Source organism: Bacillus sp. F9_6S_D1_P_5, from assembly GCF_054823925.1.
In genome coordinates this window covers 1-57,671 of the sequence record NZ_JBTREW010000005.1, presented here as the reverse complement: position 1 = coordinate 57,671, position 57,671 = coordinate 1, and the positions used below count along the sequence as shown (strand labels likewise).

General features: G+C 35.8%; 55 protein-coding genes and 3 other annotated features (1 of these 58 running past the window's edge). Of the genes, 35 read left to right on the top strand and 20 right to left on the bottom strand.

The window, feature by feature from the left end:
* The 5 genes from ACUXEY_RS08090 to tyrS form a co-directional block, all read left to right on the top strand.
* Positions 1 to 308, top strand: the 3' portion of a protein-coding gene (locus ACUXEY_RS08090; protein WP_461300439.1) for an endonuclease/exonuclease/phosphatase family protein. The gene continues 751 nt to the left of window position 1, outside the view; only the last 308 of its 1,059 coding nucleotides appear in the window; its start codon lies off the left edge, out of view; its stop codon occupies positions 306 to 308.
* A 27-nt stretch (positions 309 to 335) separates the two neighbouring features.
* Positions 336 to 1,838, top strand: coding sequence for a DUF4077 domain-containing protein (locus tag ACUXEY_RS08085; protein ID WP_166702679.1), 1,503 nt, complete (start codon positions 336 to 338; stop codon positions 1,836 to 1,838).
* Between the two features lie 169 nt (positions 1,839 to 2,007).
* Positions 2,008 to 2,403 carry an SET domain-containing protein gene (locus ACUXEY_RS08080; RefSeq protein WP_000573651.1) on the top strand — a complete coding sequence of 132 codons (396 nt, stop codon included), beginning with the start codon at positions 2,008 to 2,010 and terminating at the stop codon, positions 2,401 to 2,403.
* Positions 2,404 to 2,793: 390 nt separating this feature from the next.
* Complete coding sequence (murB, locus tag ACUXEY_RS08075; protein WP_166702678.1) at positions 2,794 to 3,711, top strand: UDP-N-acetylmuramate dehydrogenase; 918 nt, start codon at positions 2,794 to 2,796, stop codon at positions 3,709 to 3,711.
* A 97-nt stretch (positions 3,712 to 3,808) separates the two neighbouring features.
* Positions 3,809 to 4,024, top strand: a binding site (T-box leader).
* A gap of 51 nt (positions 4,025 to 4,075) precedes the next feature.
* On the top strand, positions 4,076 to 5,338 hold the full coding sequence (gene tyrS, locus ACUXEY_RS08070; protein ID WP_166702677.1) for a tyrosine--tRNA ligase: 1,263 nt from the start codon (positions 4,076 to 4,078) through the stop codon (positions 5,336 to 5,338).
* Positions 5,339 to 5,528: 190 nt separating this feature from the next.
* On the opposite strand, the gene ACUXEY_RS08065 is transcribed toward tyrS, so the two are convergent.
* From ACUXEY_RS08065 to ACUXEY_RS08055, 3 genes are all read right to left on the bottom strand, one after another.
* Positions 5,529 to 6,707 (bottom strand): NAD(P)/FAD-dependent oxidoreductase, encoded by a 1,179-nt coding sequence (locus ACUXEY_RS08065; RefSeq protein WP_000043198.1) that lies wholly within the window; start codon positions 6,705 to 6,707, stop codon positions 5,529 to 5,531.
* A gap of 44 nt (positions 6,708 to 6,751) precedes the next feature.
* Complete coding sequence (locus ACUXEY_RS08060; RefSeq protein WP_001115309.1) at positions 6,752 to 7,192, bottom strand: DUF1641 domain-containing protein; 441 nt, start codon at positions 7,190 to 7,192, stop codon at positions 6,752 to 6,754.
* 430 nt (positions 7,193 to 7,622) lie between these two features.
* Complete coding sequence (locus tag ACUXEY_RS08055) at positions 7,623 to 7,970, bottom strand: winged helix-turn-helix transcriptional regulator (protein ID WP_166702676.1); 348 nt, start codon at positions 7,968 to 7,970, stop codon at positions 7,623 to 7,625.
* 392 nt (positions 7,971 to 8,362) lie between these two features.
* Here ACUXEY_RS08055 and ACUXEY_RS08050 point away from each other — a divergent pair, with 392 nt between their 5' ends.
* From ACUXEY_RS08050 to ACUXEY_RS08035, 4 genes are all read left to right on the top strand, one after another.
* Positions 8,363 to 9,526 (top strand): MFS transporter, encoded by a 1,164-nt coding sequence (locus ACUXEY_RS08050; RefSeq protein ID WP_461300528.1) that lies wholly within the window; start codon positions 8,363 to 8,365, stop codon positions 9,524 to 9,526.
* A gap of 15 nt (positions 9,527 to 9,541) precedes the next feature.
* The gene (locus ACUXEY_RS08045) at positions 9,542 to 10,381 is read left to right on the top strand and encodes an aldo/keto reductase (RefSeq protein WP_429602309.1); all 840 of its coding nucleotides are present in this window, start codon (positions 9,542 to 9,544) and stop codon (positions 10,379 to 10,381) included.
* Positions 10,382 to 10,505: 124 nt separating this feature from the next.
* Positions 10,506 to 11,423 carry a thioester domain-containing protein gene (locus ACUXEY_RS08040; protein ID WP_166702675.1) on the top strand — a complete coding sequence of 306 codons (918 nt, stop codon included), beginning with the start codon at positions 10,506 to 10,508 and terminating at the stop codon, positions 11,421 to 11,423.
* Positions 11,424 to 11,993: 570 nt separating this feature from the next.
* Positions 11,994 to 15,188: a putative mucin/carbohydrate-binding domain-containing protein gene (locus ACUXEY_RS08035; RefSeq protein WP_461300438.1), complete on the top strand. Its 3,195-nt coding sequence runs from the start codon at positions 11,994 to 11,996 to the stop codon at positions 15,186 to 15,188.
* A gap of 46 nt (positions 15,189 to 15,234) precedes the next feature.
* On the opposite strand, the gene ACUXEY_RS08030 is transcribed toward ACUXEY_RS08035, so the two are convergent.
* Positions 15,235 to 15,873 (bottom strand): NAD(P)-dependent oxidoreductase, encoded by a 639-nt coding sequence (locus ACUXEY_RS08030; protein WP_461300437.1) that lies wholly within the window; start codon positions 15,871 to 15,873, stop codon positions 15,235 to 15,237.
* 300 nt (positions 15,874 to 16,173) lie between these two features.
* On the opposite strand from ACUXEY_RS08030, the gene ACUXEY_RS08025 reads away from it, so the two are divergent.
* The 5 genes from ACUXEY_RS08025 (at position 16,174) to ACUXEY_RS08005 (ending at position 22,738) form a co-directional block, all read left to right on the top strand.
* Positions 16,174 to 17,604 carry an alanine/glycine:cation symporter family protein gene (locus tag ACUXEY_RS08025; protein ID WP_461300436.1) on the top strand — a complete coding sequence of 477 codons (1,431 nt, stop codon included), beginning with the start codon at positions 16,174 to 16,176 and terminating at the stop codon, positions 17,602 to 17,604.
* Positions 17,605 to 17,936: 332 nt separating this feature from the next.
* Complete coding sequence (locus tag ACUXEY_RS08020) at positions 17,937 to 19,379, top strand: alanine/glycine:cation symporter family protein (RefSeq protein ID WP_166702672.1); 1,443 nt, start codon at positions 17,937 to 17,939, stop codon at positions 19,377 to 19,379.
* Between the two features lie 319 nt (positions 19,380 to 19,698).
* Entirely contained in the window at positions 19,699 to 20,880 is a 1,182-nt protein-coding gene (locus tag ACUXEY_RS08015) for a NupC/NupG family nucleoside CNT transporter (RefSeq protein WP_461300435.1), read from the top strand.
* A gap of 351 nt (positions 20,881 to 21,231) precedes the next feature.
* Positions 21,232 to 22,413 carry a NupC/NupG family nucleoside CNT transporter gene (locus tag ACUXEY_RS08010; protein ID WP_461300434.1) on the top strand — a complete coding sequence of 394 codons (1,182 nt, stop codon included), beginning with the start codon at positions 21,232 to 21,234 and terminating at the stop codon, positions 22,411 to 22,413.
* Positions 22,414 to 22,504: 91 nt separating this feature from the next.
* Complete coding sequence (locus ACUXEY_RS08005; RefSeq protein WP_461300527.1) at positions 22,505 to 22,738, top strand: hypothetical protein; 234 nt, start codon at positions 22,505 to 22,507, stop codon at positions 22,736 to 22,738.
* A 25-nt stretch (positions 22,739 to 22,763) separates the two neighbouring features.
* Here the strand turns inward: ACUXEY_RS08005 and ACUXEY_RS08000 are convergent, their stop codons facing one another.
* Both ACUXEY_RS08000 and ACUXEY_RS07995 read right to left on the bottom strand, forming a co-directional pair.
* The gene (locus ACUXEY_RS08000) at positions 22,764 to 23,270 is read right to left on the bottom strand and encodes a ferritin (protein WP_000949392.1); all 507 of its coding nucleotides are present in this window, start codon (positions 23,268 to 23,270) and stop codon (positions 22,764 to 22,766) included.
* Between the two features lie 53 nt (positions 23,271 to 23,323).
* Complete coding sequence (locus tag ACUXEY_RS07995) at positions 23,324 to 23,647, bottom strand: MazG nucleotide pyrophosphohydrolase domain-containing protein (RefSeq protein ID WP_071758430.1); 324 nt, start codon at positions 23,645 to 23,647, stop codon at positions 23,324 to 23,326.
* 73 nt (positions 23,648 to 23,720) lie between these two features.
* Here ACUXEY_RS07995 and ACUXEY_RS07990 point away from each other — a divergent pair, with 73 nt between their 5' ends.
* A complete protein-coding gene (locus ACUXEY_RS07990) occupies positions 23,721 to 24,299 on the top strand; it encodes an LOG family protein (protein WP_461300433.1) in 579 nt (192 codons plus the stop codon).
* 118 nt (positions 24,300 to 24,417) lie between these two features.
* On the top strand, positions 24,418 to 24,699 hold the full coding sequence (locus tag ACUXEY_RS07985; protein WP_144615196.1) for a hypothetical protein: 282 nt from the start codon (positions 24,418 to 24,420) through the stop codon (positions 24,697 to 24,699).
* A gap of 16 nt (positions 24,700 to 24,715) precedes the next feature.
* Here the strand turns inward: ACUXEY_RS07985 and ACUXEY_RS07980 are convergent, their stop codons facing one another.
* The 3 genes from ACUXEY_RS07980 to ACUXEY_RS07970 all read right to left on the bottom strand — a co-directional run bounded on the left by ACUXEY_RS07980 (position 24,716) and on the right by ACUXEY_RS07970 (position 27,839).
* On the bottom strand, positions 24,716 to 24,913 hold the full coding sequence (locus ACUXEY_RS07980) for a hypothetical protein (RefSeq protein ID WP_000656322.1): 198 nt from the start codon (positions 24,911 to 24,913) through the stop codon (positions 24,716 to 24,718).
* Positions 24,914 to 25,628: 715 nt separating this feature from the next.
* Positions 25,629 to 26,069, bottom strand: a complete 441-nt coding sequence (locus ACUXEY_RS07975) for a Dps family protein (RefSeq protein ID WP_048528223.1) — start codon at positions 26,067 to 26,069, stop codon at positions 25,629 to 25,631.
* Positions 26,070 to 26,405: 336 nt separating this feature from the next.
* Positions 26,406 to 27,839 carry an alanine/glycine:cation symporter family protein gene (locus tag ACUXEY_RS07970; protein WP_166702666.1) on the bottom strand — a complete coding sequence of 478 codons (1,434 nt, stop codon included), beginning with the start codon at positions 27,837 to 27,839 and terminating at the stop codon, positions 26,406 to 26,408.
* 409 nt (positions 27,840 to 28,248) lie between these two features.
* On the opposite strand from ACUXEY_RS07970, the gene ACUXEY_RS07965 reads away from it, so the two are divergent.
* The 6 genes from ACUXEY_RS07965 (at position 28,249) to nprB (ending at position 33,647) form a co-directional block, all read left to right on the top strand.
* Entirely contained in the window at positions 28,249 to 28,746 is a 498-nt protein-coding gene (locus ACUXEY_RS07965; RefSeq protein WP_001026071.1) for a cation:proton antiporter regulatory subunit, read from the top strand.
* Positions 28,747 to 29,946, top strand: coding sequence for a cation:proton antiporter (locus tag ACUXEY_RS07960; protein WP_000380218.1), 1,200 nt, complete (start codon positions 28,747 to 28,749; stop codon positions 29,944 to 29,946).
* Positions 29,947 to 30,137: 191 nt separating this feature from the next.
* A complete protein-coding gene (locus tag ACUXEY_RS07955; protein ID WP_166702663.1) occupies positions 30,138 to 30,572 on the top strand; it encodes a DUF3920 family protein in 435 nt (144 codons plus the stop codon).
* 111 nt (positions 30,573 to 30,683) lie between these two features.
* The gene (locus tag ACUXEY_RS07950) at positions 30,684 to 31,094 is read left to right on the top strand and encodes a MarR family winged helix-turn-helix transcriptional regulator (protein WP_166702662.1); all 411 of its coding nucleotides are present in this window, start codon (positions 30,684 to 30,686) and stop codon (positions 31,092 to 31,094) included.
* 47 nt (positions 31,095 to 31,141) lie between these two features.
* The gene (locus tag ACUXEY_RS07945) at positions 31,142 to 31,840 is read left to right on the top strand and encodes a pirin family protein (RefSeq protein ID WP_166702661.1); all 699 of its coding nucleotides are present in this window, start codon (positions 31,142 to 31,144) and stop codon (positions 31,838 to 31,840) included.
* 157 nt (positions 31,841 to 31,997) lie between these two features.
* A complete protein-coding gene (gene nprB, locus ACUXEY_RS07940; RefSeq protein ID WP_166702660.1) occupies positions 31,998 to 33,647 on the top strand; it encodes a neutral protease NprB in 1,650 nt (549 codons plus the stop codon).
* Positions 33,648 to 33,689: 42 nt separating this feature from the next.
* On the opposite strand, the gene ACUXEY_RS07935 is transcribed toward nprB, so the two are convergent.
* The 4 genes from ACUXEY_RS07935 to ACUXEY_RS07920 all read right to left on the bottom strand — a co-directional run bounded on the left by ACUXEY_RS07935 (position 33,690) and on the right by ACUXEY_RS07920 (position 38,968).
* Positions 33,690 to 34,007, bottom strand: coding sequence for a metal-sulfur cluster assembly factor (locus ACUXEY_RS07935; protein WP_000082521.1), 318 nt, complete (start codon positions 34,005 to 34,007; stop codon positions 33,690 to 33,692).
* A gap of 118 nt (positions 34,008 to 34,125) precedes the next feature.
* On the bottom strand, positions 34,126 to 35,817 hold the full coding sequence (locus ACUXEY_RS07930; protein ID WP_461300432.1) for a methyl-accepting chemotaxis protein: 1,692 nt from the start codon (positions 35,815 to 35,817) through the stop codon (positions 34,126 to 34,128).
* 225 nt (positions 35,818 to 36,042) lie between these two features.
* Positions 36,043 to 37,737 carry a methyl-accepting chemotaxis protein gene (locus tag ACUXEY_RS07925; RefSeq protein WP_461300431.1) on the bottom strand — a complete coding sequence of 565 codons (1,695 nt, stop codon included), beginning with the start codon at positions 37,735 to 37,737 and terminating at the stop codon, positions 36,043 to 36,045.
* Positions 37,738 to 38,149: 412 nt separating this feature from the next.
* Complete coding sequence (locus ACUXEY_RS07920; RefSeq protein ID WP_461300430.1) at positions 38,150 to 38,968, bottom strand: class I SAM-dependent methyltransferase; 819 nt, start codon at positions 38,966 to 38,968, stop codon at positions 38,150 to 38,152.
* A 112-nt stretch (positions 38,969 to 39,080) separates the two neighbouring features.
* Positions 39,081 to 39,351, top strand: a binding site (T-box leader).
* Between the two features lie 51 nt (positions 39,352 to 39,402).
* Here ACUXEY_RS07920 and metG point away from each other — a divergent pair.
* Positions 39,403 to 41,037 (top strand): methionine--tRNA ligase, encoded by a 1,635-nt coding sequence (metG, locus tag ACUXEY_RS07915; RefSeq protein WP_461300429.1) that lies wholly within the window; start codon positions 39,403 to 39,405, stop codon positions 41,035 to 41,037.
* A gap of 41 nt (positions 41,038 to 41,078) precedes the next feature.
* Here metG and ACUXEY_RS07910 read toward each other — a convergent pair whose 3' ends face one another.
* From ACUXEY_RS07910 to ACUXEY_RS07890, 5 genes are all read right to left on the bottom strand, one after another.
* Positions 41,079 to 41,981, bottom strand: a complete 903-nt coding sequence (locus ACUXEY_RS07910) for an EamA family transporter (protein ID WP_461300428.1) — start codon at positions 41,979 to 41,981, stop codon at positions 41,079 to 41,081.
* Positions 41,982 to 42,120: 139 nt separating this feature from the next.
* Positions 42,121 to 43,563 (bottom strand): sensor histidine kinase, encoded by a 1,443-nt coding sequence (locus tag ACUXEY_RS07905; protein WP_461300427.1) that lies wholly within the window; start codon positions 43,561 to 43,563, stop codon positions 42,121 to 42,123.
* Positions 43,541 to 44,206, bottom strand: a complete 666-nt coding sequence (locus ACUXEY_RS07900; RefSeq protein WP_002145008.1) for a response regulator transcription factor — start codon at positions 44,204 to 44,206, stop codon at positions 43,541 to 43,543. Before ACUXEY_RS07900 ends, ACUXEY_RS07905 begins: the two co-directional genes overlap by 23 nt.
* A gap of 363 nt (positions 44,207 to 44,569) precedes the next feature.
* The gene (locus tag ACUXEY_RS07895) at positions 44,570 to 45,031 is read right to left on the bottom strand and encodes a L,D-transpeptidase (protein WP_166705484.1); all 462 of its coding nucleotides are present in this window, start codon (positions 45,029 to 45,031) and stop codon (positions 44,570 to 44,572) included.
* Between the two features lie 30 nt (positions 45,032 to 45,061).
* The gene (locus tag ACUXEY_RS07890; protein ID WP_063222170.1) at positions 45,062 to 45,505 is read right to left on the bottom strand and encodes a DUF3978 domain-containing protein; all 444 of its coding nucleotides are present in this window, start codon (positions 45,503 to 45,505) and stop codon (positions 45,062 to 45,064) included.
* A 414-nt stretch (positions 45,506 to 45,919) separates the two neighbouring features.
* Between ACUXEY_RS07890 and ACUXEY_RS07885 the strand changes: the two genes are divergently transcribed.
* The 5 genes from ACUXEY_RS07885 to ACUXEY_RS07865 all read left to right on the top strand — a co-directional run bounded on the left by ACUXEY_RS07885 (position 45,920) and on the right by ACUXEY_RS07865 (position 48,988).
* Positions 45,920 to 46,534: a DedA family protein gene (locus ACUXEY_RS07885; RefSeq protein ID WP_166705485.1), complete on the top strand. Its 615-nt coding sequence runs from the start codon at positions 45,920 to 45,922 to the stop codon at positions 46,532 to 46,534.
* A 203-nt stretch (positions 46,535 to 46,737) separates the two neighbouring features.
* On the top strand, positions 46,738 to 46,959 hold the full coding sequence (locus ACUXEY_RS07880; protein WP_000776168.1) for a helix-turn-helix transcriptional regulator: 222 nt from the start codon (positions 46,738 to 46,740) through the stop codon (positions 46,957 to 46,959).
* Complete coding sequence (locus tag ACUXEY_RS07875) at positions 46,949 to 47,656, top strand: DUF3169 family protein (protein WP_461300425.1); 708 nt, start codon at positions 46,949 to 46,951, stop codon at positions 47,654 to 47,656. The genes ACUXEY_RS07880 and ACUXEY_RS07875 overlap by 11 nt, the downstream gene beginning before the upstream one ends.
* Positions 47,657 to 47,698: 42 nt before the next feature.
* Positions 47,699 to 48,751 (top strand): zinc metalloprotease, encoded by a 1,053-nt coding sequence (locus ACUXEY_RS07870; protein ID WP_429601113.1) that lies wholly within the window; start codon positions 47,699 to 47,701, stop codon positions 48,749 to 48,751.
* A gap of 96 nt (positions 48,752 to 48,847) precedes the next feature.
* A complete protein-coding gene (locus ACUXEY_RS07865; RefSeq protein WP_000404758.1) occupies positions 48,848 to 48,988 on the top strand; it encodes a DUF3985 family protein in 141 nt (46 codons plus the stop codon).
* 397 nt (positions 48,989 to 49,385) lie between these two features.
* On the opposite strand, the gene ACUXEY_RS07860 is transcribed toward ACUXEY_RS07865, so the two are convergent.
* Positions 49,386 to 49,772 (bottom strand): DUF3938 domain-containing protein, encoded by a 387-nt coding sequence (locus ACUXEY_RS07860; protein WP_001077770.1) that lies wholly within the window; start codon positions 49,770 to 49,772, stop codon positions 49,386 to 49,388.
* Between the two features lie 451 nt (positions 49,773 to 50,223).
* Here ACUXEY_RS07860 and ACUXEY_RS07855 point away from each other — a divergent pair, with 451 nt between their 5' ends.
* On the top strand, positions 50,224 to 50,745 hold the full coding sequence (locus tag ACUXEY_RS07855; RefSeq protein ID WP_166705488.1) for a GNAT family N-acetyltransferase: 522 nt from the start codon (positions 50,224 to 50,226) through the stop codon (positions 50,743 to 50,745).
* A gap of 99 nt (positions 50,746 to 50,844) precedes the next feature.
* Here the strand turns inward: ACUXEY_RS07855 and ACUXEY_RS07850 are convergent, their stop codons facing one another.
* Positions 50,845 to 51,738, bottom strand: a complete 894-nt coding sequence (locus tag ACUXEY_RS07850) for a YitT family protein (protein WP_166705489.1) — start codon at positions 51,736 to 51,738, stop codon at positions 50,845 to 50,847.
* Positions 51,739 to 52,015: 277 nt separating this feature from the next.
* Between ACUXEY_RS07850 and ACUXEY_RS07845 the strand changes: the two genes are divergently transcribed.
* From ACUXEY_RS07845 to ACUXEY_RS07820, 6 genes are all read left to right on the top strand, one after another.
* A complete protein-coding gene (locus ACUXEY_RS07845) occupies positions 52,016 to 52,300 on the top strand; it encodes a hypothetical protein (protein WP_166705490.1) in 285 nt (94 codons plus the stop codon).
* Positions 52,301 to 52,328: 28 nt separating this feature from the next.
* Entirely contained in the window at positions 52,329 to 53,111 is a 783-nt protein-coding gene (yidC, locus tag ACUXEY_RS07840) for a membrane protein insertase YidC (protein WP_166705491.1), read from the top strand.
* 129 nt (positions 53,112 to 53,240) lie between these two features.
* Complete coding sequence (locus ACUXEY_RS07835; RefSeq protein ID WP_429601111.1) at positions 53,241 to 54,056, top strand: hypothetical protein; 816 nt, start codon at positions 53,241 to 53,243, stop codon at positions 54,054 to 54,056.
* Between the two features lie 295 nt (positions 54,057 to 54,351).
* Positions 54,352 to 54,588: a binding site (T-box leader), on the top strand.
* Between the two features lie 65 nt (positions 54,589 to 54,653).
* Positions 54,654 to 55,970, top strand: coding sequence for an APC family permease (locus ACUXEY_RS07830; RefSeq protein WP_071758414.1), 1,317 nt, complete (start codon positions 54,654 to 54,656; stop codon positions 55,968 to 55,970).
* A 106-nt stretch (positions 55,971 to 56,076) separates the two neighbouring features.
* The gene (locus tag ACUXEY_RS07825; RefSeq protein WP_461300423.1) at positions 56,077 to 57,261 is read left to right on the top strand and encodes an MFS transporter; all 1,185 of its coding nucleotides are present in this window, start codon (positions 56,077 to 56,079) and stop codon (positions 57,259 to 57,261) included.
* An 81-nt stretch (positions 57,262 to 57,342) separates the two neighbouring features.
* Positions 57,343 to 57,513 (top strand): hypothetical protein, encoded by a 171-nt coding sequence (locus tag ACUXEY_RS07820; RefSeq protein WP_461300422.1) that lies wholly within the window; start codon positions 57,343 to 57,345, stop codon positions 57,511 to 57,513.
* The last annotated feature ends 158 nt before the right edge of the window (positions 57,514 to 57,671 follow it).

Below are 57,671 nucleotides of genomic sequence, written 5' to 3'. Positions count from 1 at the left end.
GCGGAGATTGGAATCAGTTACTTTCTGACGTTCAATTAAGTGATCCGAAGTTTGTGAAGGAGCGTCCTGAGTGGTTAGTAGAGTTACCAAAGGACTTTACTGATGGTGGCTTTAAGTGGGCTGTAGATCCGTCTGTTATGACGGTGAGAGACGATGTGAAGAAATATGTGGAGGGTGAAAACTTCGTCACGATTATTGATGGCTTTATCGTTTCACCGAATGTGGAGATTGTAAATGTACAAGGGAAAGATTTAAAGTTTGAAAATAGCGATCATAACCCAGTGAGTGCGGTATTTAAGCTGAAGTAATTAAGTGCAGAAGGTGGGACTTTATATATGGAGTGGTTAAAGAAGACTTGTTTTTCTAACCTTGAGAAAGAATCACAGAAAAATCATTTATTGCTGTTTATTACGATTTGTAGTTTCTTCCTTGGAATAATCGCGATTGGGTATTACGGATATATTTTTACAGAGAGAGCAATAGCTTTTTGGGTTTGTGGTATTTCTGTTGTTGTATTTGGAACGCTGCTTACTTTTATAGAAAGCATGGAAGCGATGTATAAATATATCATGACATTTATGCTGCTTATTATGTCTTTCATTATGGTACAAGCTTTTAATGAAAGTCCGGCTGTATTTCAAATGGTCTATTTTACATTAGCAGTTTCACTCATTTATTTAAGTGAACGTCTCGTTATTATTCTTGGCGGGGTAGCGGTTGTAATCACATTTATTCTTTGTAGTTATTGGCCGGAGCAATTTTTTGCTTATACAGCAGCATCTGAAGCTGCAAACTTCGCAAGCTTGTTAGCAATTGTAACGATTGCGATGTGGGGTGTAACGAAGATTGGCTCTAATCTGCTAGCTCGTTTAAGTGATGAGAAGCAAGAAGTAATGAGGAAAGCTCAGGAGTTAGAAGAAACGCAAAGACTTATTGAAGAAACGGTTGTGAAACTAGATAGTAATTTCAATCATTTAAGACAAAATATGAATACATCGATGGAGTCGATGGGTGAAATTAATTTCGCTTTTGAAGAGGTAGCAGTTGGCACTCAATCACAATCAGAGATGATGCATCGTTCAGTAGAAGTATTGAATGAGATGGAGGGAAATATTGAACAAATCATTTCTCAAGTAAGAAATGCCTCGATTCGTGTTGATGAAAGTTTAGAAATTTCAAAGGGTAGTGTACATACTTTACGAAATTTTGAAGCAAATATGAGAAGTTTAAATGATGTTGTTTCACAATCAGGAATTATATTTAGAGATTTAATGATGCAGTCGAAGCAAATTAATGAAATTGTAGATGTAATAACGAATATTTCAAGTCAGACGAGTTTGCTAGCTTTAAATGCAAATATTGAAGCGGCAAGAGCAGGTGAGCATGGAAAAGGATTTGCTATTGTAGCGAATGAAGTATTAAAGCTTGCCGAAGAATCGAATCGTTCTGCGGGAAGAATTCAAAGTATTTTGAAGGAATTTAGTAATCAAGCAAGTAAGGTAGAAGTGCAGGTAGAGAAATCAGAAAGAGTACAAGAAGAATGTAACGAAATGTTAACAAGCGTTTTAACAAACGTAACGGATTTAGGAAAGTTTATTGATGCAATTAATGATGTAATGAGAGAGATTGTTGGTCATCAAGAAAGTTTCCAAGTTAAAACGACGAATATCGTAAAGGATGTTACACATGCTTCTAACGTAATTCAGCAAACTTCTGCGGCTACGGAAGAAGTGTTAGCAAGTGTGGAAGAAGAAAAACATCGAAATGATATATCAGTGAAGACGTTACATACGGTTAGCGAGCAAGTGAAGTTGCTAGAAAATATTTTAGAAAAGTAATATCGGGTTCTAAAAGGGTACACCAATGTGTGCTCTTTTTTCATTTAAACGAATACTTGAGCGGAATTTAATTGCTTTTCTGTTCGTTTTCTGCCAAGCTTAAGGAGATAAAATTCAGCTAATAGCGGAATTAAAATACTTCAAAGAAAGAATTATATAGGTGACGCATATGATCGAAGTTAAGACTTCTGAACTTAGTGATGGGGAATTTAATAGAGGTGTATTTGCAACTCGTGATATTAAAAAGGGTGAGCTGATTCACTCAGCACCAGTTATCTCTTATCCGAATGAACAGCACGAACACATTGAGAAAACGTTACTTGCTGACTACGCATTTGAGTATGGGGTAAATCATACGGCATTCCTGTTAGGATACGGTATGTTATTTAATCATGCATATAATCCGAATGCAACGTATGAGATTGTCTTCGAGAATCATACGTTTAACTTCTTTGCTTACAAAGATATAAAAGCGGGAGAAGAAATTTTAATCAATTATAATGGTGAAGTTGATGACGATGAGCTATTATGGTTTGATAAGGAAAAAGAAGAGAACGAAAAGTAAATTAAAATAAGTGATGAAAGGGATGCTTTTACATAGGTAAAAGCATCCCTTTTTTAGTAATGAAAATAAAGTAAAGATTACAAAAAAATACCACTTTATTTTCGTATGGTATAGTAAGATACTGAAGGATAGTGTGTTGAAAAAGTAATATATTTTACAAATTGTTGTCTTTCTGATGACATGTCAAGTTTAGTAGCCTATTTGGGTTGCTTTATTATGCAATATATATTTTAATATGAGTGGCACCTCTTATAAATTAAGAGGTTTATAGGTGTCTCGAATTGATTTTGGGTACACTGTATCCACCACTTTAGGTTCGTTCATGTATGTGGGGATATTATGGGCCCGTATAACGGGATAAAAAGAATATAGAAATAGAGGAATCGTAAAATGAATATGCAAGAGGTTTATGAATATTTAAGTACGGTATTGCCTGAAGGTCATGTGAAACAAGATGAAATGTTAAAGAATCATACGCATATTAAAGTTGGTGGAAAAGCAGATGTGTTCGTTGCACCGACAAATTATGATGAAATTCAACAAGTTATTAAATATGCTAACGAATATAATATTCCAGTTACGTTTTTAGGAAATGGATCGAATGTCATTATTAAAGATGGTGGAATTCGCGGGATTACAGTAAGTTTAACTCACATTACAGGTGTGACTGTAACAGGAACGACAATTGTAGCACAGTGCGGTGCAGCAATTATTGATGTATCACGTATTGCATTAGATCATAATTTAACGGGTCTTGAGTTTGCTTGTGGTATTCCAGGTTCAGTTGGCGGAGCATTATATATGAATGCTGGTGCTTACGGCGGTGAAGTATCGTTTGTATTAACAGAAGCTGTTGTAATGACAGGTGATGGAGAGCTACGTACTTTGACGAAAGAAGCATTTGAATTTGGATATCGTAAGAGTGTATTTGCGAACAACCATTACATTATTCTTGAAGCGAGATTTGAACTTGAAGAAGGTGTACGTGAAGAAATTAAAGCAAAAATGGATGATTTAACGTTCAAACGTGAATCAAAACAGCCTCTAGAATATCCTTCATGTGGTAGCGTATTTAAGCGCCCACCAAATAACTTTGCTGGTAAATTAATTCAAGAATCAGGACTACAAGGTAAACGAATTGGCGGAGTGGAAGTTTCTCTAAAACACGCTGGATTTATGGTGAATGTGGATAACGGAACAGCACAAGATTACATTGATTTAATTCACTTCGTACAAAAGACAGTTGAAGAGAAATTTGGCGTGAAGTTAGAGCGAGAAGTAAGGATTATTGGAGAAGATAAAGAGTAACGAAATACGTATGAAAATATGAATTATTTTAAAATAACATTTGGGTATTGTTGACAATTTGTTTTCAATTCAATATAATGGCTAATAATTTAACAAATAATATACGTTGAAAGAGCCCAGTAGCAGTTTGTCACTGTTAATGAGAGAGCTAGGGGTTGCTGGAACCTAGCACAAACAAACTTGCGAATTACACTCTGGAGTATCTTAGGTAATGCTAAGCGGATTGGCAATCGATATTATTGCTAAGAGTGGTATGAGTAGCTATGCTATTTATACAAACTGGGTGGTAACACGGTGAATAATCGTCCCTATGTCATAGACATAGGGACTTTTTGTTTTCAAAAAATAGAGGGGATGACAAAAGATGAATATTATTGATGAATTAGAATGGCGCGGTGCCATTAATCAACAGACAGACGAAGACGGTTTACGTAAGCTAGTAGAAGAGAAAAAGATCTCACTATACTGCGGAGTTGATCCGACTGGTGATAGTATGCATATTGGACATTTGATTCCGTTTATGATGATGAAGAGATTCCAGTTAGCTGGCCATCATCCAGTTATTTTAATTGGCGGGGCAACAGGAACAATTGGTGATCCGAGCGGACGTCAATCAGAACGTCAACTTCAAACGTTAGAAGTTGTTCAGCATAACGTGGATGCGTTAACAGCGCAAATGAAAAAGCTGTTTGATTTTGGCGGAAATAGCGAAGTGAAGATGGTAAATAACTACGACTGGACACATGAAATAAGCATTATCGAATTTTTACGTGATTACGGAAAAAACTTTAGCATTAATAGCATGTTAGCGAAGGACATTGTAGCAAGTCGTTTAGATACAGGAATTTCTTTCACAGAATTTACGTACCAAATCTTGCAAGCGATGGACTTCCATCATTTATACACGAAAGAAGATGTTCAACTGCAAATTGGCGGTAGTGACCAATGGGGCAATATTACGAGTGGTTTAGATTTAATTCGTAAGTTAGAAGGGCACGAAGCGAGAGTGTTCGGACTAACAATTCCGTTATTATTGAAATCAGACGGTACGAAGTTTGGTAAATCAGCAGGTGGTGCGGTTTGGCTTGATCCTGAAAAAACAACACCGTTTGAATTTTACCAGTTCTGGGTGAATACAGATGATCGTGATGTTGTTAAATACTTGAAATACTTTACGTTCTTAACGAAAGAGCGCATTGATGAATTGGTAGTGAAGGTAGAAACAGAACCTCATAAACGTGAAGCGCAAAAAGTATTAGCGGAAGAAATGACGAAATTCGTTCATGGAGAAGAAGCATTCCTGCAAGCTGTGAAAATTACCGCAGCGTTATTTAGCGGAGATATTAAATCGTTAACAGCTGATGAAATTGAGCAAGGCTTTAAAGAGATGCCAACGTTTCAGTCTTCAAAAGAGACGAAAAACATCGTAGAATGGCTAGTTGATTTAGGGATTGAACCATCTAGACGACAAGCACGTGAAGATATTAATAACGGAGCTATTTCGATGAATGGCGAAAAAGTAACAGATGTGGGTACGGATGTTACTGTAGAGAATTCATTTGATGGACGATTTATTATTATTCGTAAAGGGAAGAAGAATTACAGCTTAGTGAAGTTAGGAGAATAGTTTGTGTGAAAGGATGGGGGTAGAAAGAATACTTCCATCCTTTCATATACACAATTTAGACATAAAATAATCAGTAAATTTAGATAATTAAAAGGGTTATATTCTTCATCCGCCGAATAAATAAGTTAGAGGAAATTACGGACAAAAATAGCCCGAACCATGCAGGGCATGATTCGGGCTTATATTCAGATTAGTAAGCTAAGCTGAATAGACCTTTAATGTGTGATAAGTAACGAACGTTACTTGCTTCTTTCATTAATGATGCTGGTAAGCCTTTAAGTGGAGTATTGCTTGCTCCGATTGTAGCAACAGCATCTTTACGTCCTAGACTAGCAAGTGTTCCAGAGTTTACAGGTGCGAACTCTTCGAATGCTTTGCCTTCTAGTGCTGCGTATAAGTTGTATCCAATTAACTCACCCATTTGCCAAGCGATTTGTGCAGTTGGTGGGTATGGACGTCCGTCTGGAGCGAAGACAACAGCGCTGTCTCCAGCAACGAATACGTCTTTGTGAGAAGTAGATTGTAGGTATGCATCAACTGTTGCACGACCACGGTTTACTTCAAGACCTGATTCACCGATTAATGGGTTACCTTGTACGCCGCCTGTCCACACGAATGTGTTAGCAACAAGTTTTTGACCGTCTTTTAAGTCAATTTCATTGCCAGCAACGTTTGTTACAGGAAGACCTGTTAAGAATGTAACGCCGCGTGCTTCTAGGCTAGTAGTTGCACGTTCGATTAAGTGGTCTGGTAATACAGGAAGGATTTTTGGACCTGCTTCAACAAGAAGAAGTTTAACTTCTTTTGGATTTACGCCGTGGCTTTTTGCAAGTTTAGGCATAATGTCAGCAAGCTCACCAACTAGCTCTACGCCAGTTAATCCGCCACCACCGATTACGATTGTAGCATCAGCTTCGTTTTTCGTTTTCGCATATTCACGAATACGGTCTTCAACGTGTTTGTAGATTTTGTTCGCATCAGCAGCAGATTTTAATACCATGCTGTTTTCTTCTAGTCCTGGAATACCGAAGTAAGCAGTTTTACTTCCTAAAGCAACTACAAGTGCATCGTAAGATAAAGTAGTGCCGCCAGCTAGTTTGATTTCTTTGCTATCAACTGAGAATGACTCAACTGTTGCAATTTTAAGATCGATATCTTTACCTTTGAAAAGCTTTGTAAGTGGCATTGCAATTGCTTGCTCAGACACGTTACCAGCTGCAAGGCGGTGTAATTCAGTGATGATTTGGTGTGTTGGGTATTGGTTAATCACTGTAACTTGTGCTTCTGATTTGCTGTAATATTTACGTACGTTTAAAGCGGCAAGAAGACCGCCATAACCAGCGCCTAAGATGACAATTTGTTTTGACATAGTATGATATCCCCCGTCTTTACTAATTGTTGTTATAAGTTAAATTATTTATTGTTACGTTCTGCACTAATTTGAAGGTATGCGTTCACAAAGCGGAACATTTTTTGTGCTTGTGGGTCTTTTAGTAACTTTAATAGACCGAACAGGCCGATAACTTCGTTGCTTTCGTCAGCACGATCTTTCGCTTCGATAGCAGTTGCAGCCATGCTTTTCACTGTATCTTTTACAGGTTCTACAAGCTCTGTGATTGCACCAACAGTGTCGCTTTTTAATACTTCATCAGTAGCAACAGTTTGAGCGAAGTCATAAGACTTAGTTAAAATGTTAACAAGCTCAGTTAATTTTGGAAGCTGTTCTACTAGTGTTGTTAATGATTCTTGTACCTCAGGTTTTAACAACTGATCAAGTACATCAAGTTGTCCTTGGCTAGCAGAAATTTGTACAGTTTCTTGTTCTGGCTTTGTTTGAGTCATAGTTTCTGGCATCTCCAATTCTCCTTTACGATAGCAATACTCTTATTTTTGATAGGTAAGATAGTAAACGTTTGCGAAACTTTATACAAAGTTTCACAAAGCACAATAAAATGCCTTTAAATTTATGCCAGCAAGTAAGCTGAAATCATAAATCCAAAACCATAATGTCCTACCTATTATTTATGAACTGTCCGATACATGGCTTGTCCGCATAATGGAAAGTTCCTTTATCGGAAAGTGTATATAATATATATCCTATATTATATACTATATGCACCTATGTTAACATAAAAATGATTCCTAATTATTTGATATTAAGCGTATAACGTAGTACTGACAAGGCATGAAAGCGCATAAATTATTTTGTTAAAGCTAGAAATGTACGTATATATAAATAAAAAAAGGAAAAAATGGACAAATTTATGTTCATTTTTTCCTTTTTTTATTGTTCACCTTCTGTAATTAGCATCGATGTATTACCGCTTTTTTCAAGATGGCATTCGCCCCAAGTGCAAAGAGAATCAAGAATGGATTCTAAAGACCAACCGTAGTCTGTAAGGGAATATTCTACTTTCGGTGGTACTTGGTTGTATATCTTTCTTTGAATAACTCCATCATCTTCTAACTCGCGTAATTGCTGTGTTAACATCTTTTGTGTAATACCAGGCATAAGACGTTTTAATTCACTCGTTCTCTTTGTACCTTTCGTTAAGTGGCAAAGAATAACGACTTTCCATTTTCCGCCGATAACCTCTAACGTGGCTTCAACGGGAATATTATATTTCTTCATATAAAAATCTCCTTTGATGAATGTAGATTTCAGTTCTCCAGCAAAAGAAGCTAAATCATTTAAATGTTACTAAAAAGTGCCTATAGCACTTTAAAGTACGTACTTTTTATCATGTTGAATATGTTCCATAATAGCATACGTAAGAGGGAAATGAGTAGTACGGTACTAAAAAGTACCTATGTTACTTTTTGGTACCTATCGTACTTTTAAGTGCGTTCTTCAAAAAAAGAGTGAAGCCATTCATAATAGCATATATGAGCAGTAAAGTTATTTTTGTAGAAGAAAAAAGGCCTTTTTTCATACTATTATGATTGGATTTCTCGCATTAAGGAGGAGTTCAATTGAATTCATATACAGTATCTTCTTCGGCAGTACAGACGAATCGGAGAAGTATGTTTGCTTTATTAGCACTAGCCATTAGTGCGTTTGGAATTGGTACAACCGAATTTATTAGTGTCGGTTTATTACCATCTATTTCAGAGGATTTACATGTTTCTGTTACAACAGCGGGTTTAACCGTTTCTTTATATGCATTAGGAGTAGCATTTGGTGCCCCAGTATTAACGTCATTAACAGCTAGTATGTCGCGAAAGACGTTATTAATGTGGATTATGATTATTTTCATTATTGGTAATGGAATTGCGGCAGTGGCAACAAGTTTCACTGTGTTGCTTATCGCAAGGGTTGTATCTGCGTTTGCACACGGCGTTTTTATGTCGATAGGATCCACAATTGCGGCTGCGCTTGTACCAGAGAATAAACGTGCGAGTGCGATTGCATTTATGTTTACTGGTTTAACTGTTGCGACCATTACAGGTGTACCAATTGGAACATTTATTGGGCAACAATTTGGCTGGAGAGCATCGTTTATGGTCATTGTGGCAATTGGAATCGTTGCCTTAATCGCCAACAGTATGCTAATTCCTTCTAACTTAAAAAAAGGTACGTCTGTATCATTTCGCGATCAATGTAAGCTGATTACGAATGGAAGACTATTACTTGTATTTATCATTACTGCATTAGGGTACGGGGGGACATTCGTAACATTTACGTACTTATCTCCGTTATTACAAGAAGTAACAGGATTTAAAGCAAGTACCGTTACAATTATTTTGTTAGTGTACGGAATCGCAATTGCAATAGGGAATATGATTGGCGGAAAATTATCAAATCATAATCCGATTCAAGCGCTATTTTACATGTTCTTTATTCAAGCAATTGTATTATTTGTTTTAACATTTACAGCACCGTTTAAAGTCGCTGGACTCATCACAATTATTTTCATGGGACTATTCGCGTTTATGAATGTTCCAGGACTACAAGTGTATGTCGTTATATTGGCTGAGAGATTTGTACCTAGCGCTGTTGATGTAGCATCTGCGATTAACATTGCAGCATTTAACGCAGGAATTGCTCTTGGTGCTTACTTGGGTGGTATTGTAACGAACTCGTTAGGGTTAATTCATACGGCCTGGGTAGGCGGCATCATGGTAGCAGGGGCTGTTATTTTAACAGCGTGGAGTATGACATTAGAAAAAAGAGATCAAGTGAAATAAGGGAGAGAAAATATAATGAAAAATTTACAAAGTACAACAACATTGCATAACGGTGTAGAAATGCCTTGGTTCGGTTTAGGTGTATTTAAAGTAGAAGACGGACCAGAACTTGTAGAAGCTGTGAAATCGGCGATTAAAGCAGGATACCGCAGTATCGATACAGCAGCGATTTATGGAAATGAGAAAGCGGTAGGAGAAGGAATTCGCGAAGGTATAAAAGAAGCAGGGATTTCTCGAGAAGATTTATTCATTACTTCAAAAGTGTGGAATTCAGATCAAGGATATGAAACGACACTTGCTGCATATGAAGAAAGCTTAAAAAAATTAGAGCTAGATTATTTAGATTTATATCTTGTTCATTGGCCTGTAGAAGGGAAATACAAAGATACGTGGAGAGCGTTAGAAACACTTTATAAAGAAGAACGCGTACGTGCAATTGGCGTAAGTAACTTCCAAGTTCATCATCTGCAAGACGTACTAGCAGGTGCAGAAATTAAGCCGATGATTAACCAAGTAGAATATCATCCACGTTTAACACAAAAAGAATTACAAGCTTTCTGTAAAGAGCAAGGTATTCAAATGGAAGCATGGTCACCACTTATGCAAGGTCAATTGTTAGATAATGAAACATTGCAAGAAATTGCTCATAAGCATGGGAAAACGACAGCTCAAATCATTTTACGTTGGGACCTTCAAAATGAAGTTGTAACAATTCCGAAGTCAACGAAAGAACAACGAATCATTGCAAATGCCGATATATTTAATTTCGAATTAACGAAAGAAGATATGGAGAAAATCGACGCATTAAACGAAAATCACCGCGTTGGTCCAGACCCTGATAACTTTGATTTCTAAACATATAGTGGAGAAGAAGAGTGCAAACAGTTTGCACTCTTTTTTGTTTTGTTTATGCATAAAAAATTTTTCTAACTAAATACTACTTATTAGTAAATTTGTTATTTCATAAGGGGCTGTAAACATGAATATAAAGCAATCGTTCAAACTTTTGGCTGTTTTTTTAAGTGTTTTATTTGTGTTATTTCCGCTGCAAAAAGCATTCGCGGAAGTTATGGATCATACAAAGTATCAGATGGATTGGAGTTATAGTAAGTCAAAGAAGAAACCAATTCGAACAGAGCTTATTAAAACAGCAGATGGTAAAATTGCCTTTTGTTTAAATGTAGATTTGAAATCTCCAAGTGGTCAAGATTTACCGGAAATGGGGAAAGTGGATATTAATGTGTACCGTGTACTATTAAACGGATATCCACAGAAGAGCCCACAAGAATTAGGTGTTTCTGATTGGAGAGATGCCCATTACGCAACGCAACTTGCGGTGTGGAATGCGTTAAAGCAAATTGATATTAACGATTTAGAGTTCCGTAATAAAAATGTAGAAAAAGTAACGAAAGACATCGTTGCAAAGGCAAGCGCTAGTGAAGAATTACAAGAAATTACGATGAGCGTCGTGCCGTCAGAAGAACAACAAGCAGTGTTGAAAAATGATTTCTTTGAAACAGGTTTGTACACAGTAGAAACAAACGCGAAAAGCGGAACGTATAAAGTGCAAGCAACAGGTGCACCAGCGGGCGCGAAGTTTGTAAATGAAAAAGGCGAAGCAAAAACTGAATTTAATGTAGGAGAAAAGTTCCGCATTTTAATTCCGAAACAAACACCAGCTGGTGGATTTAGCTTTAAAGTATTAGGGAATTTAACGAAGTTACAAGGGATTGCACATAAAGGTACACCGACGATTCAAAATGCGGTTGTATTACTTGAGCGTAGTGAAGAAAAAACAAGTCCGGAGTTATCGGTAAGTTGGAAAACAACAAATGGTCATGATAACAATAAACCACATACTCCAAATGAACCACATAAACCGAATCTAAAGAGATAAAGAAAAAGCATTGGCGTGTGCCAATGCTTTTTTTATATGAATGATAAAATTATATTGGAAAAATTAAATGCGGGATAAAATTACTGTTTATACAGTTTGAACTCTATTTAGAAATAATATAAATATATTAAAATTCAAACGTTACAATTAATGGATTGTATTCACAAAATTGTAACATTATTCGGATTGAAAAGGCTATCAAACGAAGTAGAAAGCGTGTAGAATTCAGTTGGAAAAACTACCTATAGATGGTCATATATGAAGAAAATGTAAGTTCATATTGTTATTTGTATTTATACATGTATAGATGACAAGACCGAAAATCTTTTACTATTCTCTTTTTATGTAGACAGAGAACTCATCACAAGTAGAGAGAAGTGAGGAGGATACAGTACATAAAAATTTTATTCTGTAAGAAAGCGAATACATGGAGAGGAATGCGGTAGTAATTGATACAGGTGTGCGAGGTGTTAGTCTATTCATTAAATGTTTTTATAAAAATAATAGGATGTCTTATTAAATGAATATATAGGGTGGTTTTTCTAAATAAAGGAACAGGGGACGCAGATTATGTCGAAGAAAAAGACGAGTAGGGTATTAGTGGCTGGAATATGTATATCTACATTATTATCGCCAGTAGCTTTCGAAGCATCGAAAGGATATGCAGCACCTTTGGAAGAAAATAAAGGTGGGAAATTAGAAGAGGTTACAGAGAATAAATTTGAGCAGAGGACGTTTCATGTACCTGGAAAAGGTGATATAGAAAAGGAAACAGAACGCTTAAAAGTAACTTTTCACCTTTCGGTTAACGAACCGACTGGAATTTATGCAGCGCCAAATGAAAAGATTACAATTGAAATAAAAGGAACGCAGTCTATTCAAGCTTTTATAGGAACAAGATCATATGATGAAAAGGATCCTGAAAAGTTTGATTTAAAACCTGGTAAAAATGTTATTTCATCATCAAATGGTGGTATTTTGTATTTTTATAATATGAATGACGAAGGTGAGGTAACGGCTTCTGTTACGAATGGTGGAAGTCACTTTCCTTTGTTTATTTTAGGTAAGCATACGAAAAAAGATTTTGATGAAATGTTGAAGAAATATAAAGATCCTTATGCAGTGGAATTAAAAGGTGAGAGAAGTTTAATTACTGCGAGTTATAGTGCTGTTCAAGATCATATGAACGATACAGATCCAACAAAGTTAATGAATTTACATGATAAGATTATTCGTTTGGAAAATGCAGTAGCAGGATTATCTGAGGACGGTATTGGAGTCGTGAAATCTCCAAATCATTACGTTCAGTTCGTTGAAAAACGGAATCCGGATGAAGATGACTTTATGTTTGCAACAAATTATCATACAGCATATATTCCAAGCGCAATGAATAGAGTTTTAGATATAGAAGTGCTTGAAAAGGATGGCTGGGGACCATGGCATGAAGTTGGACATTTACATCAACAAAGGCCTTGGGACTGGGATGCTGTTGGGGAAGTAACAGTCAACATTTATTCTTTAGCAGTACAAAAAGCATTAGGGAATAAACTAGACATGGAAGAACATTATGAAAAATCATTTGAGTATTTACAAAGACCTATTGCGGAAAGAGTAATTGATGAAATTAATCCGCTTACGATGTTTTGGCAATTAAATGTAGTGTATGGAGAACATTTCTATCCTAGGTTACATCAAGCTTATCGTTTGTTACCACAGAGTGAAATGCCTACTTCTGATGAAGAGAAAAAGCAAATGTTTGTGTATATGACATCAAAAGTGGCAGGGCAAAATTTAGTTCCTTTCTTTGAGGAATGGGGATTAACGCCAAATGATGATATTAAAGCGAAAATAGAAAAATTAAAGTTACCTAAATTAGAAAAAGAAATATGGAAAGCTACAGATAGTAATGATATTCGTGAAAAGCAAGTTGAACCGTATAAAGTTCCGTATGGTGAACCTGTTAATGAGGTGCAAAACCTTTTAGTTGGTACAGATTCTGATGAGAATCAAGCAAGTAAACTAGTCCGAAACTTAGGGGAGAATGTAAAAGTAACAGGTAAGATTGTATGGTCTAAATTACAGGGTGGAAAACAGGAAGTGTTAGTAGAAATTGAGGATGAGAAGGGAAATAAAAATTCAATTCCTGTTCAAGTTAATGGGATTTATGGTGACAGTATCATTTTTCAAGGGATTTCAAATGATGTAATGTCAACAGTGACGCTTCGTCACAATGAAAAAGAGTTAAATGTAAACTTTACTAATAATAAAATACATTACCGTTTTGAAAAAGAAGAATACATGGGCTTAACGGTATATGATCGAAATGGAATTGAAAAGAAAAGTGTATTAGCAGAAGGACAAGAAACTGGAAAACGATTCGCGCTGGAACTAAATGGAGTGGATTTTGAATATGGTGATGTAGTAAAAGTATTCCACGCAGAACCAAGCCGTCTGAAATGGTACCAAAATAATAAACTTGCAGATCAAGGGGAAGCTAAAAATAAAAAAGAAAAATTCTTTAAGATTACTCCGCAAGGATTTGAATTAAAAGATAGTTTACAAGAAGTAACGGCGAAACCACAGCAAGTAGTAGTCGGAACCAACATTGAAAAGTTAGATCCAAAAGCTTTTGTTGAAGTAAAAGACGGTGAAGTAATCGGTTTTGTAGAAAAACCAATTACAACAAAAATCGGTGAACAAAAGGTAAAAGTAGAAACGAAAGATATGTTTGGAAATAAGCAAGTGACAGAAGTACCGTTAGAAGTAACATATGGAGATAGTATTGCGTATGTAGGATATAACAATGAAATCGCGTCAGTTGTAACATTAAAGCATGAAGAGAAGAAATTACATGCGACTGATATGGATGAACAAATTCATGAATACTTTGATAAAGAACAATACATGGGAATCACATTATATGATCAAAACGGAACGGAGAAACAGCGTGTAACAGCGGAAGGGCAAGAAACTTCAAAGAACTTTGCAGAGCAAGTGAATGGACTGCAGTTTGAGTATGGAGATGTAGTGAAAGTATTCCATGCAGAACCAGACCGCTTAAAATGGTATCAAAATAATAATTTTGCTGGCCAAGGTGAGAAAAAAGGGACAAAAGAACTATTCTTTAAAGTGACGGAAAAAGGCTTTGAGAGAATGGATATGTTGCAAGAAGTAAAAGTCGTGCCACAAAAAGTAGTAATCGGAACAAATAGCGAAACGTTAGACGCGAAGAAGTTTGTTGAAGTGAATGATGGAGAAGTAGTAGGTTTTGTAGAAAAACCGGATACGACAAACATTGGTAAACAAACAGTGAAAGTAGAAACGAAAGATCGTTTTGGAAACAAGAAAGTAACAGAAGTAGCTTTAGAAGTAACGTATGGAGATAGTCTTGTTTATCAAGGTCTTTACAATGATATTGCTTCAATTGTAACGTTTAATCATGAAGAAAAGAAACTACATGTAACGTATACAGATGAACAAATTCATAGCTACTTTAAAAATGAATTATACATGGGAATTACGCTATATGATCAAAATGGGATTGAGAAAAAACATGTAACAGCAGAAGGACAAGAAACTTCGAAGAATTTTGCTGAGCAAGTAAATGGAAGCTCATTCCAGTATGGAGACGTAGTGAAAGCATACCATGCAGAATCAGATCGTTTAAGCTGGTATAAAAATAGTGAGTTCGTTGGAAAAGGGGATAAGAAAAAGTTTAAAGAAATTTCCTTCAAGATTACTCCAAATGGTTTAGAACAAGTGTAATAATAGAAAAAGCTCGTAAAACATTATGTTTTACGAGCTTTTTCTATTATTCAGCTTCAGAAACAACTGTGAAGCGTTCATTTACGTGTTTTGGATTTTCGATTTCATCAAGTGCTGCAACTGCGAAGTCTTCGTAACTTACGTAGCTATCACCTTTTGAGTTAACAAGAAGATTATCTTTTCCAGCTTTGTAAGAACCAGTACGTTTTCCTAATGCGAATAGTGCAGAAGGGCTGATGAATGTCCAAGTAATATCGTTTGTTTGTTGCAGAATTTCTAAGTTTTTACCTTGGTTTTGAGCAGTTGCAAGGTATTCTTTCGGGAAACCTGGTGTATCAAATACACGTGTTGTTTTCTCTTCGTCTACAAATAAGCTTCCAGCTCCGCCAACTACAAGTAATTTTGTGTTAGGAGCACCTTTCATAGCTTCAATTAGTACATTTCCTGCATCTACGTGAAGGTGTTCTTCGCCTGCTGGAGCGCCGAATGCATTTACAACTACGTCAAATGCCTGCAGGTCATTAGATGTAAGAGAGAATACATCTTTCTCTAAAACTTTTACGTTTTCTTCTGTAATTTTTGCAGCGTTTCTTACGATTGCAGTTACTTCATGTCCGCGATCTAATGCTTCTTTTAAAATACGACTTCCTGCTTTACCAGTTGCTCCGATAATTCCGATTTTCATAATAAATCCCTCCAAAATGTTTTGTTAAAGTGTATATCTGAAAGTGAATGAATGTATTGTAATTAGGTTTGTTACAACCTGTTGTAATCATTATAGTTACAGGTTGGTATTTTTGTCAATGGGGTTGTTTGTGAATTTATTGTTTGTTTTAGTATGCGCAGTTAGAGAGAGGGCAGTCATAAAGATATTGTTACTGCGAGCCTGGCTAATATTTGGAAATTGCAAATTGTCGAAAAATGTTGATTTTTGAATGTTTTTTAAATATAATTCGTTTTATGGAGAAAAGGAGGGGTTAATTGTATGAATATTTTAGAGCAATTTGTTTCATCAACGAATACAATTCTTTGGTCATATATTCTTATTGCAATGTTAATTGGTTTAGGTCTTTATTTTTCTATTAAATTGAAATTCGTACAAATTACTCATTTAGGGGAAATGGTTCGACTAATGAGTGATGGATTAACTGGAAAGACGCGTAAAAAAGGTAGTGTATCTTCTTTCCAAGCGTTCTGTATGAGTTCAGCAGCTCGTATTGGTATCGGGAACCTAGCTGGTGTAGCATTAGCTATTTCAATGGGTGGGCCTGGCGCAGTATTTTGGATGTGGGTTATTGCGATTATTGGGGCTTCTTCAAGTTTCGTAGAAAGTACGCTTGCGCAAATTTATAAAATAAAAGATGGCAGTGGCTTCCGTGGTGGTCCTGCTTATTATATGGAAAAAGGTTTAAATAAACGTTGGATGGGAATTTGGTTCTCTATCCTTATTACAATTAGTTACGGTTTAATTTTTAACTCAGTACAAGCGAATACAGTAACATTAGCGTTTGAAAATGCATTTGGTTTAGAGCGTTATATTGTTGGTATTGCATTAGCTGCATTAGTTGCGGTTATTATTTTTGGTGGTGTGAAAAGTATTGCACGTATGTCGGAAATGATTGTTCCGCCAATGGCGCTTATTTATATTGCGGTAGCTATTTTTGTTGTCATTAAAAACTTCTATTTAATACCAGATGTGTTTACTGAAATCTTTAAAGGTGCATTCGGTTTAGATTCAGCTGTAGGTGGCGGTATCGGTGCTGCGATGAAATATGGTATTCAGCGCGGATTATTTGCGAACGAAGCAGGTATGGGTAGTGCGCCGAACGCGGCAGCCACAGCGGATGTAACACATCCAGCAAAACAAGGTTTTATTCAAACAATTGGCGTATTAGTAGATACATTCTTAGTATGTACATCAACAGCATTTATCGTACTATGTTCTGGTGCATATAAAGCAACAAATTTAGAAGGTATTGAATTAACGCAAAATGCATTAAGCTCACAAATCGGCCCATGGGCAAGTAGCTTCTTAGCGATTATTATTTTCTTATTTGCATTTAGTTCTCTTTTAGGAAACTACTATTATGGTGAAACGAATATTGAATTCATTAAACAAAGTAAAACGTGGTTAACAATTTACCGTATTGCGGTAGTTGGAATGGTATTATTCGGTTCTGTTGCGACGCTTCAAGTTGTATGGAATATGGCGGATCTATTTATGGGACTAATGGTAATCACGAACTTAATTGCGATTACACTTCTTGGGCGATTTGCGTATGCTGCTTTGGCAGACTATGTAAGGCAAAAGAAACAAGGAAAAGATCCAGTCTTCAGTGCAGATTCTATTCCTGGTTTAACGAACACAGAGTGTTGGGATAAGTCAGCAGTAACGGATAAAGAAAAAGCAGTATAATGAAAAGGCGAGCATCGAGATGAATTCGATGCTCGCCTTTTTTGTTGTAGTAAATGATGAAAAGAGTGAGAGGTAATTATTAATATAATTTTTGTTTGTTCATTCCTCTTGTTATTTGTAGGGAACGTACTGTCTTAAAAGTATGACTGGTCGAATGGGATGAGTGATTGAGTATTGGATACATGCACGTACGGGTTATATTTTTACGTAAAAAACATATATGTTAAGAGAATTAACGTAACCATGTCATAAAACCTAACATAAAGTTCTTGATTACTAAAAGTTTTTAGAATATAATTTTCTTATTGTTAGGAAGAGGGGGCAATGCAATTATGGATTTTTTAGCTAAGGTAATTGGGGATATAAATAATGTCCTTTGGTCATATGTCATTATTGCGATGTTAATTGGGTTAGGACTTTACTTTTCGTTTCGTGTGAAATTTGTCCAAGTTCGTTACTTCGGTGAAATGATTCGATTGCTTGGGGACGGGGCAAGTTCGAAAACGAGGAAAGCGCAAAAAGAGAAGAGCGGTGTATCATCGTTCCAAGCTTTTTGTATGAGTACAGCTTCTCGTGTAGGTACTGGTAACTTAGCTGGTGTAGCTATCGCAATTTCAGCAGGTGGACCAGGAGCAGTATTTTGGATGTGGTTAATCGCGGTAATTGGGGGTGCTTCTGCATTTGTAGAGAGCACATTAGCGCAAATTTATAAAGTAAAAGATGGGAATGCGTTCCGTGGTGGACCAGCTTATTATATGGAAAAAGGATTAAATAAGCGCTGGCTTGGAGCTATTTTCTCTGTTTTAATAACAGTAAGTTTCGGATTAATTTTTAACGCTGTACAGTCTAATACTGTAGCTGCTGCTTTTGATGGGGCATTCAAAACAGACAGTAGATTAGTAGGCCTTGTAATGGCTGGTTTACTTGCAGTTATTATCTTCGGCGGAGTAAAACGTATTGCACGCGCGGTTGAAATGATTGTTCCAGTAATGGCAATTATTTATGTAGCAGTGGCATTATTCGTTGTTGTAACAAACATTACGGCAATTCCGTATGTATTTAAAGAGATTTTCTTACATGCATTTGGAATTAAAGAAGTAGTAGGTGGGGGATTAGGAGCTGCGATTTTACTAGGGGTAAAACGTGGATTATTCTCAAATGAAGCAGGTATGGGTAGTGCGCCGAACGCAGCTGCGACTGCAAACGTAACGCACCCAGTTAAACAAGGTTTCATTCAAACTTTAGGGGTATTTACAGATACATTATTAATTTGTAGTTGTACAGCATTTATTATTCTTTTATCAGATGTGCATAATGCAGCTGATTTAAATGGTATTCAATTAACGCAGCAAGCATTAAGCCAACATATCGGACCGTGGGCATCTATATTTGTAGCGGTTGCCATCTTCTTGTTTGCATTTAGTTCATTAGTAGGTAACTACTACTATGGTGAAACAAATATTGAATTCTTAAATGGAAGTAAAGTGTTATTAACAGCGTACCGCATTGCTGTGCTTGGTATGGTTATGTTAGGATCTGTAGCAACAATTCAAATCGTTTGGGATTTAGCAGATTTATTCATGGGTATTATGGCTGTTATTAACTTAGTAGCAATCGTATTCCTTTCAAAGTATGCTTTCGCGGCATTATCAGATTATGTGAAACAAAAGAAACAGGGAAAAGATCCAGTATTCTATGCGGAGTCTATTCCAGGTTTGAACAATACAGAGTGCTGGGATAAGCCAGCAGTAGCTGATAAAGAAAAAGCAGTATAATGAGGTGAGCATCAAGTGAAACTTGATGCTCATTTTTTTGTTTTATTCCGCTATTTGTGAGGGTCGGTTAAAGTTTACTTTGAAATGTAAAAGACGAACATTCATGAATGTTTTATAATAAAATGTAATTTTTTTAAGAAAATTGCGGATATGAGTTGTAATTTATGTTAGAATGGAAAATGCCTTTGAAACAAGAGGTTTTATGATCTTTCCTATCCGATTGAAGGTTTTGGAGGAGAAATGGAAAGTTCGGATTATTTCTTATTTTGAGTGGTCAGACGTTCAACGTTAATGAAGAGTTAAATGGAGGATTTTATTAATGAAGTTTGTTATGTTTCCTGTAGGATTACTCGTTGTATTCATACTCGGTTTTCTTATAAGCTCCGATCGAAAGAAGATTAAGTATAAACCAATCGCAATCATGCTTGTTATTCAGCTAACGTTAAGTTATTTCTTATTAAATACGCAAGTTGGTTATATTTTAGTAAAAGGAATTTCAGATGGATTTGGCGCGCTTCTTGGATATGCGGAAGCTGGGATCGTTTTCGTATTTGGCGGTCTTGTTAATAAAGGAGAGGTTTCATTCTTCTTAACAGCGTTATTACCAATCGTATTCTTTGCCGTTTTAATCGGAATTCTGCAACACTTTAAAATTTTACCGATAATTATTCGTGCTATTGGTACGTTGTTAAGTAAAGTAAATGGTCTAGGAAAACTAGAATCATATAACGCAGTAGCAGCTGCCATTGTTGGACAAGCGGAAGTATTTATTACGGTAAAAGATCAATTAAGTAAAATCCCAAAACATCGTTTATATACATTATGTGCATCTTCCATGTCGACAGTATCAATGTCAATCGTTGGTTCTTATATGAAAATGATCGAACCGAAATATGTAGTAACAGCACTTGTATTAAATTTATTTAGTGGTTTCATTATCATTCATATTATTAACCCGTACGATATTACAGAAGAAGAAGATACACTGAAATTAGAAAATAAGAAAAAACAATCATTCTTTGAAATGTTAAGTGAATATATTATGCTTGGTTTCACAATCGCGATTACAGTAGCAGCGATGTTACTTGGTTTCGTAGCATTAATTACAGCAATTAATAGCTTGTTTGACTCAATGTTCGGAATTACATTCCAAGCTATTTTAGGATATATTTTCTCACCATTAGCATTCGTAATGGGTATCCCGCAAGCAGAGATGGTAACAGCAGGACAAATTATGGCAACAAAATTAGTATCAAACGAGTTTGTTGCGATGCTTGATCTTGGAAAAGTAGCTGGTGATTTATCAACTCGTACAGTTGGTATTCTCTCTGTATTCCTTGTATCATTTGCGAACTTCTCATCAATCGGAATTATCGCAGGTGCAACGAAAGGTATCGATGAAAACCAATCAAATGTTGTATCATCATTCGGTCTACGCCTTGTATACGGTGCGACATTAGTAAGTATTCTATCAGCGATTATCGTTGGTGTTATGTTATAAAAAAGAGGGTCCTAGCTCATAGCTAGGGCTATTTTTTATGGTAAATTTGCATGAAAAAACCAATTAATTAGGAATATATTAACATATAAAAATCTTTTAAAATTTATATTGCATTCTGGTTAGATAACGCTTACAATTTGATTTGTAGGTGGTATCAATTTCAGACTTTCAAGTATGGTAGGAGAGAAGAAGCTACCTTTTATAAATTGCAATTTATGTAAACGCTTACTGATTTTAGATGACAGTTGAATAGTATTTAGGGGTTTTAAATTTTTTTAACATCAATGGTCAGACGTCATTCGTTATACGTTATACGACCGATAACTCGTGGGAGAAGTGGAGGATTCACATATGAAAATCGTAATGTTTTTAGTTGGCTTACTTGTAGTATTTGTACTAGGTTTCCTTATCAGTTCAGATCGTAAGAAAATTAAATATAAACCAATTGCACTTATGCTTGTCATTCAATTGGTGCTTGCGTATTTCTTACTAAATACAAAGGTCGGATTTGTATTAGTAAAAGGGATTGCAGATGGGTTTGGCGCTATTTTAAAATTTGCGGAAGCAGGGGTTAATTTCGTATTTGGTGGTCTAGCAAATGATGGACAAGCACCATTCTTCTTAACAGTATTATTACCAATTATTTTCTTAGCGGTACTAATCGGGATCTTACAACACATTAAAGTATTACCGATTATCATTCGTGCAGTCGGTTTCCTATTAAGTAAAATTAACGGCTTAGGAAAACTAGAATCATATAATGCAGTAGCAGCTGCAATTGTTGGTCAAGGGGAAGTATTCATTACAGTAAAAGATCAACTAAGCAAATTACCGAAAAATCGTTTATACACACTTTGTGCATCTTCCATGTCAACAGTATCAATGTCAATCGTTGGTTCTTATATGAAAATGATTGATCCAAAATATGTAGTAACAGCACTTGTCCTAAACTTATTCAGTGGATTCATTATCGTTCATATCATTAATCCATATGAAGTAAAAGAAGAAGACGATATTTTAGAATTGCAAGAAGATAAGAAGCAAACATTCTTTGAAATGTTAGGCGAATATATTATGCTTGGTTTCTCTATCGCTGTAACAGTAGCGGCGATGTTAATTGGTTTCGTAGCATTAATTACAGCAATTAACGGTGTATTCGATTCAATTTTCGGCATCACATTCCAAAGCATTTTAGGATATATCTTCTCACCGTTAGCATTCGTAATGGGTATCCCAACATCAGAGATGCTAACAGCAGGACAAATTATGGCAACGAAATTAGTAACGAACGAATTCGTTGCGATGCTTGACCTTGGTAAAGTAGCTGGTGATTTATCAGCTCGTACAGTAGGTATTTTATCTATCTTCCTTGTATCATTTGCGAACTTCTCATCAATCGGAATTATCGCAGGTGCAACGAAGAGTATCGATGGCAAACAAGCAAATGTTGTATCATCATTCGGATTAAAACTTGTATACGGTGCAACGTTAGTAAGTATATTATCAGCGATTATCGTTGGGGTTATGCTTTAATAAATAGTAAAGAAGTCGTTTATCTCTTATTTAGGAGATGAACGGCTTTTTTATTTTGGTATGATAAATAATACAGGGAGGGAGAATGAAGTTGAAAGAAGCGGATAGTTTAAGGAAGTTTGATGAGATTATAGAGAACATTGATCAATTAACCGGAGAAGATGCTAGAACCTTTTTGAAATTCATACATGGATATTTAAGCATAGTAGAAGAAGGGGATGGAACTTTTACTAGCAGTGACTTTGTTGAAAAGGTTTCAAAGTTTTATAAGAAGGATTTGGCTAAGGTTATTGAGCTGAGAGAAGAAATAAAAAAATCACCTTAATACATTTATTAAGGTGATTGAAATACTACTCAGCTGGAGGCGTAAATGTACGTTTCTCTAATTCAGCATCTAGCATAAATAATGCGTTTGAATCGCTTGTAATACGTTTTAATTTTTGGATGATGCTATCGAATGAAGCTTCTTCTTCTACTTGCTCATCGACGAACCATTTTAAGAATGTAATTGTTGCGTGTTCACGCTCATCCCAAGCGATATCAGATAGGTTGTAAATACGTTTCGTTACTTCACGCTCGTGCTCAAGTGCTACTTCAAAAGCGTTCAGTACAGATTCATATTCGTTATTCGGATTATCAAATCCAGTAATAATAGCGCGCTCACCGCGGTCATTAATATAGTTGTAAAGCTTCATTGCGTGGAAACGCTCTTCTTCAGCTTGTACAAGGAAAAAGTTAGCGAATCCATCGTAGCTTTCGGCTGTACAGTAAGCAGCCATCGCCATATAAGCGTGGGCAGAGTAAAACTCAAAGTTCATTTGATCGTTTAGTGCGTCGTGCAATTTTTTAGATAACATAAAATCCCCCTTAGTATTGTGACAAGAATATTATACCATAATTGATAATATTCTCATTTGGATGTCTCGAACCTTTTCGAAAGCTTTGTGACGTGTGCGTCCATAATGTCTTGTAAGTCTAAATCATATTTTTGCGAAAGAATAATAAGATTAGATAGTACATCACCAAGTTCTTCTTTTAGTTCTTGTTTTAGCTCTTCTTCTGTTTTTGCTTCTTCATCAGGACGATCACGGCCAATTTCGATGGCACGAACAACGCGTGAAACTTCCCCAACTTCCTCTGTTAAGAAATTTAAGCGAATAAAGGAATTATACTGTGACCAGCTTCGTTTTTCGTAAAATTCCTCCACCCATCTTTGAAATGCGACGATATCCATTTCTTCCTCATCCCTTCAATATGCTGTACAATATTCATTGTATCATAACAATATATAGTCTTGGGGTGTAGGAATGAGAAAGATTTGTGTGTTTGCAGGTTCCAATTTAGGGGAGAGACCAGAATTCAAAGAGCAGGCAATAGCATTAGGGAAAATGTTTGTTGAAAACGATTATGAGCTTGTATACGGTGGTTCTTGCGTTGGACTAATGGGAGAAGTAGCAAATGAAGTTCTTCGTTTAGGCGGGCGTGTAACAGGTGTTATGCCGCGTGGTTTATTCCGAGGAGAAATTGTGCATACAGGATTAACAGAACTAATTGAAGTAGAAACGATGCACGAGCGCAAGGCGAAAATGGCAGAACTTGCGGATGCTTTTATCGCACTGCCAGGCGGATACGGAACGTTTGAAGAGCTATTTGAAGTAGTATGTTGGTCACAAATTGGTATACATAATAAGCCGGTTGGTTTATTGAATATAAAAGACTTTTACGGACCAATTCTGCAAATGATTGAACGCGCAGTGGAAGAAGGGTTTATGAATCCATCGAATAAAGAGTTGATCGTTTCAGCTGAGACGGCAGATAAACTAATTCATGCAATTCAAAATTATGAGCGTCCTGTTTTAGGAACGAAGTGGAAGCAGTTATCATAATACAATTTTATAGATATTTTTGGAAACACATGTCATTTTATCTTGAAAAGGCATGTGTTTTTAATTTGGTTAAATATGTTAATGTTGAGATGTAATGTTTTGGGAAAAGGAGAAATAGATGGAGGAGTTCGTATTTTTAAGGCCGGTTTTTAAAAGTATTTTAGCAGCAGCTATTCTTGTTATGCTAATTGTTTCAACACAGAAGAAAGAGCTAATTAATGAATTTTCTCTTTGGTTCATTTCGATATTATGTATCGGTGTTTCAGCGATCACGTTGTTTATGACTGGGTTTATCGTTGATGAGTATAATCTAGCTGGGGATGCACAGAGTTTTAGCATGTTTATTGCGATTGGTTGTATTAGCGGTTTGAATTTTATTATTTATTATAGACGGCAATAAAAGAAGGCATTCCGTATTACTTTGGAATGCCTTTATCATTTTGATTACTTTGTTTTTTATACAGGTACCAGCCACCCCAGCCGCCACCAATTGCTACAACAACGAGGAAAGCATAGTCTTTCACCTCGATACGTATATTGAAAATATTAGCTATAAGTAAGACAATCCCAACCGTTATTAACGCAAAAAATGCTCTAATTAAGTAGTCTTTCAACTGAACCACTCCCGCCATTTAAGTAGTAAATGATGAATATGGAAAAGCTTTTTTGGATCTATTTTACTAAAGGGTGTTTCCTATATTTTAACATAAAAGAGATTGTAATATATTGATAAGAGTAGGGAAGAGTGGTGCTGATATTGTCGTGATCTGTCGGTAAATTGATATCCTTTGTCGAATCGTTGATATATTGCGGGTAATGATCGATATAATGAAAAAATCGTTGATATATTGCGGGTAATGATCGATATATTTGAAAAATCGTTGATATAATTTCGTGTACCGTTAAGTGCAACCATTACATAAAAAAGCGACTCTGAACGAGCCGCTTCCGCTTTTAATCTATCCAGCTCCGGTGACTAGAACAGTCGGTCATTTCGCGCCTTCCTGTGAGGCAAAAAGCGCCTCTTCGTCAGGAGCTCCAATGCCCTCCTGTTCTGAGCAAGTCACCTCCGCTTTAATTAATATCCAGCTCCAGCGGCTAGAATCTCCGGTCATTTCGCTCTCTCGCTCGAAGCAAAAAGCGCTTCAAGGTCGAGAGCTCCAATGTCCTGCGATTCTGAGCAAGCCGCTTCCGCTTTTACATAATATCCAGCTCCGGTAGCTAGAATGTTCGGTGGCTTCGCTTTTTCCTGCGAGACAAAGAGCGCCTCTACGTCAAAAGCTCCATCCCCCTCACATTCTGAGCAAGCTACCTCCGCTTTTAAATCTATTATTGATTCAAGAACGCGCGTAGCATCCAAGCGTGTTTTTCTAGTTCTGTGTAGATACCTAGTAGTAGGTCAGATGTCATTTCGTCATCAGAGTCTTGAGCGATTTCCATGCCTTTTTTCAGTTCGACTAGCATCATTTCGTAGTCTTTCATGATTGCTTCGACCATCCCTTCTGCAGTTTCTCCGTATGCTGCTTCTTGAATAGTAGAGATTTCTAGGTATTCTTTCATTGTTGCTACTGGTTTACCACCGATTGCTAAAATACGTTCTGCAATTTCGTCGATGTGAGTAGCTGATTCTGTGTAAAGCTCTTCGAATTTCTCATGTAATGTGAAGAATTGAGGTCCTTTTACGTACCAATGGAAGTTGTGTAATTTTGTGAATAAAACGCTCCAGTCTGCTACTTGTTTGTTTAATACTTCGATTACTTGTTTGTTCATTATGATCAATCTCCTTTTGAGTTATTATGTTATATCAATTACTAATTTATAATTATTATAATCTAGTAATTCGTATAAATCAACCCTTTTGCTGGAATTAATTTGAACAAATTATGAACTGTTGTAAATAAAAATCCCTATTACTGTGGAGTAATAGGGATTTGCTCTGATATATAGCTTTTGTTCTAAACGAGCCGCTTCTGCTTTTAATGATGTTCAGCTCCATCGGCTAGAATCTCCGGTCATTTCGCTCTCTCGCTCGAAGCAAAAAGCGCTTCAAGGTCGAGAGCTTGAAGTGTCCTGCGATTCTGGACGAGCCGCCTCCGCTTTTAATTATTACACAGCCTTTTGTTTTTCTTCTACATCCTGTCCATCCCAGCACTCTGTATTCTGTAAACCAGGGATAGAGCTTGCAACGAAAACAGGATCTTTTCCTTGTTTCTTTTGCTTAATATAGTCTACTAATGCTGCGTAGGCGAATTTGCTAAGGAATGAGATGGCAATTAAGTTTGTGAATACCATTAGTCCCATGAATAAATCAGCTAGGCTCCAAACTGTTTGAAGGGCAGCGATTGATCCGAAGAATACCATTCCGACAACTGCAACGCGATAAATCATTAACCATGTTTTGCTTTCTTTAATAAATGCGATGTTCGTTTCACCATAATAGTAGTTTCCTAGTAAAGAACTGAACGCGAATAGGAAAATAATTATCGCTAGGAAAGTGCTTGCCCACGGTCCAATTTGTGAGCTTAATGCTTGTTGTGTTAATTCAATACCTTCTAAATTCGATCCTTTGTAAAGTCCAGAACATAATACGATAAACGCTGTTGATGTACATACTAAGAATGTATCTACGAAAACACCTAATGCTTGAACAAGTCCTTGTTTTACAGGGTGAGATACATCTGATGTTGCTGCTGCGTTAGGAGAGCTACCCATACCTGCTTCTGTTGCGAATAAACCGCGCTGAATCCCGAATTTGATTGCTGCTCCAATACCACCAGCGATAGCTTGGTCTAAACCAAATGCGCTGTTAAATATTTCTGTAAAAATACTTGGTAACATAGTGAAGTTGTTAATAACGACGAAAATTGCTACACCAATATAAATAATTGCCATTGGAGGAACAATCATTTCTGTAATACGTGAAATGCTTTTGATACCACCGAAAATAATAACTGCAACTAATAAAGCTAATAGAGCTCCTACGATCGTTCGCTCTAGTCCAAAAGCATTTTCAAATGCGATTGTTACTGTATTTGCTTGTACAGAATTGAAAATTAATCCGTACGCAACTGTAATAAGAAGTGAGAACCAAACACCCATCCAGCGTTTGTTTAGTCCTTTTTCCATGTAATATGCTGGTCCACCACGGAACCTGCTTCCATCTTTTACTTTATAGATTTGCGCGAGCGTACATTCTACGAAACTAGTAGCTGCTCCAAGGATAGCGATAAACCACATCCAAAATACTGCGCCAGGTCCACCCATTGAAATGGCTAATGCTACACCAGCTAAGTTTCCGATACCGATACGTGCTGCCGCACTTAAGCAAAATGCTTGGAATGGAGAAATGCTATCTTTCTTTTTTTCTTTTTGACTAAATCCTTTACTAATTAAACTGACCATCTCACGTAAATGAGTGATTTGGACGAATTTTAATTTAAAAGAGAAATAAAGACCGAAGCCGATTAGCATTGCAATAAGAATATATGACCATAAAATATTATTCGTTACCTCAAGGAATCTGCTAAAGATATCAACCATATAATACACTTCCTTTTTTCCGTAATAAGAAAATTATATGCAAAAAATATACGAGAATCAATTTTTCTAAAAAATTATGTTACATAAACGTATTTTATGTTATGATTATGTTACATAATAATATTTTTAGAATTATTTACATTTTAAAAAACTAAATGTAAAGCGAGGAAGAGGGGATAATTTGAAAGAAGAATCTTTATTGAATGTAAGCCTTAAAAGTTTGAAAATGAGAAGTAATATATTTTTTATCATTACATCTTTAAGTATCTTTTTAGGAGCGACTTATTATTACAATAAAAGATTTCCAACTCATAGGTATCCTGAATGGTTAGAATTTCTAAAATTGATTGGATGAATAAAAGACAGAAAAACAGAAAATTTAAATAAAAATGTTGTGGAGGAGCTAAATATGAATATTAGAGAAAGTGAACTTCCGGGTATTGGTTATAAGTTTCAAATCGTTACGAAAGGTAACGAAAAGATGGTGATTGTTATTCATGATGACGGGCGTAGAGAAATGTATCATTTTGATTCAGACCATGAAGAAAGTATCTCAAGTATTTCATTACGTGACTCAGAGGCAAGACAAATCGCAGCAATATTAGGCGGAATGGTATACAAGCCTAGAGCGTTAGAAAATGTTGAAATGGTCTTTGAAGGTTTAGCGATTGAATGGTTTAAAGTGGAGAATGCTGCTCCAGCACTTGGAAAAACAATCGGTGATCTTGAGATAAGAAAAACATATAGCGTAACAATCATTGCAGTTATGAAAAAGAATATGAAAAAGCTATTTAATCCAGGGCCAGAAACAGTAATTGAAGAAGGCGATATGCTTGTAGTTTCAGGCGAGAGAGAAGAAATTAAAAAAATTATTAATGAGTTACTTTCGAATAGGGGGACTGACTAGATGGATACTTTAATTTTTGAAGTTGGTACAGCGTTAGTATTAGTTGCAATTGCGGCAGTAATTGCTGGAAAGTTTAAATTCTCAGTAATTCCGTTTCTAATTGTTCTTGGGATGTTAGTGGGACCACATGCGCCGACAATAGGTGTTATCGATTTCAAGTTTATTGAAAGTGCAAGTGTCATTTCCTTCCTTGGACGGATTGGGGTTCTGTTCCTTCTGTTCTATCTAGGACTAGAATTTTCGATGAAAAAACTAATTAAATCTGGACGTTCTATTGCAATTGGCGGAACGATCTATATTTTAATTAACTTTTCACTTGGATTATTATACGGATTTATAATGGGATTCCCTTTACTAGAAATCTTAATTATTGCGGGTATTATTACGATTTCTTCTAGTGCTATCGTTGCAAAGGTGTTAGTGGATTTAAGAAGAACTGGTAATAATGAGACCGAATTAATTTTAGGAATTATTATGTTCGAAGATATATTCCTGGCTGTATATTTATCAGTTGTCTCTGGTTTAGTTCTAGGGGATCATGCTTCCTTCCTAGGTGCTCTTACTTCAATTGGGATTGCTTTAGGATACATGCTTCTATTCTTTATTGTAGCTAGAAAGGCGACACCGTTATTAAATAAATTGCTTAATATTAGTTCGGATGAAATTTTCATTATTGTAGTATTTGCTTCGTTATTCTTTATTGCAGGTTTCTCAGAAACAATTCACGTTGCCGAAGCAATTGGAGCGCTTCTTTTAGGGTTAGTTTTCTCTGAGACAGAGCATAGTGACAGAATTGAACACCTTGTTGTTCCATTTAGAGACTTTTTCGGAGCTATTTTCTTCTTCAGTTTCGGATTAAGTATTGATCCGTTTTCATTAGGCGGAGCGATATGGTTAACGTTAGGTGCTGTCCTTCTTACAATCATCGGAAACTTTGTAGCGGGAATGATTGCAGGGCGACAGGCTGGATTATCTCATAAAGCGTCAACAAATATTGGATTAACAATCGTTTCAAGAGGAGAATTCTCCATCATTATGGCCAATATCGGTATCGCCGGGGGTTTAATGTCAGTACTGAAACCATTCTCAGCACTATACGTGCTTATACTATCCATCTTAGGTCCACTTCTGACGAAAGAGTCAAAGAATGTATATAAATTTTTAAATAAAATCTTTAAGTGGGATACGAAGACGAACTAAATTTTTAACAATTGATGTGTAAAAGCGCATTTTATATAGTGTTATCGTAAAGGAATCTATCGTTAAATAGATTCCTTTTTGGTGAGGAATTAATAAGTAGTTGTTATTTGATAGAGAAGGATATGTTTAATATTTTACATATTGTGGCATACATATAGGAAAAGGGAGTTTGGAAAGGGGAATATAGAAAAATGGGACTCCAGTTTCAAAATGTATATCAACAGGTGGAGAATTGGTATGTGTTGGATTCGGAGCTTCCTTGGGATGTCAAAAGGCTTAGAGACGATTTGTTTTCATTGATTGAAGTATGTAAAACGCCAGTTATTTTTTGTGATACGTGTGATGCGAACCATGTGCTTCTATCATTAGGAGAAGAAGAAGAGGAATTCTTATTCCCAGTAGGTGGTTTTTATCATAAAGAAAAACAATTAATTTTTGTTTGTATGTGGGAAGAGTATGAGCAAGTGCTCAAAACACTACTGCATGAATTTCGCCATGCGATGCAACATAAGAGAGACGTATTGTATGTTGGAAGTGAATTGTACGAAGATAGATGGATTGAGAAAGATGCGAGAAAGTTCGCGGAGAGGAAGCTAGATGAATATAAAAATAGAAAGTTAATGTAAAGCATAGTGGAGAAATAGCGCTGTGCTTTTTTGTTGATTACTATAAGTAAGCGATTGACTTTTATGAAGTTTAGTTCTAAACTAATGGTATGAAACGAGCGAGGTGATGAAATGAAAACAGAAGATAGGCTCGGATTACTATTATGGTTTCGTTTATCACGTTTTTATAACAAAAGTATTCGTGAGACGAATCAGCATTTGAAAGAATGGAATGTATCTGCCGCTCAGTTTGATGTACTAGCCCAAGTTGGAGGACATGGTCGTTTAACGCAGCAAGAGCTTGGAAATAAGCTATTTGTTACGAAGGGAAATATTACACAGCTTTTAAATAAAATGGAGCAGCTGGAGTGGATTCGTCGTGAACAAGAGGGTACTACAAAATATATTTCGTTAACTGAAAAGGGAAAAGCTTTATATGAAGAAATCGTTCCGCCTCAAGAAACATTCCAAGCGGAGCAGTTTCAAAATTTAAATGTAGAAGAGCAACATCAATTATTACAATTACTAAAAAAGTTACAGTAAAAAATTTGAAATAAATCTTGAATTCGAGATAATATGAGGTGAAGGGTATGTTTAGAAAAGTTGATCATAAAAATATGGGAAGAGCAAATCACGGTTGGCTAAATACACATTTTCATTTTTCATTTGCGAATTATTATAATCCTAATAACATGAACTTCGGTGCATTACGTGTAATTAACGATGACCTAGTAGCGGCGCAAACTGGTTTTGATATGCATCCGCACCGCGATATGGAAATCATTTCGTACGTTGTAGATGGTGCTTTAACACATGAGGATAGCATGGGAAACCAGGGAACAATTGAGCGAGGACATGTTCAATATATGAGTGCTGGCACAGGTGTATTTCATAGTGAGCATAATTTAGGAAATGAAACACTACGTTTACTACAAATTTGGATTTTACCAGACCGTGCGGACCATAAGCCAAACTATGGTGAGTTTAAATTTGATTGGAGCAAACGTGAAAACGAATGGTTTCATATGGTATCTCCATTAGAAGGCGGGGCACCAATTCAAATTCACCAAGATGCGAATTTATATTCTTTATCGTTAGATGCAGGAAAAGAAATTCAGTTTCCTGTGAAAGAAGGCCGTCAATTGTACCTTGTACAAATTGAAGGAAGTAGTGTAATCAATGGTGAAAATCTTGTTATGCGTGATGCAGCAGAAGCGGTGGAAGAAGATATTCATATTGAAGCGAAAGAGCAATCTCATTATTTAGCAATTGAATTAAAAAGACAATAAAAGATTAAAAGAAAAAGAGGACATCCGATAGATGTCCTCTTTTTTTGAGTGTAATTGTCAGAAAAAACTTTCTCAAATTTTCGGTAAAGGTATCGACTTGAAAAACAAGAATTGTATAAAAGTGTCAAAAATCTTTATGGGAATGGGGAATGTTATAGTGAAAAAGCAAGTCATTTCATCAGCATTAGCCTTAACTGTTATCGCCGGGGGATTTGGAACATTTGGAGCAACGACAACGAAAGCAGAAGAACAAAAAATTCAATATCATCAAGAGTTTAAAACACCTGCATACATAGGTGAAGAATGGAAAGCACCAGAAGGACTAGATAAAAAAGAAACGGTCTTTCAATATTTAGAGAGTAAGAAAGATATGTTCAAATTAGCAGGAAATATTGATAAACACTTCAATGTCGTTGGAGAAGAAAAAGATGCTGAATCTGGCACAACACATGTGAAGCTAGTTGAGAAGCATAATAACATTCCTGTGTACGGTTCAGATCAAACTGTTACACTAGATAAAGAGAATAATGTAAAAGCATTCTTCGGGCAAGTTATTCCGAATTTAGAAGATAAAAATATTCCTGCGTTTGCAAAGATTAGTGCAGAACAAGCAGAAACGATTGCAAAGGCAGATATTGAGAAAGAAATTGGTGCAGTAAAAAATTATGACGGTGTGAAAAAAGATTTATATGTGTATGAAAAAGATGGAAACTACTATCTTGCCTATTTAGTTAAGGCATCGATTTCAAAGCCAGCTCCAGGCTATTGGCATTATTTTGTTGATGCAACGAATGGAAATGTCATTGAGAAATATAATGCTGTAGATCACATTACAGGATTTGGTTACGGAGTATTAGGCGCTAAACAATCATTTGAAATTGCACAAGATGAGAAAACAGGAGCATTCCATTTATTTGATGGTAAACGTGGACAAGGTGTTCATACATTTGATGCAGAGAATATGGATGAAAACTTGTTTAATATATTCTCACAATGGTTCGGACATACAGGTATTGAAGTAGAAAGTAAAAATAAATTCTTTGATGATAAAGCAGCGGTTGATGCGCATGTAAATGCAGGAAAAGTATATGATTACTACAAAAAGACCTTTAATCGTAACTCTTTCGATGATAAAGGTGCGAAGCTTATTTCCTCTGTTCACGTAGGTGAAAGCTGGAATAACGCAGCTTGGAACGGTATTCAGATGATGTATGGTGATGGTGATGGTACAACATTTGTGCCGTTATCTGCGGGACTTGATGTTATCGGTCACGAATTAACGCATGCTGTAACTGAACATACAGCAAATCTTGTTTATAAAAATGAGTCAGGTGCGTTAAATGAATCATTATCAGATATTATGGGTGTCATGGTTGAGAAGAAGAGCTGGGATTTAGGTGCTGACATTTATACACCTGGAAAACCTGGTGATGCACTTCGTTCTCTGAAAGATCCAGCATCTATTCCAAATCCATTAAAACCAGGTGAAGGTTACCCAGATCATTATAATAAACGCTATACTGGAACAGCGGATAATGGTGGCGTTCATATTAATAGTAGTATTAACAATAAAGCTGCATATTTAGTATCTGATGGCGGAGAGCACTACGGCGTGAAAGTAACTGGAGTAGGCCGTGAAGCTACAGAAAAAATTTATTACCGTGCTCTTACGAAATATTTAACTGCAAACTCTGATTTTAAGATGATGCGTCAAGCGGCACTTCAGTCAGCTGAAGATTTATATGGTAAAAACTCTAAAGCTGTACAAGCTGTAACGAAAGCTTATGATGCAGTAGGCGTAAAATAATAAGAGAAAAAGACCTGACTAGGATGTCAGGTCTTTCTTTATTTAGTCGCGAATACCTAATGCGATTTTCGCCATACGTGACATACGTTCTTTAGACCAGGGCGGATTCCAAACGACATTTACTTCTATTTCATTGACTTCAGGTACGTTCGTAGATAATACTTTTTTAACGTCTGATACAATTTGCCCAGCCATTGGGCAACCGATCGAAGTCATCGTCATCGTAATGACAGCATTATTATTTTCATCTGCCGTAACGTCATAAACTAATCCAAGATTGATAATATCAACACCGAGTTCAGGGTCAATAACAGCTTCTAAGTTTGCATATAACTTTTCTTCAAATGCTTGTTGTGACATGTGTAGCACCCCCTACATATTAATGATATCGATTCTCATTATAACGGATATATGTATAAAGTGCAGGAAATGAGCTCAAAAAAATATCCCTCTTGGAAGAGGAATATTTTTGGAATGTTTATTCAGTTTTAAAATGAGATACGAGTTGATCTAATTCTTCAACAGTTTGTTTCATTTGTTTAGCAGTTTGTGTCATTTCATTCATCGTAATGACTTTTTTTTCAGCAGATTGTGCTGTTGCCGCTGTTTCACTAGACACTTCAGTCGAAATAGAAGCGATGTTATTCAGTGAAGCGTTCATTTCTTCAGCACTTGCAGCCATTTCTTCAGCAGTTGCTGATATGTCTTGCATTTGAGTAGATACTTTATTTACTTGTTCTACAATTGTTGTGAAAGAATTACCAGCTTCACGAATAACATGAATGCCTTCAGATGCTTCCGAACGACCTTGTGACATCATAGAGCTCGCAGTTTCAGTGTCTTGTTGAATTTGATGTAGTAGCTGGTTAATATCTGTTGCCGCTGTTTTAGATTGTTCAGCAAGTTTTCGAACTTCGTCAGCTACGACAGCGAAACCTTTTCCTTGTTCGCCAGCACGAGCTGCTTCGATAGAGGCGTTTAAAGCAAGTAAGTTTGTTTGTTCTGCGATATTAGAAATAGATTGTACAGCTGTATCAATATATTTCGTGTGAGTGATTAGACGTTCGACCACTTCTGACGTAGCATTTACCGCGTCATGTATCGTTGTCATTTGTGAAACAGATTTTTGAATAACAGTACTTCCATCGTTAGCTTGTTCAGATGTAGCTACAGCAAGTTCAGTTACAGATGAAGCAGATTCAGCAATGCGCTGAACACTTACTGTCATATCGTCCATTGCAGTTGAGCTTTCTTCCATGCTAGCAGATTGCGATTGAATACTTGCATTTAAGCTAGACATTGTGCTTTGAACTTTTATTGTCGCCTCACGTGATATATTCGTTTTTTCTAGCATATTTTCAGAAGCGTTTTGTACTTCCACAGATGTTTTTTGAACACGATTGATGATATGTTGTAGGTTTTCTAACATTTTATTAAATGATGTTGCGATCGTACCAATTTCATCATTACTATTTACTTGTAGGCGGGCCGTTAAGTCACCTTCTTGAGATGATAATTCTTTTAGTTTACTATCAATTTGTTGAATTGGTTTTACAAGTTTACCAGAGAACCACCATGCAAGAGTGATAGCTACAATAATACAAATAACAAGTGATAAGAAGACAACATATTCAATTTGTAGTGAAGATTGATCAATTTTTGCGATAGATTGATCACGTAACTTAGCTTGTTCATTACTATAATTCGTGAAGTCACCAATTACTTTATAAACAGTACCATTTTCTGCATAAGCTACTTGTAAAGCCTCTTCCCACTTTTGTTCTTTTGCAAGGGGGAAAACTTTTTCTTCAATAAATTTTCTCCAAGCCGCTCCTGATTCCATTGTGTTTTTCACAGATTGAGAAAGGTTAGGATTTGAAAGAAGTAGATCTTTCTTATCCTCAAGAAGTTTACTTATCTCATTAAATTTATCTAATTCAACTTGATCACGTTGTAATAAATAACCTCTTAAAGCAGAGAGCTGTACTTGATAAGCGTCCCCACGCTCTTTTAATTGTGTTGCTAGAGGAGAAATTTCTTTTTGTAATGCTTCAGCTTGACGAGATTGGTCAATAGCAAAAAATAAAATAAGAGCTAAGGCGATGCCAAATAAAGCGCAAATCGTTCCCATCATGAACATTAGTTTTTTTCGAATGCTAATAAAATTCATATGATAAAAAGCCTCCTTTGTGAAATCATAGTATTAGAATTAATTAATGTAAAAAATTGAAAGAAAGCTTTACTCCGTCTGGAATAAAGCTTTCTTCTTTCCTTTAGGAATTATAGCAGACGGAATGAGAGATAGAAAGAGATATTTTAAGGTAAAAAAGAGAGTTGGTAAATCTCTCTTTTTTTACAATTTGGAGCTCATGGAAGTATAAATGAAAGTTTGGCTTTAAATGTTTGTTTTAAAATGAGAAACGAGAACTTCAAGTTCTTGTACGGTCGTTTTCATTTCAGACGCTTTTTTTGCAACGACACTCATTTTGTTTACTTGGTTACCAGTTGAAGTTGCTGTTTGTGATGTTTCGGCGGCAACTTCATTTGAAATAGAAGCGATATTATTTAAAGCTGCATTCATTTCTTCAGAACTTGCGGCCATTTCTTCAGCAGTTGCAGACATTTCTTGTATTTGTGTAGAGACTTTGTTAATGTAGTTAACAATTTCTGAGAATGAAGATCCAGCGGTACGAATGACTGAGATTCCTTCAGAAGCTTCTGATTGACCTTGCTCCATCATTTCAGACGCTATTTTTGTATCTGCTTGAATTTGATGAAGTAAATGGTTAATATCAGTTGCTGCTAACTGAGATTGTTCAGCAAGTTTTCGTACTTCATCGGCAACAACGGCGAATCCTTTTCCATGTTCGCCAGCACGTGCTGCTTCAATTGAAGCATTTAAAGCGAGTAAATTCGTTTGTTCCGCGATATTAGAAATAGATTGAAGTGCAGTATCAATATGATTCGTATGTGTAATGAGTCGCTCTACTACTTGTGATGTAGCATTAACAGCTTCGTTAATGGTATGCATTTGTGTAATAGATTTCTCAATGACTTTATTCCCACTATCTGCTTTTTCTGAAGTTGTTACAGCAAGGATAGCAACAGAAGAGGCGGATTCTGCAATACGCTGAACACTCGTTGCCATATCATCCATAGCAGTTGAACTTTCTTCTATGCTGGAAACTTGTGAACGAATATTATGCTCAAGAGCATTCATAGTTTCCTCGGTTTTTGCTGTGTTTTCCATAGAAGCAGTTGTTTCGATAAACACATTTTCAGACACTTCTTTTACACTTGTTGATGTTTGTTGTACTTGTTTTATAATACGTTGCAAGTTAGCGAGCATTTGATTAAAGGAATTGGCGATATCACCGATTTCATCTTTACTCGTTACGTGCAATCTAGCAGTTAAATCACCATCTTGAGAAGCTAATTCTTTTAATTTCTCATCAATTTGTCGTATCGGTTTAACGAGTTTACCAGAGAACCACCATGCTAATAAAATAGACGTTAATGTGCATGTAATGAGTGAGAAGAAAATAATATATTGAATAAGAGATGAAGAAGACTCTACGTCAGCAATTAATGCGTCACGTTTATCATTTTCTTCATTTGCATATTTAGTAAAGCGACTTAAAAGGTCGTTTACATAATCAGTTTGAGCTAAAGCGATTTTGGATGCCTCGTCCCATTTTCCTTCGCGGGCGAGAGGGAGGACTTCATTATCTATGACGCTTCGCCACTTTGCCCCCATTAAAATTGCTTCTTTCATTCCTTCTGGGAGTTTGTTATCATTTGTTACTTTTTCTCTAGTATCAGCTAGTTTTTTTCCTTCTCGGTTGAATTTATCCAATCCTTTTTGATCATGTGATAGTAAGTATTCTTGTAAACCAGCAACTTGTGCTTGGAACCAATCACCACGTTCTTTTAAAATTGTTGCTCTTTTTGATACATCATTTTTTAAGGTTTCGACTTCATTTGCCTGATTCATGGCGAATGAAAGAATAACAAGAAGAGCAATGCTAAATAAGGAACAAATGCTTAAGAGTGTGAAGAGTAGTTTTTTTCGAATGCTAACATATTTCATCGTCATCCCTACCTTTTTAAAACTGTTTATTATGATTTAATGATATTAAAATAGAATTAATAAAAACATTATTATGAAGTTATTAATCTGTCCAATGAAAATTATAGCAGATAATGGAAGTGGGCAAATCAGTATGAGTAAATGTTCTTAAAATGTATACATTTGTATATCAAAAAATTCATAAATAAAAATGAGAAATGCTATTGTAATTTGAAATAACATCATGTATACTTCTAATTAGTTGATAACGATTATCAGTATCAACTACAAACATTACTCTTCGTTATGTTGGTCATACCCCTTTTTGACGACGTAAGTCAGAGACGAAATGTTGAAATATCTTGTGTCCTATTCTACAGAATTATGGTAATCTCCAACCTCAACTTATATGCGTGAGCATGCAAAAAGGATCCTATCCGTGAAGGGATCCTTTTTTGCATGCTGTCGCAATTAATGTATATAAACCAGGCACACGTTCTTCCATTCCTTCTGGTGCAGTAGGAGGGAAGACCCAACTTTGATGAGACCCGTGTTCTTCAACTAGTTTTTCAATTTTAAAATGTTCTTCCGCAAGTGTTGTAATAATTTCTCCTAGTGTCCAGCGACGGATGGTTGTTTTAGGTAACGATTCTTTTTGCGCTTCTGTAAGAAGGATGCTATAAGCAACATCATCTTCAATTAATTCTTCATCGAAATAATTTCCATTAGCCCGAAATGATGGGTGGTCTACTCCTAATAATTTCGTATAAACAGGATGATAGTCACGAAGGATAAGCGTTCCATCTTGCTTAAGTAAGGTAGCAATTTTTTGAAAGAGTGGTTTTAAATCTAAAAAGTAATGGAGTACACCAAGTTCCAGCAGTACGATATCAAATGATTTGGAGAGCTTTACATCTAATACATCAGAAATAACATACTGGATAGAGACACCTGCTGCTTCAGCAAGTTCATTTGCATATTTTGCATTACTTGCTGAAATATCAACAACTGTTACATCAGCTCCTAAAAGAGCGAGAGCAACGGCTTTATTCCCTTTTGACCCGAGTAAATTAATAATACGTTTTCCTTTTGGAGATTGTATGTAAGGTAAATAGTGATCTACCTCGCGCACGGGATCTTCTACGAGCTTTTTCGCATAATCGGCTGGAGCTCCGTGGCGATTCGTCCAAGCTTCATAAGCAGATGCATTCCAGCTTTTTTCATTACGTGCGCTTAGTTGTTTTTGATTCAATCGAATCACTCCTTTTGTGAACGTATAGTTATTCGGCAGTGGGATGGGATTTCCTTTTCTTCCTGAAAAAAAGTTTGATTTTTCTGTTATTAAGTCGTAAAATACATGTTATATAAAAGCGTTGAAAAGGGAAAGTAGGATGAAATCATTCTGTCCAGAGAGCTTCGGTAGCTGAGAAGAAGCAAGAATATTCATTTGAACAATGGCCTTTGAGCTTCGTCCTGAACTTATCAAATGATAATAGTAGGCGGCGACGAGAGTTGGTACTCGTTATCAAAACCACAGTATAAGAGCATATAGCTCCGTACTTGTTAAGGCTAATTATGTGAGTAATTGGCGAAATAAGGTGGTACCGCGACTGTTTATACAGCCCCGCCCTTATCTTTTTTAAGATAAGGGCGGGGCTTTTTTATATTTAAAAGGAGGAATGTAAGATGAGTATTTTTATTGGAGGAGCATGGCCGTATGCAAATGGTTCGTTACATCTTGGACATATTGCGAGTTTATTACCTGGAGATATTTTAGCACGTTATTACCGGGCAAAAGGGGAGAATGTGTTGTATGTTTCGGGAAGTGATTGTAATGGAACACCAATTGCAATTAGGGCAAAACAAGAAGGTGTGACGGCGAAGGTAATTGCTGATAAGTATCATGAAGAATTTGAGCGATGTTTTCGTAGCCTTGGTTTTACTTATGATTGCTATACACGTACAGATAGTGAGCACCATCATAAAACTGTTCAAAAAGTTTTTTTACGTTTATTAGAAGAAGGCTATATTTATAAAAAAACAGTGGAACAAGCGTATTGTGAAACGTGTACGCAGTTTTTACCTGATCGTTATGTAGAAGGCCTTTGTCCACATTGCCATGAAGCAGCAAGAGGAGATCAATGCGATGCGTGTTCAGCTATTTTAGATCCACTCGATTTGTTAGAAAAGAAATGTAAGTTATGTGGTAGCACACCATCCGTGCAAGAAACAGAGCATTTTTATTTCGCATTGCATACATTTCAGGAGCAAATTAAAGAGGCGGTAGAAATCGCAAAACAAAAAGAATCATGGCGCGACAATGCGATTCAACTAACAGAGAGATATGTAAAGGAAGGATTACTAGATAGGGCCGTATCACGTGATTTACCAATCGGGGTACCAATTCCAGTAGAAGGGTATGAAGATAAGAAAATTTACGTATGGATTGAAGCAGTGACAGGATATTATTCAGCGAGTAAACATTGGGCTGAAGAAACAGGGAAAGATGATCAAGAGTTTTGGGATAAAGAAGCGAAAACATATTATGTACACGGAAAGGATAATATTCCGTTTCATTCCATCATTTGGCTAGCGGTATTGCTTGGAATAGGAGAAGGTGCAATCCCACGTCACATCGTTTCGAATGAATATTTAACAGTTGAAAAAAGAAAGTTATCTACAAGTAAAAACTGGGCAGTATGGGTGCCTGATATATTAGAACGCTACAATCCAGATTCTATTCGTTACTTTTTAACAGTTAACGCACCAGAAAATCGTGATACTGATTTTTCATGGCGTGAATTCATTTACAGTCATAATAGTGAATTGTTAGGTGCATACGGAAATTTTGTGAACCGGACATTAAAGTTTGTTGAAAAATATTATGGTGGTATTATGCCGAAAGGAAGTATTAGTGTAGAGCTGAAAGATAAAGTGGAAGGATTATATAAAAGTGTAGGAGAGGCGATTGAGCAAACTACATTTAAGGTGGCACTAGAAACAATATTTGAGGCAGTGCGTTTTGCAAATAAATACTTTGATGAGAGGCAGCCTTGGAAACAACGAGAAGATGATCCAGTTTCATGCGAAGAAACGATTTACAACTGTGTGTATCTTATCGCTAATTTTGCAAATCTCCTTGAACCGTTTTTACCATTTTCAAGTGAAAGAGTTAGAAATACATTATCGATTGTGAATCGAAATTGGGAACCTCAAAACACGTTGCCGAATAGAATCGATAGTGTGCAGCCGCTATTTGAACGAATTGATGTGAAACAAATTGAGTGTGAGATAGAAAAGCTATATGGAGCGGTAAAGTGAGATAGAGAAAAAGACCTTTCAAATAAATGAAAGGTCTTTTGTTACGCACTATGCACGCTACTACGTTTCTTTGCTCTCCTAACGGTAAGCAGCTGAGGAGTAAAAATTCCAAGTAGTATAAAGATGATCCCAATCCACTGCATGAAGGTTACGACTTCATGTACAAGTGTAATAGAAGCGATAATGGCCGTAGGTAATTCAGCTGCTCCTAGTATTGTACTAAGTCCTGTTCCAACTTTCGGTACGCCAATCGAAAAACAAATGACAGGCACGACAACGCCAAACAATCCGAGGAAGAAAGCATATTTCCAAAGACCGGCTTGTAAGGCACCGTCCGTTAAAAAGGTTGGTGGGAAGAATAGGCATACGATTAGAGTAGCGCTTGTTGTCATAAGGAAGCTTTTCGTATAAGGCGGAACTTCTGTAGCAACGCGCCCACTTGCAAACACATAGAATGAAAAAGAGACAGCGGCTAATAAACCAAAGATAATACCTTTCGTGGAAAAGTTTTGTCCGAGACCTTCAAAGACACCGCCTGCAAACAATGTACCAGTAAATAAAATAATGATAGATATAATTTTCTCACGGCTTGGAAATGTACGGTTTGCAATTGCTTCAATGACTACACCAATCCATGTGAACTGGAAAAGTAGGACGACAGCAATAGATGCTGGTAGTTCTTCTACAGAGATAGCGTAGAAGATACCAGTCATACTCATTGTTGTGCCGACTGTTAGTAAGGAAAATAATTGCTTTTTTGTTATTTTATGGCTTGAAGTGAAAAGAACGAGCAGAAGAAGCCCGATCCATCCGAAGACATATTGTCCCCCTAATAGTTGATGTGCTGAAAATCCATCAATGAATCCGAGTTTGAAAATAGTTGAGAGTACGCCGTAGCTACAAGCTCCGAATAAAACGAGTAATGAATACTTAAATTTCTCCATGAAAATCCTCCTTTTACATAATAAAAAACGCCCGCTATCCAAATAAGGATAACGGGCGAACGAAACAGAGTCATATACTCTACAAAATTCCGCCATTCATACGAAGTATGAATTTGGGGTATGAAATTGTAGTAGGTTGTTACATCGCTTTTGGGAATACAATAGAACATTTTACACCTTGAGGTGTGTTTTGTATACCGTAAGGAAACTGATGTTTATCTAATATTTGTTTTACAATATATAGCCCAAGGCCACTACCTTGTACTAATCCGTGTTTGTCAGGGTTTGCGCGATAGAATGGCTCAAATAAATGGGCAAGTTTATCCTCATCGATTTGTGAACCTGTATTTAATACTTCTAATGCGTAACCGTTTGGCTTTTCATAAAGTTTTATATAGACGTGCTGATGGTCAATTGTGTAATGAATTGCATTTGAAATAATGTTAAAAATAGCAGTTTGAATAAATTTAGGATCAGCTAAAATCTGTACATCTTGTTTAATGTTAGATTGAACATTTAATTGCTTTACAGATACGAAATAATCTACTTTCTTCATAACATCCTCAATGATACTAGTTAATGAGATAACTTTTAAATCAGGTTTAAATTGAGGGTTTTGTATTTTGGATAATTCCGACATTTTTTCCGTTAATATGTTAATGTCTTGCATCATTTCATAGGAACGTTTTAAATATTTATCTCTATCTTTATAAGCTCCAATTCCGTGAATCATGCCATCTAGTTGCCCCATAACGGCTGCGATTGGTGTTTTTAATTCATGGGAAACCATAGACATAAATTCTTTACGAGATTGTTCTAATTGTTGTTCCTTTTTGAGTTCATTTCTTAAATCTTGATTGCTCGCATGTAAATTCTTCACTATACTTGGGACCTGTGAAGCAGCTACTTGTAAATTAAAATCTGTTTGATCTGTATTTTTGTTAAGTAGCTTTTTATCTGAGAAATCAAGATTCATAATATCTTTTAAAGCATCACTCATATATTGGAAAGGTTTGGCAATTAGTTTTGCATAGATTAAAGAGCCGAGCAGAGATAATGCAAGCATTGTCGCGCCAATATGTGGAGCTAATTGCTGCAGTGCATCTGTTAATTTTGGATTATCTTGTGCATCATTTGTTTTACTTGCTGCATTTTGTTTATGTAAGGCATCATTAGTAGCGACTTGCTTTTCCGTTTCTGTAAGTGGAGCAGAAGCGCTATTTTTCCCCGAAATATTTTGAGTATGTTCTTTTGCTTTTGCAGTTTGGCTAGGCTGCAAAAGGTGATTGATAGCTGTAGAGAGTGATTTATAATCTATAACCGAAGATTGGAAATTAGAAATGCCTCCCTGTGATACAGCTTTATTTTGATTCGTTTTACTTTGGTCGTTTTGTTTATTTGAATCCGCTTGTTCTGTAGATTGCGCTCCATTTTCTTTTGCAAAACGTTCTTTATCATGGTTTGAAGCTAGGAAGTAAATAATTTGATAAAGACAAAGCGATAAAAGAATACAAAATAATAAGGTTTTGATGAAAATATTTTTGGTGATGTTGTCTGTGCTACGATTCGATTTTGTAGCCAATGCCTTTCACCGTTTTAATATAAGGAATTCCTAATTTTTTTCGTAAGTTCTTAATATGTGTATCTATAACTCTTACATCACCATAATGTTCATAGCCCCATACCTTATTCAACAAATCACTTCTTGATAATACTTTTCCCCGATTTTGCAGTAAAGTATAAATAATTTCAAATTCTTTTGTTGTCAATTCAATTTGATTACCATGAACATAAGCGGCATATGCTGTAGAATTTAACATCAATTCATGGAATTGTAGTATAGTTGCAGTTTCTGCTTCCTTCGTTGCTGCTCTTCTTAATACAGCTTCTACACGTTTAATAAATACGGTGTAATGGAACGGTTTCGTAATATAGTCATCAATACCTAATTCAAATCCTTTAATTTCACTTTCTTCATTATGTAAGCCTGTTAACATAATGATTGGTACATCAGATTGTCCTCGCATAATTTTACAAATACTATAGCCATCTATATCTGGTAACATCACATCAAGGAGGACAAGATCGTATGAATTTTTTTGGAAAAGAAGTATACCTTCTGTTCCAGCGCCAACGACATCAACGGTAAAGTTTTGGGCCATTAGAAATTCACGAATTAGCTCTTGTATATCTGGGTTGTCTTCAATCACCAGTATATGCGTCATAGTAACACCTCCTAAATAACGCTTTTCACTGCAATATTCAAATTCATCATTCTTGAATGACTCAGATTGTTTATACATATAATAAGCCCCCGCCATAAAATAATCATGAAAGTAGCAAGGGGAGTTGTTTAGTGAAACTGAATATTTAAGAATTACAGTAATTCTATTATAGTATGTATTATAAAATTTATAAAATATTATAACTGTATAATTTTAATATCCATGTTTATCAATGTTTGGATGTTATTTAACACAATCTATTCCTATTATATATGTAAATACAGTTGTTTTGCTACTGTAAATGAAGAAATAAAATAAGCCAAGACATAAAATTCTTGGCTACACGTAAATCGTGTTGATAGGTTATTTTACAGTGACAGTAGCCTTCTGGGGAATACGCTCAAATAACCAGTGTATATCATTGTTATACATACGAATACAACCTAGTGTTGTCCATTTGCCGATTGCCTGATTATTGTTCGTACCATGAATCGCATAAGTTGTTCCGTAAGTTCCTGCCATGTTTAGTCCGAGCCAACGGTCACCAAGTGGATTACGTGGATCTCCGCCTTTAATTTTGCCTGTATAATAAGGACGATTTTTAATTTTATTTACGATTTGGAAAGTGCCTTTAGGTGTAGGAGTAGTTGTTTTTCCAGTAGCAACAGTAAAACTCTTTATGAATTTTCCATTTTGATAATAATCCATTTTATTTAACTTCGTGTTTACAATTAGTTGAGCGTTCGTTGTAGCTGCCTCAGCATTTGTGAATGGAATAGTTAAAAATCCTAATGATAATAGTGCGCTTAATAATAGTTTTTTCATTATATTCTCCTTTTTGCTATTGTAATAGTCTTACATACAATGAATTTGCAAACCCCTTAATACTTTATTTACATTTTCATCTAATGTTTCAAAGAAAGTAGTAATTTTGGCATTGTATTTGTTGTTTTTATCAATAAGTAATCTTTCATTTAATAAAAGTTCACCATGTAGTCCAAAACTTTGCACTTGAATATTTAATTCATCTTCAGTTTCAGAAATAATTGGTAAAAAGTAGTGAAAAGCTTTCGTTGGAATGATATAGCTTTTGCCAATCATGCTTTCTTGATTTGAATTAATCCATTTTTTCGTGACAATTTTAATGTTCTTTTTTGAAACGATAAAAGATAGTGTAGTAGATTTCGTTAAACTTACGTCAAATTCATTTGTTTCACATATGTGTAAATTAAAAACGGTTTCATTTTGATGAGACTCAACATTTGTATTAATAAAATCGTGCATTTTATAAGCTTCCATTTCTTATTCACCCTTTTTTCAATTTCGAAAAACGACTTATATTTATTCAGTTTAATGCTTAGTCATATATTGGTTAAATTTTTCAACAAATTCCGATATAATCTTACAATACGTATATGAAGCTAATATGAAGTTAGTATGAGTTTGTGGTGGTTTTTTATTGAGAACAAAATAAGGTGGCTTTCAGGTGTTAAAAACTGGATAAAAAATGTATATTAATTCCTTTAATTCGTACGATATATAGTTGTTAGCTCATTTTAAAATGATAATGGATAGCATCAAATAAAGAACAGAAAACCTTAGTGTAAGTCTTACAAAAATGTAATAAAAATGTAAGCTATTGTGATAGTTATTTCGACAATTTTTTTATACAATAATAGTAAGAAGTTGTACGTGATTGAAAGGAGAGATGACATGGAATGGATTCATGAATTATTTCAGCAATACGGGTACTATGTTGTACTTGTTGGTTTGCTGTTAGAATATATTGCACTTCCGTTTCCGGGAGAGCCAACGTTAGCATATGCGGGATTTTTAGCACAGAAAGGCGATTTAAGTTTACCGATTTTAATTATCCTATCCTTTATTGGGACAAGTGTAGGAATGACAATCCAATACTTTTTAGGAAATAAATTAGGAATGCCCTTTGTTCAAAAGTATGGGAAATACGTATTTTTAACACAAAGAAAAATCGACTTAACAAGAATGTGGTTTGATAAGTATGGATATTTCCTAATTTTTATCGGTTTCTTTATTCCTGGTGTACGTCATTTTACAGGATATTTTGCAGGAATTATTAACTTACCATTCCGTCGTTTTGCGATTACAATTTACTCTGGTGCTCTATTTTGGGTATCATTCTTCTTAATTGGTGGTTACTGGTTAGGTGGCAACTTACAGGATATTTTTGGAGTGCTAGAAGGTCACATCGGAAAAATCATTTTTGGAGTAATTGTGATTGTAGCAATTACGTTAGGAGTTCGTTTCCGTAAACAGTTAAAACGAGCATTATTACAAAACGCAAGTTAATATGGAATCCATTCTATGTCAAAATTTAGGGAGGCAGTGCAGATGCACTGCCTTTTTTATTTTAATAAGTTTTTGTTTGTTTATCAGTTTAAAGTTCCATAGATTATAATTGTCAATTATTAACGTCAAAATGACAATTATAATTGACAAAAATAAGGATATTATTTACAATTTTAATTAAATAAATGAAAAAGAGGGAAGACATGAAGCTTCAAAATCGAGTGAGGGAATTGCGAGCAAAGCATCGTTTATCACAAGGGGATTTGGGGAAAGCGATTGGATCATCGCGGCAAACGATTAGTTTAATTGAGCGCGGGGATTATGCACCATCTATCGTATTGTCGCTAAAAATCGCACAAATTTTCAATGTACCGGTGGAGGAAATATTTACGTTAGTAGAGGGGGAAGAGGATGATGAAGAGTAAGCTAAAAAAACAATTTGATTCTGTGGGGAAAATAGCATTAAGTATGATGGGTGGCTTTTTAACATCCTATATAGCTTTAAATTTACTCTCGGATGAACCGAGAAAATTGTCATCCAATACATTTATAGGTATATGTACTATTTTTGGAATCTTAATGATGTACTACACATGGAAGAATACACGTATGTTAGCAGAGGCACGCGATGAAGAAGAGAGCGTACAAGGTAGAAAATTAGGCATTATAAGTATATATTTACGTGTAGGTGATATAGTTACGCAGGCATGGTTTGTATATGCAGTTATTACATGTAGACGTGCACTGTTGCAGGATACAAATGTTTCATTTGCGGTGTGGAATTTAGTAGCTTCTATTGCTTGTTTAACTACTGTAGTAATTATCGGACTCATAACAAAAAATCGTTATAATAAGCTATATCCTGAACAAGGTGTAACGTATATGGAATCTATGAAAATGTGGACGAAAAACGCAGATGAAGGATTAAAGCACATTGTGCATGAGGCTGGATATAAAGCATATGAATTTACGAATACAATATTGGCATATGTATGGTGGGCTGCCGTTATATATACAGCTGCTAGTGATATCGATTTTGTGTTAATTGGTTTAATCTCATTTATTTGGATATTGCATCTCGGGAAGTTCATGTACGAAATGCAGAGAAAAATGATTTATTAAGGGGAGAAAAAGGTGGATATTTTAAGAAGGCCAGCTGGCTCAATGACAGTGGCGCTAATTCTGTCCATTTTATACGGAGTAATCCGAACTGGGAAATTAGAAGTAATTTTGAACCTATGGGCAATAGTTGGAATTGCATTGTTAGTGTTAGCCATTCATGAGCTAGGACATGTAGTATTTGGTGTAATAGGTGGTTTGACATTTAAATTTATGACAGTAGGACCCATTACTATTCAAAAAGAAAAAGGAAAATTGCGCATTCGAGAAAATAAATTATGGGCGTACTTTGGAGGTGTTGCAACACTAGTACCACCTTCTATAGAGACACCTAATCTTTCGAAAAAATGGGCTTGGCTCACTTTAGGTGGACCGATTACGAGTTTACTATTTGGTATTACTTCCGGTTACATATACATGGTAAGTTATTATCAATATCTTTTATATTTTTCCTTTTTCCATTTTGCAATCTTTGCAGTTACAATTGTACCGATAAAAGGAACACTTATGAGTGATGGGATGCAATTTCTTATTTTAATTAAGGATGATGAAAGAGCTAGAAATCATTTATATGAGATTCAAATATCGAGTGAGTTATTTAGTTATAAAAGACCGAAAGATTGGGATGAAAGATTAGTAGAACTTAGTGAGGAAAAAATAAAAGAGAATAAAGGCATAAGAGAGATAATGAGTAGACTTATGCTCGTCTTTTTTGCTCGTGCGGATCAAGAGGGAATGGAAAGAGCGATACCGTATATAAAACAAATTGTTCAACTACCTGTAACGAAAGAAAATAAGTTTTTCGTTAGTAGTTTTCATAGTTGGTACCTTTTATATAAAGCCCTTTATAAGATGGACAGTCTTTCTTTGCAAGAAGCAAAGGAACATGCAAAGGCCATTACAAAAATGGACCTAAACGGATATTACCGTACACAAGGAATTATTAAATATTTAGAGGGCAATATGGAAGCGTCCCGTACTTATATGAAGAAAGCTGATAAAGAATTAAAGAGCGCTGAGAAGAGTGAGATGGGATATTTACAATTAGAGAGAGAATGGTTTGAGCAGCTGAAAGAGAGGGTATCTTACGATGGGTGAGGTATCCTTTTTTTTATATGTCATCTTATGCCGTTCCATAAACAGTCTAGGGCGAGTAAAATGAGATAGGAAGAGCAAAGCTTGGAGGAAGTAAATATGGAAATTTTATCAATTATTTTGATAGTCTTGCTCATTTATGTTGTTTTTAAAGTGGCATATGTAGCATTAAAGATACTCGCGATCCTATTAATTATCTTTCTAATCGTAGAGTTCGGCAGTAAATTGCTTGGGGGATAGGGTATGTTCTATGTTTTGGTTGTCGAAGGATGTCGTTAAATTGATATCCTGCGTCGAATCGTTGATATAATGAAAAAATCGTTGATATAAGTGGAGAAATAATCGATATATTTGAAAAATCGTTGATATATTTTAGTGAATACGAAGTGGGGTATGTGGAAAAGAAGTTACCGTTGGGTAGCTTCTTTTTATCGTAGTGCCGGGGTATAGAGCATAAATAGTTTGCCGAAAATTGTCGGTAAGTCGATATTCTGTGTCGAACCGTCGATATAATGAAAAAATCGCTGATATAAGTGGAGAAATCGCCGATATATTTGGAGAATCGCTGATATATTATGATAGATACTAACCGGGGTATGCAAACCAATCAAAAAAAGCTGGAAGAATATCTTCCAGCTTACGAGTTACTTTCAATTTGGCGACCGTTTTCTTCTTCATTGTCTTGTAATAGGTTGAATACGTCTGCTAGGCAGAATGCAATGAACCAAGTCCATAGACCGTGGAAGAAAGCTGAGCTTAATTGAAGTGGTAATGTATAGTTAGTCATTGAGTAGGAAATACATCCGCCAACGATTCCGATCATTGTTAATAACATTGTTTTTTGTGCATTTTCTTCTGGATTGAAGAGGAAGAAAATGTATCCGCCTAAAATTGAAGCGCTTACAAGTGTCTCGATTCCATTAAAAATGATATTCTCTCCAAGCTGAGTGTTTGTCCAGAAGCAGATTGTTCCGCCGATAATAGCAAACAGGACAGCTATTGTATATCGTATATATTGATTCATATGTTCATCTCCTTATGTAATAAGATGATTTGGAAGTCAAAAAGGTAGGTATAGTATATTGAAGTGAGTTTTAGTTGTACGTATCTTTTTATAAAAAAGATCATTGAAGAGTGATCGGTTTTTTAAACCGTTACGTGTATGGTGTCTGAAATATACCCGACTGCTCGTTTCTTTTTGCTTGTAAAATAAGAGAAACTTCCAAGTCTATATACTCTTTTTTTGTGAGTCTGCTTTCATTATAACACATTTAGGGTCACAATAATAGAATTATCTGATTTTGTAATAAGTGTAAAAAATAAAAACCGCAAGGAAATACCATTAACGGTGCAGTTTAGTGGAAGAAGGATTTTCATTTACTATGATGAAATATGTAATCAAGGCGGCATATAAGAAGGGGACTTAAATACTATAAAAATGTTTTGCAGTATGAATGAAAGGGAGGAGGGCTAACTTGGAGATCACAACAGAAAGATTAATAATTAGACCTTTTAAGAGGACTGATTTACAGGATGTATTTGCGATTTATAATAATGATGATACATGTAAGTTTCTATTACATAATAAGTGGACTCATGAAGACATGCAGGAGAAATTTAATAAGAAGCTAGCAAACAATGTACTTACTAAAGAATCGATATTAAGTTTGGCAGTTATATACAAGACTAAAGTAGTTGGTGATTTATCTGTGTGGTATACAAATATGAAAGACACTGTTGAGATTGGTTATAGTTTTTCAAATGAAGTAGCTGGGAGAGGTTTGGCAACAGAAGCAGTAAGTAGTTTGGTATTTAAATTATTTAATGAATGTAATGTACATCGTATACAAGCTAATCTTGATGCACGTAATACAGCTTCACAAAAATTGTGTGAACGAGTAGGCATGAGAAAGGAAGCCCATTTCATACAAGATTTTTGGAATAAAGATGAATGGACAGATAGTATTGTATATGGAATGCTATCCTCCGATTTGTAGTAATAAACGTAGTGATTTTATTATGCTAAAGAGAGTGTGTGTTGAATAACAAAGGGCATCACATATTATATGTGATGCCCTTTCATGTATTGACCTTTTTTATATGCGTTTGAAACGGCCGACAATTTCAACTGTTTCAGTAATGTTCATGAATGCTTTGTTATCCACTTGACGGATAATACGTTTCATTTCGCCTAACTCATACCGAGTCACGACAGTGTAAATCATTTTTTTCTTATGGTTTGTATAGCCGCCGACAGCATCTACCATTGTCACGCCACGTATGCCGTGATGTAGTAGGGCGCTTTTTATTTCCTCGCCTTTTTCTGTAATTGTCATTATCGTTAATTTAATATGTTTCGTATGCACAGCATCGAGCACTTTGCTGACTACAAATCGACTGATTAACGTATAAAGTGTAATATCCCATCCGAAAATGAATCCTGCTACAACAAGTAAGATTAAGTTGAATCCGAAGATGATTGCTCCAATTGAAACATCGCGATATTTCGCTACAATTAATCCAACAACATCAAATCCACCTGTTGAAGAAGCAAATCGGAATATGATTCCGGAAGCTGCTCCGCAGATTACACCACCAAATACAGAAGAAAGTAAAATATCGTCTGAAACTTGGTGTACCGGGATAATGTTCATCGCTAACGATGATACAGCTACAAAGTACGCTGTTAAAAAGGTTGTCTTCTTGCCTAAGTAAAAGTGACTTAAAATAAGAAGAGGAATGTTTAGTAAAAAGATAAGTGCACCGATATTGTAGTGCATTAAATAACCGATAATCATCCCTACACCAGCGAATCCACCGCTAATCATGTTATGCGGGATAAAGAACATATTCATAGAAATTGCATACAAAATAGAGGCTACGAAAATAACAACCAACTGTATGATAAATTCTAAGTGAAATGTTTTAGCTGCTGGGAAGGATAAAAAGGCGGTGTCGGGAACGTAATCGGCGTCTCCTAGTTGACCCATAGTATGTTTCATCTCCATATTCATTTTTGATTACAAGAAGAGAATAAAGGTTTTTTCAAAAACTGGCAATAGTTTTATTATAATGCAAAAATTTTATAAATTTCTAATAAATCAAGCCTATTCATTGATGTGTGTGAATATACTAAAGAAAGCGAATACAATGTTTCTTAATTATTATTTTCTTGAGAAAATATGCAAAATACTTTTTTTGACGATAAAAGGAAATAGAGAATGTTTGCCTAATGTGCTAAAATGGCCTTATTAAGGATGTGAAGCGATGGAATTTTTATTGCAGGATGCAATTCTATATATATCGTTTGTAACGACAGCGCTTTGTTTATTAGAAGTTTTCTTCCTTGCTAACATTTCTCGCTTTGTGCGTCAGCAAGCATCAAGCGGTAGACAAAGAGCTTTTGCGTTAGTTGATACGTGTGAAGATAGTGCGAAGAATGTACCGCTATTTTCAATTTTTTATAAATATGGAATGATTCGTTCTGTACGCAGACAAGAATCAAGTGAAGAGAATGACGAGGTCGGTCCGTATACACCAATGTTTCGCTAAATAATTACGAAACATTGGAGGAATGGACATGTTAAAATCATACCGAGCTGTGCTCGTTAGTTTATCATTATTATTTGTTTTTGTTTTATCTGGTTGCAGTAATGCAGCCCCAATTGATGCACATAGTACGGGAATTTGGGATCACTATTTTGTATATCCAATCTCGTTTATGATTCAATTTGTTGCTCATCATATACCGGGAGCTAGCTTCGGGATTGCTATCATTATTATAACGCTCGTTATTCGTTCAGCAATGATTCCGTTAGCTGTTTCGCAATATCGTAGCCAAGCGAAAATGAAAAAAATGCAACCTGAATTGCAGAAGCTAAAGAAAAAATACGGTGATGTAAGTAAAGATTTAGAAAAACAAAAGCAGTATCAAAAAGAAATGTCAGAACTAATGAAATCAGGCGGTTGGAATCCACTTGCTGGTTGCTGGCCACTATTAATACAAATGCCGATTTTCTCTGCTTTGTATTATGCGATTAGCCGAACAGAAGAGATTCGCACATCTTCGTTTTTATGGGTGAACTTAGGACATGCAGATCCTTATCATATATTACCGATTATTGCAGCGTTAACGACATTTATTCAGATGAAAGTTTTCCAATCTAATATTACACCTGGAGAACAAGTGCAGATGCTTAAAATGCAGCAAATTATGATGCCGGCAATGATTCTATTTATGGGATTTGCGGCGCCATCAGGACTTGTGTTGTACTGGATAACAGGTAACTTATTTACAATGACACAAACAATTGTATTAAGAAGAATAATGGAACGTGAAGAATTACAATTACAAAAAGCATAGAAAAACACCGCTCGGGATGAGCGGTGTTTTTTTGTTAAGTCGTTAAGGGAATTTTAAGAAACCAACATTACTATAGGCATTGTATACGAAAGTGTACATGCTTTAGAAATATGAAGGAGGAAATTTCCTATGAAGAAGAAAACAGTTGGGTATTTAGCGATTGCAGGTGCTTTATCATTCGGAATCATTGGAGGAGTTGGTATTCCGGCATTCGCGGCAACGAATACTCCAGCAGCTGAGCAAGCTACAAAAACGGCGAAAAAAGATTTAGATGACGCTACAAAACAAAAAGTAAAAACGATTATGGATGATACAAAGAAACAGTTAGAGGAGCTAGGTGTAAAACTTCCAGAGAAAGAAAAACGTAAAGACATGTTTGCTAACTTAGACGAAGCAACGAAAGAAAAAGCGAAATCAATTTTAGAGCAAGAAAAGTCCGGTAAATTAACACGTGAACAAGCAAAAGAAGAATTAACAAAACTAGGTGTGAAGTTCCCGGAAAAGGGTAAGCATGAAGACATGTTTGCTAACTTAGACGAAGCAACAAAAGAAAAAGCAAAATCAATTTTGGAGCAAGAGAAATCCGGCAAATTAACACGTGAACAAGCAAAAGAGGAATTAACGAAGTTAGGCGTGAAAATGCCAGAGAAGGGTAAGCATAAAGACATACTTGTTAACTTAGATGAAGCAACAAAGGAAAAAGCAAAGTCTATTTTTGAACAGGAAAAGTCCGGGAAATTAACACATAAGCAAGCAAAAGAAGAATTAACAAAACTAGGTGTGAAACTTCCAGAGAAAGAGAGGCATGAAGACATCTTTGCGGGATTAGATGAGGCAACGAAAGAAAAAGCAAAAGCGATTTTAGAGAATGAAAAGAAACAATTAGAGGCGTTGAATGTTGATTTACCGCACCACAAATTTCTTATGAAAAAAGATGAGAAATAATTAAATGAAGTCGTATCTTTCGTGTGGGCAACAGGAAGGTATGTATGTGGGGAGACTTTCTTTTAGAAAGTCTCCTCTTACTTATTGTCGTTTTTTGTTGGTAAATCGATATATTTGAAAAATCACTGATATAATTTTTTACCGCTACACTGTTCCGAAGATACTAGGGAATTAGAGAAGTGTCGTAACTTCTGTTATAATATAAGAAGAGAAATATTTCGTATGTTATATAAAAAAATATATTGATTTTTTCTAACAATTCAATATAATGAACAATAACTACAAAATTCGACATCAAGAAGTGATGATGAGGACATGATCAATTTTTTACGATTCTCAGAGAGGGAAGCCTTTGGCTGTGAGCTTCCTAATACGAAAAAATGGATTACCACCTCTGAACTGCAGCAGTGAACGGATACCTAGTAATTGCTTGCCGGCAAAAACCGTTATTTAGACTTGAGAAATTGGTGAAGTGTGTTACTTTACGAATTGAAACAAGGGTGGAACCACGAATACAACACTCGTCCCTTTTTTAGGGAGGAGTGTTTTTTTATTTCATTTTTGCATCACACTAGGATTGGAAGGAGGATACGCAGCATGCATCATGATGAGAAGAACAAAATTGGTTTAACGGTAGCACTTTCTATCGTAGTAGGAACGATTATTGGATCTGGTGTGTTTATGAAACCAGGTAGCGTATTAGATTACTCGGGGAGTTCTAATATGGCGATTCTTGCTTGGGTAATTGGTGGTCTGTTGACGCTAGCGAGTGGTTTAACAGTAGCTGAAATTGGAGCGCAAATCCCGAAAAATGGTGGGTTGTATACGTATTTAGAGGAGATTTACGGAAGTTTTTGGGGATATTTATCAGGCTGGATGCAAACGATTGTTTATGGACCAGCTATTATTGGAACATTAGGGTTGTACTTTAGTTCTTTAATGATTAATTTTTTCTATTTAGATAAAGTATGGAATTTACCAATTGCAATTGGAACAGTGGTGTTCCTTGGCGTTGTAAATAGTATGGGAACAAAATATGGAGGTATCGTCCAAACGGTTACGACAATTGGGAAGATGATTCCGATTGTTTTAATTGTTGTGTTAGGTTTTTGGAAAGGAAATAGCGATATCTTTAACGTAGTTGTGCCGATATCGGAAAATCAAAGTATCGGGATGGCAATTTTAGCAACGTTATTTGCGTATGATGGCTGGATTCTACTTGCTTCGATTGGTGGAGAAATGAAGAATCCAACAAAGTTATTACCGAAAGCCATGACAGTTGGGATTTTAATTGTAACAGCTGCTTACGTACTAATTAACTTAGCGTTATTAAATGTATTACCAGCAACGCAAATTGTAGAACTTGGAGAAAATGCCACAGCGACAGCTGCGGGCATGTTACTTGGAGAATATGGCGGGAAAATTATTAGTATAGGTATTATCGTTTCTATTTTTGGTTGTTTAAATGGAAAGATTTTAACGTTCCCACGTATTCCGATGTCGATGGCAGAACGTGGACAACTTCCATTTGCTAAGTTTATTGCAAAGGAAAGTCCAAGATTTAAAACACCAGCAAATGCGATTACTGTTGAAATCATTTTAGGGATTATTTTAATGATTATTAGTGATCCGAATAAGCTATCTGAGATTTCCGTATTCATTATTTATATTTTCTATGTAATGACGTTTATTGGTGTCTTCATTTTAAGAAAACGTAATAAGAATAAAGAGCGTGCATACAGTGTACCGTTATTCCCAATCGTACCAATCGTCGCGATTTTAGGTTCGCTCTTTGTAATTGGTAGTGCAATTATCAATGATCCGGTAAGTTGTTTCTTATCAATTGGAATTGTCTTTACTGGACTGCCGGTATATTGGTATTTAAATAAGAAGAATAAAAATGAAGTGTCATGATTGAAGGGTAGGCATATAATACGCCTACCTTTTTTATGTAAAAAAATTGTACTTGTGTTCAACTTCTATTTTGGTTACTATAATCGTAGTAACCAAAATAGAAAGCGTGGGGAAAGACTTGAATTTTCGTGTGTATATTTTAGCTATCGCGGCTTTCGTAGTCGGAACGGTTGAGCTAATTATAGGAGGAACGCTCGATTTAGTTGCCAATGATTTAGGAGTATCTATTAGTGCAGCTGGTCAGCTTATAACAATATTTTCAGTAGTATTTGCTTTATCAGGTCCGGTTTTATTAGCGGTAACTGGTAAGTTTGAAAGAAAAAAATTATATATTGGGGCATTATCAATTTTCTTAATCGGAAATATTATTTCGGCATTTAGTGTGAATTACGGGATGTTAATGTTCTCGAGGGTTGTGTGTGCGGCGAGTGGTTCGCTTATTATTGCACTGTCAGTAACACTTGCTTCTAGCGTAGTAGAACCGCATTTTCGTGCGCGTGCAATTGGAATCATTTTCATGGGTATTAGTGGCTCACTTGTACTTGGAGTACCGCTCGGCCTTGTACTCGGAAATGCATACGGATGGCGTGCACCATTTGTACTTATTTCGATCTTAACAGTGATGGCAATCGCATGTATTTCATTATTCTTAACGAAAGTACCACCGACATCGGTATTATCAATAAGAGAGCAAATTGCTACGTTAAAAGATAAGAAAATCGTAAGTGCACAGTTAACATCATTTTTATTTTTAACGGGTCATTTAACACTATATGCATATTTAACACCATTTTTAAAAGATGTGATGCATGTGGAAGCGAATTGGATTAGTGTATTTTACTTCATTTTCGGGATCGCAGCAGTAATTGGTGGCGGCTTCGGTGGCTGGCTTGCGGATAAATGGGGATCGAAGCAAAGTATTATCTCAATTATTATAGTATTTGCTTGTGCGATCTTCCTATTGCCAATGATGACATTCTCATTCCCGCTCTTCATTATTATGATGGGACTTTGGAGTATGCTGAGCTGGGCTATTTCGCCAGCACAACAAAATTATTTAATTGAAATTGCACCAGAATCAGCTGGTATTCAGCAAAGTTTAAATAACTCTGCGCTTCACTTAGGAATTGCGCTCGGTTCAACAGTAGGCGGAGTTGTTATTGAAAAATCATCTGTTATATATAACGCTTGGGTAGGTGGCGGTTTTATTATATTAGCGCTGCTTTGTGCGATTTTCTCGATTACGAGAGGGCGTTCTACTCAGTTTGCAAAAGAAGAATCTATCGTTTGATAGGTTCTTTTTTTATTTGTAAAATTTTGCAGGTTTTAGTAGATGTATGGAGAAATTTGTATGTAGCGAGGTGATGGGAAAATGATGTTTAATTTCTCTATATTCGGTATAATACTTGCACTATTGCCGATAGTTGTAGTTATTTTTGTATTAGGGTGGATTCGTTGCATCTATCAAAATTCAGAGAAACAAGTGGAGCAAAATGAGAAAATTATTGAGCTGTTGATGGAGATAAAAGAAAAAGATAAGTAACATGTATTCGTTTGAAATTTGTTTCTGGTAAGTAAAAAAGGCACTTATAAAGTGCCTTTTTATCAGGCTGTGGAGAAAGTCTTCTCCACAGCCTGTTTTTGTGTCTGAGCCTCTTTTTATGTGTCAACACTGATAAAAAGAGGAAAAGGAGAGATTTC

What these genes read in the sequence shown, in the direction of transcription:
- ACUXEY_RS07970 (WP_166702666.1), bottom strand. Translation starts at nt 27,839, where the DNA reads ATGGTTGATATCTTTAGCAGATTCCTTGAGGTAACGAATAATATTTTA.
- ACUXEY_RS07875 (WP_461300425.1), top strand. Translation starts at nt 46,949, where the DNA reads ATGAAGAGTAAGCTAAAAAAACAATTTGATTCTGTGGGGAAAATAGCA.
- ACUXEY_RS07835 (WP_429601111.1), top strand. Translation starts at nt 53,241, where the DNA reads ATGAAGAAGAAAACAGTTGGGTATTTAGCGATTGCAGGTGCTTTATCA.
- ACUXEY_RS07990 (WP_461300433.1), top strand. Translation starts at nt 23,721, where the DNA reads ATGAGAAAGATTTGTGTGTTTGCAGGTTCCAATTTAGGGGAGAGACCA.
- ACUXEY_RS07975 (WP_048528223.1), bottom strand. Translation starts at nt 26,069, where the DNA reads ATGAACAAACAAGTAATCGAAGTATTAAACAAACAAGTAGCAGACTGG.
- ACUXEY_RS08080 (WP_000573651.1), top strand. Translation starts at nt 2,008, where the DNA reads ATGATCGAAGTTAAGACTTCTGAACTTAGTGATGGGGAATTTAATAGA.
- ACUXEY_RS08035 (WP_461300438.1), top strand. Translation starts at nt 11,994, where the DNA reads ATGTCGAAGAAAAAGACGAGTAGGGTATTAGTGGCTGGAATATGTATA.
- ACUXEY_RS07910 (WP_461300428.1), bottom strand. Translation starts at nt 41,981, where the DNA reads ATGGAGAAATTTAAGTATTCATTACTCGTTTTATTCGGAGCTTGTAGC.
- ACUXEY_RS08020 (WP_166702672.1), top strand. Translation starts at nt 17,937, where the DNA reads ATGGATTTTTTAGCTAAGGTAATTGGGGATATAAATAATGTCCTTTGG.
- ACUXEY_RS08000 (WP_000949392.1), bottom strand. Translation starts at nt 23,270, where the DNA reads ATGTTATCTAAAAAATTGCACGACGCACTAAACGATCAAATGAACTTT.
- ACUXEY_RS07890 (WP_063222170.1), bottom strand. Translation starts at nt 45,505, where the DNA reads ATGGAAGCTTATAAAATGCACGATTTTATTAATACAAATGTTGAGTCT.
- ACUXEY_RS08060 (WP_001115309.1), bottom strand. Translation starts at nt 7,192, where the DNA reads ATGCCAGAAACTATGACTCAAACAAAGCCAGAACAAGAAACTGTACAA.
- ACUXEY_RS07820 (WP_461300422.1), top strand. Translation starts at nt 57,343, where the DNA reads ATGATGTTTAATTTCTCTATATTCGGTATAATACTTGCACTATTGCCG.
- ACUXEY_RS08055 (WP_166702676.1), bottom strand. Translation starts at nt 7,970, where the DNA reads ATGAAGAAATATAATATTCCCGTTGAAGCCACGTTAGAGGTTATCGGC.
- ACUXEY_RS08015 (WP_461300435.1), top strand. Translation starts at nt 19,699, where the DNA reads ATGAAGTTTGTTATGTTTCCTGTAGGATTACTCGTTGTATTCATACTC.
- ACUXEY_RS07995 (WP_071758430.1), bottom strand. Translation starts at nt 23,647, where the DNA reads ATGGATATCGTCGCATTTCAAAGATGGGTGGAGGAATTTTACGAAAAA.
- murB (WP_166702678.1), top strand. Translation starts at nt 2,794, where the DNA reads ATGAATATGCAAGAGGTTTATGAATATTTAAGTACGGTATTGCCTGAA.
- ACUXEY_RS08085 (WP_166702679.1), top strand. Translation starts at nt 336, where the DNA reads ATGGAGTGGTTAAAGAAGACTTGTTTTTCTAACCTTGAGAAAGAATCA.
- metG (WP_461300429.1), top strand. Translation starts at nt 39,403, where the DNA reads ATGAGTATTTTTATTGGAGGAGCATGGCCGTATGCAAATGGTTCGTTA.
- ACUXEY_RS08025 (WP_461300436.1), top strand. Translation starts at nt 16,174, where the DNA reads ATGAATATTTTAGAGCAATTTGTTTCATCAACGAATACAATTCTTTGG.
- ACUXEY_RS07895 (WP_166705484.1), bottom strand. Translation starts at nt 45,031, where the DNA reads ATGAAAAAACTATTATTAAGCGCACTATTATCATTAGGATTTTTAACT.
- ACUXEY_RS07850 (WP_166705489.1), bottom strand. Translation starts at nt 51,738, where the DNA reads ATGGGTCAACTAGGAGACGCCGATTACGTTCCCGACACCGCCTTTTTA.
- ACUXEY_RS07900 (WP_002145008.1), bottom strand. Translation starts at nt 44,206, where the DNA reads ATGACGCATATACTGGTGATTGAAGACAACCCAGATATACAAGAGCTA.
- ACUXEY_RS08045 (WP_429602309.1), top strand. Translation starts at nt 9,542, where the DNA reads ATGAAAAATTTACAAAGTACAACAACATTGCATAACGGTGTAGAAATG.
- ACUXEY_RS07960 (WP_000380218.1), top strand. Translation starts at nt 28,747, where the DNA reads ATGGATACTTTAATTTTTGAAGTTGGTACAGCGTTAGTATTAGTTGCA.
- yidC (WP_166705491.1), top strand. Translation starts at nt 52,329, where the DNA reads ATGTTAAAATCATACCGAGCTGTGCTCGTTAGTTTATCATTATTATTT.
- ACUXEY_RS08065 (WP_000043198.1), bottom strand. Translation starts at nt 6,707, where the DNA reads ATGTCAAAACAAATTGTCATCTTAGGCGCTGGTTATGGCGGTCTTCTT.
- ACUXEY_RS08050 (WP_461300528.1), top strand. Translation starts at nt 8,363, where the DNA reads ATGTTTGCTTTATTAGCACTAGCCATTAGTGCGTTTGGAATTGGTACA.
- ACUXEY_RS07985 (WP_144615196.1), top strand. Translation starts at nt 24,418, where the DNA reads ATGGAGGAGTTCGTATTTTTAAGGCCGGTTTTTAAAAGTATTTTAGCA.
- ACUXEY_RS08040 (WP_166702675.1), top strand. Translation starts at nt 10,506, where the DNA reads ATGAATATAAAGCAATCGTTCAAACTTTTGGCTGTTTTTTTAAGTGTT.
- ACUXEY_RS07860 (WP_001077770.1), bottom strand. Translation starts at nt 49,772, where the DNA reads ATGAATCAATATATACGATATACAATAGCTGTCCTGTTTGCTATTATC.
- ACUXEY_RS07930 (WP_461300432.1), bottom strand. Translation starts at nt 35,817, where the DNA reads ATGAATTTTATTAGCATTCGAAAAAAACTAATGTTCATGATGGGAACG.
- ACUXEY_RS07950 (WP_166702662.1), top strand. Translation starts at nt 30,684, where the DNA reads ATGAAAACAGAAGATAGGCTCGGATTACTATTATGGTTTCGTTTATCA.
- ACUXEY_RS07935 (WP_000082521.1), bottom strand. Translation starts at nt 34,007, where the DNA reads ATGTCACAACAAGCATTTGAAGAAAAGTTATATGCAAACTTAGAAGCT.
- ACUXEY_RS07925 (WP_461300431.1), bottom strand. Translation starts at nt 37,737, where the DNA reads ATGAAATATGTTAGCATTCGAAAAAAACTACTCTTCACACTCTTAAGC.
- ACUXEY_RS08010 (WP_461300434.1), top strand. Translation starts at nt 21,232, where the DNA reads ATGAAAATCGTAATGTTTTTAGTTGGCTTACTTGTAGTATTTGTACTA.
- ACUXEY_RS07955 (WP_166702663.1), top strand. Translation starts at nt 30,138, where the DNA reads ATGGGACTCCAGTTTCAAAATGTATATCAACAGGTGGAGAATTGGTAT.
- ACUXEY_RS07945 (WP_166702661.1), top strand. Translation starts at nt 31,142, where the DNA reads ATGTTTAGAAAAGTTGATCATAAAAATATGGGAAGAGCAAATCACGGT.
- ACUXEY_RS08030 (WP_461300437.1), bottom strand. Translation starts at nt 15,873, where the DNA reads ATGAAAATCGGAATTATCGGAGCAACTGGTAAAGCAGGAAGTCGTATT.
- ACUXEY_RS07870 (WP_429601113.1), top strand. Translation starts at nt 47,699, where the DNA reads ATGACAGTGGCGCTAATTCTGTCCATTTTATACGGAGTAATCCGAACT.
- ACUXEY_RS07845 (WP_166705490.1), top strand. Translation starts at nt 52,016, where the DNA reads ATGGAATTTTTATTGCAGGATGCAATTCTATATATATCGTTTGTAACG.
- ACUXEY_RS07965 (WP_001026071.1), top strand. Translation starts at nt 28,249, where the DNA reads ATGAATATTAGAGAAAGTGAACTTCCGGGTATTGGTTATAAGTTTCAA.
- tyrS (WP_166702677.1), top strand. Translation starts at nt 4,076, where the DNA reads ATGAATATTATTGATGAATTAGAATGGCGCGGTGCCATTAATCAACAG.
- ACUXEY_RS07830 (WP_071758414.1), top strand. Translation starts at nt 54,654, where the DNA reads ATGCATCATGATGAGAAGAACAAAATTGGTTTAACGGTAGCACTTTCT.
- ACUXEY_RS07885 (WP_166705485.1), top strand. Translation starts at nt 45,920, where the DNA reads ATGGAATGGATTCATGAATTATTTCAGCAATACGGGTACTATGTTGTA.
- ACUXEY_RS07880 (WP_000776168.1), top strand. Translation starts at nt 46,738, where the DNA reads ATGAAGCTTCAAAATCGAGTGAGGGAATTGCGAGCAAAGCATCGTTTA.
- ACUXEY_RS07865 (WP_000404758.1), top strand. Translation starts at nt 48,848, where the DNA reads ATGGAAATTTTATCAATTATTTTGATAGTCTTGCTCATTTATGTTGTT.